Annotated in this window: 49 protein-coding genes (1 of these 49 only partly in view); 14 read left to right on the forward strand and 35 right to left on the reverse strand. The window is 32.6% G+C overall.

The window, feature by feature from the left end; genetic code table 11:
• Positions 1–522, forward strand: the 3' portion of a protein-coding gene (galE, locus tag NH26_RS19250; protein WP_044227094.1) for a UDP-glucose 4-epimerase GalE. 507 nt of this gene lie to the left of the window's left edge; the window shows 522 of its 1029 coding nt (coding positions 508–1029); its start codon lies off the left edge, out of view; it ends in the stop codon at positions 520–522.
• Between the two features lie 78 nt (positions 523–600).
• On the opposite strand, the gene NH26_RS19255 is transcribed toward galE, so the two are convergent.
• The gene (locus tag NH26_RS19255) at positions 601–1467 is read right to left on the reverse strand and encodes a YicC/YloC family endoribonuclease (RefSeq protein WP_242427341.1); all 867 of its coding nucleotides are present in this window, start codon (positions 1465–1467) and stop codon (positions 601–603) included.
• A gap of 275 nt (positions 1468–1742) precedes the next feature.
• Here NH26_RS19255 and NH26_RS19260 point away from each other — a divergent pair, with 275 nt between their 5' ends.
• Positions 1743–2585: an alpha/beta hydrolase gene (locus NH26_RS19260; protein WP_044227099.1), complete on the forward strand. Its 843-nt coding sequence runs from the start codon at positions 1743–1745 to the stop codon at positions 2583–2585.
• 40 nt (positions 2586–2625) lie between these two features.
• On the opposite strand, the gene NH26_RS19265 is transcribed toward NH26_RS19260, so the two are convergent.
• From NH26_RS19265 to tgt, 11 genes are all read right to left on the reverse strand, one after another.
• Positions 2626–3474 (reverse strand): AraC family transcriptional regulator, encoded by an 849-nt coding sequence (locus NH26_RS19265; protein WP_044227102.1) that lies wholly within the window; start codon positions 3472–3474, stop codon positions 2626–2628.
• A 1-nt stretch (position 3475) separates the two neighbouring features.
• On the reverse strand, positions 3476–4279 hold the full coding sequence (locus NH26_RS19270) for an SDR family NAD(P)-dependent oxidoreductase (protein WP_044227105.1): 804 nt from the start codon (positions 4277–4279) through the stop codon (positions 3476–3478).
• Positions 4280–4350: 71 nt separating this feature from the next.
• On the reverse strand, positions 4351–5223 hold the full coding sequence (locus NH26_RS19275; RefSeq protein ID WP_044227108.1) for a B12-binding domain-containing radical SAM protein: 873 nt from the start codon (positions 5221–5223) through the stop codon (positions 4351–4353).
• Between the two features lie 295 nt (positions 5224–5518).
• Positions 5519–7144, reverse strand: coding sequence for an aspartate:alanine exchanger family transporter (locus NH26_RS19280; protein ID WP_199880250.1), 1626 nt, complete (start codon positions 7142–7144; stop codon positions 5519–5521).
• Between the two features lie 251 nt (positions 7145–7395).
• A complete protein-coding gene (locus NH26_RS19285) occupies positions 7396–8316 on the reverse strand; it encodes a universal stress protein (RefSeq protein ID WP_044227110.1) in 921 nt (306 codons plus the stop codon).
• 144 nt (positions 8317–8460) lie between these two features.
• Positions 8461–11676 carry a tetratricopeptide repeat protein gene (locus NH26_RS19290; RefSeq protein ID WP_044227113.1) on the reverse strand — a complete coding sequence of 1072 codons (3216 nt, stop codon included), beginning with the start codon at positions 11674–11676 and terminating at the stop codon, positions 8461–8463.
• Between the two features lie 133 nt (positions 11677–11809).
• Positions 11810–12055: a hypothetical protein gene (locus NH26_RS19295; RefSeq protein WP_044227116.1), complete on the reverse strand. Its 246-nt coding sequence runs from the start codon at positions 12053–12055 to the stop codon at positions 11810–11812.
• 233 nt (positions 12056–12288) lie between these two features.
• Entirely contained in the window at positions 12289–13983 is a 1695-nt protein-coding gene (locus tag NH26_RS19300; protein ID WP_044227120.1) for a DUF6909 family protein, read from the reverse strand.
• A gap of 120 nt (positions 13984–14103) precedes the next feature.
• Positions 14104–14853 (reverse strand): class I SAM-dependent methyltransferase, encoded by a 750-nt coding sequence (locus tag NH26_RS19305; protein WP_044227123.1) that lies wholly within the window; start codon positions 14851–14853, stop codon positions 14104–14106.
• A gap of 227 nt (positions 14854–15080) precedes the next feature.
• A complete protein-coding gene (locus NH26_RS19310) occupies positions 15081–15677 on the reverse strand; it encodes a hypothetical protein (RefSeq protein WP_199880251.1) in 597 nt (198 codons plus the stop codon).
• A 69-nt stretch (positions 15678–15746) separates the two neighbouring features.
• Complete coding sequence (gene tgt, locus NH26_RS19315; RefSeq protein WP_044227129.1) at positions 15747–16883, reverse strand: tRNA guanosine(34) transglycosylase Tgt; 1137 nt, start codon at positions 16881–16883, stop codon at positions 15747–15749.
• A 368-nt stretch (positions 16884–17251) separates the two neighbouring features.
• Here tgt and NH26_RS19320 point away from each other — a divergent pair, with 368 nt between their 5' ends.
• Positions 17252–18061, forward strand: a complete 810-nt coding sequence (locus NH26_RS19320) for a hypothetical protein (RefSeq protein ID WP_044227132.1) — start codon at positions 17252–17254, stop codon at positions 18059–18061.
• A 60-nt stretch (positions 18062–18121) separates the two neighbouring features.
• On the opposite strand, the gene NH26_RS19325 is transcribed toward NH26_RS19320, so the two are convergent.
• Positions 18122–18625 (reverse strand): acetyl-CoA carboxylase biotin carboxyl carrier protein subunit, encoded by a 504-nt coding sequence (locus NH26_RS19325; RefSeq protein ID WP_044227134.1) that lies wholly within the window; start codon positions 18623–18625, stop codon positions 18122–18124.
• A gap of 144 nt (positions 18626–18769) precedes the next feature.
• On the opposite strand from NH26_RS19325, the gene NH26_RS19330 reads away from it, so the two are divergent.
• The 3 genes from NH26_RS19330 (at position 18770) to NH26_RS19340 (ending at position 21217) form a co-directional block, all read left to right on the forward strand.
• Complete coding sequence (locus NH26_RS19330; protein ID WP_158021968.1) at positions 18770–19510, forward strand: outer membrane beta-barrel protein; 741 nt, start codon at positions 18770–18772, stop codon at positions 19508–19510.
• Positions 19510–20013: a hypothetical protein gene (locus NH26_RS19335; RefSeq protein ID WP_044227140.1), complete on the forward strand. Its 504-nt coding sequence runs from the start codon at positions 19510–19512 to the stop codon at positions 20011–20013. The genes NH26_RS19330 and NH26_RS19335 overlap by 1 nt, the downstream gene beginning before the upstream one ends.
• A gap of 82 nt (positions 20014–20095) precedes the next feature.
• Positions 20096–21217 (forward strand): T9SS type A sorting domain-containing protein, encoded by a 1122-nt coding sequence (locus tag NH26_RS19340; protein WP_084812249.1) that lies wholly within the window; start codon positions 20096–20098, stop codon positions 21215–21217.
• Between the two features lie 7 nt (positions 21218–21224).
• Here NH26_RS19340 and NH26_RS19345 read toward each other — a convergent pair whose 3' ends face one another.
• The 5 genes from NH26_RS19345 to NH26_RS19365 all read right to left on the reverse strand — a co-directional run bounded on the left by NH26_RS19345 (position 21225) and on the right by NH26_RS19365 (position 25250).
• Positions 21225–21860: a class I SAM-dependent methyltransferase gene (locus NH26_RS19345; RefSeq protein WP_044227145.1), complete on the reverse strand. Its 636-nt coding sequence runs from the start codon at positions 21858–21860 to the stop codon at positions 21225–21227.
• A complete protein-coding gene (locus tag NH26_RS19350) occupies positions 21860–22621 on the reverse strand; it encodes a hypothetical protein (RefSeq protein ID WP_044227148.1) in 762 nt (253 codons plus the stop codon). Before NH26_RS19350 ends, NH26_RS19345 begins: the two co-directional genes overlap by 1 nt.
• 86 nt (positions 22622–22707) lie before the next feature.
• Complete coding sequence (gene porD / locus NH26_RS19355; RefSeq protein WP_044227150.1) at positions 22708–23610, reverse strand: type IX secretion system protein PorD; 903 nt, start codon at positions 23608–23610, stop codon at positions 22708–22710.
• A 21-nt stretch (positions 23611–23631) separates the two neighbouring features.
• On the reverse strand, positions 23632–24840 hold the full coding sequence (gene coaBC, locus NH26_RS19360; protein ID WP_044227152.1) for a bifunctional phosphopantothenoylcysteine decarboxylase/phosphopantothenate--cysteine ligase CoaBC: 1209 nt from the start codon (positions 24838–24840) through the stop codon (positions 23632–23634).
• Positions 24841–24941: 101 nt separating this feature from the next.
• Positions 24942–25250, reverse strand: coding sequence for a DNA-directed RNA polymerase subunit omega (locus NH26_RS19365; RefSeq protein WP_044227155.1), 309 nt, complete (start codon positions 25248–25250; stop codon positions 24942–24944).
• Positions 25251–25492: 242 nt separating this feature from the next.
• On the opposite strand from NH26_RS19365, the gene NH26_RS19370 reads away from it, so the two are divergent.
• Genes NH26_RS19370 through NH26_RS19380 form a run of 3 tightly spaced genes read left to right on the forward strand, consistent with a single transcriptional unit; the run spans position 25493 to position 27480 of the window.
• Positions 25493–26341, forward strand: a complete 849-nt coding sequence (locus NH26_RS19370; protein ID WP_044227157.1) for an ABC transporter ATP-binding protein — start codon at positions 25493–25495, stop codon at positions 26339–26341.
• Positions 26342–26345: 4 nt separating this feature from the next.
• Positions 26346–27119 (forward strand): hypothetical protein, encoded by a 774-nt coding sequence (locus NH26_RS19375; protein ID WP_044227159.1) that lies wholly within the window; start codon positions 26346–26348, stop codon positions 27117–27119.
• A gap of 1 nt (position 27120) precedes the next feature.
• Positions 27121–27480, forward strand: a complete 360-nt coding sequence (locus NH26_RS19380) for a GntR family transcriptional regulator (protein ID WP_044227160.1) — start codon at positions 27121–27123, stop codon at positions 27478–27480.
• 184 nt (positions 27481–27664) lie between these two features.
• Here NH26_RS19380 and NH26_RS19385 read toward each other — a convergent pair whose 3' ends face one another.
• From NH26_RS19385 to NH26_RS19425, 9 genes are all read right to left on the reverse strand, one after another.
• Positions 27665–29761 carry a T9SS type A sorting domain-containing protein gene (locus NH26_RS19385; RefSeq protein ID WP_052432209.1) on the reverse strand — a complete coding sequence of 699 codons (2097 nt, stop codon included), beginning with the start codon at positions 29759–29761 and terminating at the stop codon, positions 27665–27667.
• Positions 29762–30446: 685 nt separating this feature from the next.
• Entirely contained in the window at positions 30447–31352 is a 906-nt protein-coding gene (locus tag NH26_RS19390) for a DnaJ C-terminal domain-containing protein (RefSeq protein WP_044227163.1), read from the reverse strand.
• A 274-nt stretch (positions 31353–31626) separates the two neighbouring features.
• The gene (locus NH26_RS19395) at positions 31627–32559 is read right to left on the reverse strand and encodes a TIGR01212 family radical SAM protein (RefSeq protein WP_044227165.1); all 933 of its coding nucleotides are present in this window, start codon (positions 32557–32559) and stop codon (positions 31627–31629) included.
• 51 nt (positions 32560–32610) lie between these two features.
• Positions 32611–33852: an MFS transporter gene (locus NH26_RS19400; RefSeq protein ID WP_044227167.1), complete on the reverse strand. Its 1242-nt coding sequence runs from the start codon at positions 33850–33852 to the stop codon at positions 32611–32613.
• 223 nt (positions 33853–34075) lie between these two features.
• Positions 34076–35086 (reverse strand): class 1 fructose-bisphosphatase, encoded by a 1011-nt coding sequence (gene fbp / locus NH26_RS19405; protein WP_044227169.1) that lies wholly within the window; start codon positions 35084–35086, stop codon positions 34076–34078.
• A gap of 303 nt (positions 35087–35389) precedes the next feature.
• A complete protein-coding gene (locus NH26_RS19410; protein WP_044227174.1) occupies positions 35390–35758 on the reverse strand; it encodes a phasin family protein in 369 nt (122 codons plus the stop codon).
• Between the two features lie 141 nt (positions 35759–35899).
• On the reverse strand, positions 35900–36811 hold the full coding sequence (locus tag NH26_RS19415) for an alpha/beta hydrolase (protein ID WP_052432210.1): 912 nt from the start codon (positions 36809–36811) through the stop codon (positions 35900–35902).
• Positions 36812–36817: 6 nt separating this feature from the next.
• Positions 36818–37222, reverse strand: coding sequence for an acyl-CoA thioesterase (locus NH26_RS19420; protein WP_158021969.1), 405 nt, complete (start codon positions 37220–37222; stop codon positions 36818–36820).
• Positions 37223–37258: 36 nt separating this feature from the next.
• Positions 37259–38212, reverse strand: coding sequence for an alpha/beta hydrolase (locus NH26_RS19425; RefSeq protein WP_044227182.1), 954 nt, complete (start codon positions 38210–38212; stop codon positions 37259–37261).
• A gap of 108 nt (positions 38213–38320) precedes the next feature.
• On the opposite strand from NH26_RS19425, the gene NH26_RS19430 reads away from it, so the two are divergent.
• The 4 genes from NH26_RS19430 (at position 38321) to NH26_RS19445 (ending at position 42117) form a co-directional block, all read left to right on the forward strand.
• The gene (locus NH26_RS19430; RefSeq protein WP_158021970.1) at positions 38321–40075 is read left to right on the forward strand and encodes a M14 family metallopeptidase; all 1755 of its coding nucleotides are present in this window, start codon (positions 38321–38323) and stop codon (positions 40073–40075) included.
• A 23-nt stretch (positions 40076–40098) separates the two neighbouring features.
• Positions 40099–40845, forward strand: coding sequence for a hypothetical protein (locus tag NH26_RS19435; protein ID WP_044227185.1), 747 nt, complete (start codon positions 40099–40101; stop codon positions 40843–40845).
• 120 nt (positions 40846–40965) lie between these two features.
• Entirely contained in the window at positions 40966–41403 is a 438-nt protein-coding gene (locus NH26_RS19440; protein WP_044227188.1) for a YkvA family protein, read from the forward strand.
• Positions 41404–41421: 18 nt separating this feature from the next.
• Positions 41422–42117, forward strand: coding sequence for a hypothetical protein (locus NH26_RS19445; RefSeq protein WP_044227191.1), 696 nt, complete (start codon positions 41422–41424; stop codon positions 42115–42117).
• An 88-nt stretch (positions 42118–42205) separates the two neighbouring features.
• Here the strand turns inward: NH26_RS19445 and NH26_RS19450 are convergent, their stop codons facing one another.
• The 6 genes from NH26_RS19450 to NH26_RS19475 form a co-directional block, all read right to left on the reverse strand.
• Positions 42206–42844 (reverse strand): DUF4163 domain-containing protein, encoded by a 639-nt coding sequence (locus NH26_RS19450; RefSeq protein ID WP_139263178.1) that lies wholly within the window; start codon positions 42842–42844, stop codon positions 42206–42208.
• Positions 42845–42977: 133 nt separating this feature from the next.
• The gene (locus NH26_RS19455) at positions 42978–44585 is read right to left on the reverse strand and encodes an aminopeptidase P family protein (RefSeq protein WP_044227198.1); all 1608 of its coding nucleotides are present in this window, start codon (positions 44583–44585) and stop codon (positions 42978–42980) included.
• A gap of 73 nt (positions 44586–44658) precedes the next feature.
• Positions 44659–46203, reverse strand: a complete 1545-nt coding sequence (locus NH26_RS19460) for an acyl-CoA carboxylase subunit beta (protein WP_044227201.1) — start codon at positions 46201–46203, stop codon at positions 44659–44661.
• Between the two features lie 168 nt (positions 46204–46371).
• Entirely contained in the window at positions 46372–47034 is a 663-nt protein-coding gene (locus tag NH26_RS19465; RefSeq protein WP_044227203.1) for a head GIN domain-containing protein, read from the reverse strand.
• A gap of 91 nt (positions 47035–47125) precedes the next feature.
• Entirely contained in the window at positions 47126–47701 is a 576-nt protein-coding gene (locus tag NH26_RS19470) for an outer membrane beta-barrel protein (protein ID WP_044227206.1), read from the reverse strand.
• A gap of 138 nt (positions 47702–47839) precedes the next feature.
• Positions 47840–48418, reverse strand: a complete 579-nt coding sequence (locus NH26_RS19475; RefSeq protein WP_044227209.1) for a porin family protein — start codon at positions 48416–48418, stop codon at positions 47840–47842.
• Positions 48419–48560: 142 nt separating this feature from the next.
• On the opposite strand from NH26_RS19475, the gene NH26_RS19480 reads away from it, so the two are divergent.
• Complete coding sequence (locus NH26_RS19480; RefSeq protein WP_044227212.1) at positions 48561–49697, forward strand: MBL fold metallo-hydrolase; 1137 nt, start codon at positions 48561–48563, stop codon at positions 49695–49697.
• Positions 49698–49731: 34 nt separating this feature from the next.
• Here NH26_RS19480 and NH26_RS19485 read toward each other — a convergent pair whose 3' ends face one another.
• Together NH26_RS19485 and NH26_RS19490 are read right to left on the reverse strand one after the other, a co-directional pair.
• Entirely contained in the window at positions 49732–50271 is a 540-nt protein-coding gene (locus NH26_RS19485) for a hypothetical protein (RefSeq protein ID WP_044227215.1), read from the reverse strand.
• Between the two features lie 212 nt (positions 50272–50483).
• Positions 50484–51443 carry a hypothetical protein gene (locus NH26_RS19490; protein ID WP_044227218.1) on the reverse strand — a complete coding sequence of 320 codons (960 nt, stop codon included), beginning with the start codon at positions 51441–51443 and terminating at the stop codon, positions 50484–50486.
• Between the last annotated feature and the right edge of the window lie 243 nt (positions 51444–51686).

Genomic DNA, 51686 nt, shown 5'->3' on the forward strand with positions numbered 1-51686 from the left:
CCAGAGTTAAATACCATTGCTTTACGTTACTTTAATCCTGTAGGAGCTCATGAAACAGCTTTAATTGGAGAGTTACCTAAAGGAGTGCCTCAAAACTTAGTACCATTTATTACTCAAACGGCTGTAGGTTTAAGAGATGAATTGTCTGTTTTTGGAGACGATTATTCTACTGTTGATGGCTCTGCTGTAAGAGATTATATTCACGTGGTAGATTTAGCTCAGGCTCATATTATTGCCGCAGAGAGACTTCTTGAAAAAAGAAATGAAGAAAACTACGAATTCTTTAATCTTGGTACAGGTACTGGCAGCTCAGTTTTACAAGTGATTAATGCTTTTGAGGAAGCCAATGGTATTCCTGTGAAGTATAAAATTGTGGATAGAAGGGAAGGAGATGTAGAGCAAATTTGGGCAGATACCACTATAGCCAATGAAGTGCTAGGATGGAAAGCATCAAAAGGATTAAACGAAATGATGAGTTCTGCTTGGGCTTGGGAAAAAAGTATTAGAGAAGGCGATTGTTAATCCCTTCTATTGAATAAACAAAACGAGGTGATCCTATAAATATATAAGATCACCTCGTTTTCTCTTTCTAAAGAAGTATTAAAGAATGTTCAAGTTTTGTTCCTTGATTTTCTCTAACTCGTCCTTCATGTTCACCACTATTTTTTGGATGTCAACATCATTTGCTTTTGAGCCAATAGTGTTAATCTCTCTTCCAATTTCTTGAGCAATGAAGCCCAGTTTTTTACCATTGGATTGAGGAGTATCTAGTGTTTGAATAAAATATTTTAAATGCTGAGCTAAACGAACTTTTTCTTCGTTAATATCTAATTTCTCAATGTAGAAAATCAGCTCTTGTTCAAATCTATTCGAGTCAAAATTATCGTTACTTTCAAATTCAGCTACCTGACTTCTTAAGCGTTCTTTAAGTCTTTCGATTCTCTGAGGATCTAAAACTTTTACCTCTTCAAGGTAGGTCGAGATTTTTTCTACAGAACCTCTTAAAGCTTTTTCTAAAGCTTCTCCTTCATGAGATCTAAATTCAATAGTTTTAGCGATAGCACTTTTAATTGCTTCTAAAACTGAAGGCCAATCTTCTGCTAAAACATCTTCGTTATTTTCTTTCTGATATACTTCAGGCATTGTCATTACAATTTGAAGAAGCTGTTCATTGCTTTCATCTAAATCATTAGAAATGCTTTTCAGATCGTTGTAATAACTTTTGATGACACTCGTATTTAATGCCGCCTTTAAAGAATCCTCTCTTTTTGATGCATAATTTAGTATAAGTAAAATTTTCCCTCTCTGTAATTTAGAGGTTAAAAGATTACGGATTTCAATTTCTTTATCAGAAAAAGCGGATGACATTTTAATATTAGAATCAGCATTTTTAGAATTTAATGTCTTGATTTCAATGGAAACACTAAGCTGATCATTTTCTATACTTTGTTGGCCAAAGCCCGTCATCGATTGCACCATACTTGTAATATCTAGATCGTTATTATCATTGTTTTAGACAATAACGCATTGGTTTAAATAACTTGATAAATGGAATCACAAATATAGTCTTTTACTTGAATGATGAATGTTAAGTCTTGAATTATTCTTCAATTACGTAGATAGAATCAAAAAAAAGATTAGAAAAGTATGAATCTCCCCGTGAATACTTTTAATTTATAGTTAGCTAAAAACTAGCAACACATTTTATATTAAATAAGTTAAGATTAAAACTATTTTTCTAAATGAATACATTCGATTACAATTGGCAAACCTACGATAAGGTAGAGATTTACGGAAAGTGTTGGTTACCAAAAAAAGATACAGAAATTAAAGGGGTACTCTGTTTAGTACATGGTTTCGGAGAACATATACAAAGATATCATCATGTAGCTGAATTTTTCACCAATCAAGGTTTTGGATTTATTGCTTATGATCAGAGAGGACATGGTAAAACATCGGGTAAAAGGGGAGTGGTTCCTAGTTATGAAGATGTATTGGAAAATGTGACAGAATTTTTATCTCTGGTAAAAGAAAAGTTTCAAGATATTCCTTTAATTCTATACGGTCATAGTATGGGCGGAAACATTGCAATGACCTATATATTAAATTACCCTGATGCTCCAATTAAAGGGGCTATAATCACTTCTCCTTGGTTGCGATTGGCGAAATCACCTCCGCAATGGCAAGAAAACATAGGTAAATTTATTGGCGGTTTATTCAAAGGATTTGTGATGCCTTCAAAATTAGACCCTTCTCATTTATCTACTGATTTGAATGTAGGAAAAGAATATATGAAAGATCCTTTGGTGCACAATAAAATCTCTACACCACTTTATTTTGGAGTAAAAGAATCTGGTGGAATGTGTTTAAAAACAGCAAAAGATTTAAAAGTAAATACCTTATTGATGCATGGAGATGATGATCATATAACATCATACAATGCCTCGAGAAACTTTACATTAAAAGCACCTGCAGAACAACTAAAATTTGTGAGTTGGAAAGGCATGAGACATGAATTGCACAATGAAACAAAGAAAGAAGAAGTGTTGAATAAGATGTTGGATTTTGTAGAAGATTTAATCTAATCTTAGTACAATAATTGATTTCCTTTTTTATCAAATAAAATTAATGAGTAAAAGCTGCATTTTTAAAATCTCGAATACTCATACCATATGACTTTTTGAATGATTTTGATAAATGACTACTATCAGTGAAATTCAACTGATAAGCAATTTCTTTTAAAGATAAATCGGTGTGTTTAATTTTAGTTTCTACAATTCTAAGCTTCGCTTTTATAATATAATCTCCTAAACTTATTTGAGCATTCTTCTTAAAGTACTCAGAAAAATAGGTTTTCGAAATATTAAACTTGTCAGCAAGAATTGGGATCTTTAATTTTTCTGTATCGGTTATATTTTGATTGATGTAACGCAGAATTTCTCCAAATTTTCCATCCGTTTTATTAGATTGTTCTATGTATTTGTTCTCAATATTTCTCCCAAGGAATTCTAAAATTGTGACTAAAATACTACTGACAATAGATTTTGAATAAGCATCGGTATTCAGTGATTCCTTGTAAATCATATGAATATTTTGAATAATAAATTGTCTTTCACTTTCAGAGGAAATAATATCTCCAGGTATTTTATTGTAGTGAGCAATGATATATGATATTTGCTCAAACCAACGATTATAGTCCGTTTTACCATCACTATTTAAGAAATAATGATCGGTAAAACGGATAAAAGTGAAACGGGTAGTTTCTTTTATTTTAAATGAATGACAATCGAGCGGAGGAAGTAAGAATACATTACCCTCCTTATATTCAAATTCATGATCATTGATACATTGAAATCCACTACCTTTTTCGATATAAACAATTTCAAAAAAGTTGTGTTTATGTGGACGTTTTTCCCATGTTGAAAGTTCTTCGACATGAATTTCAAATACTTTTTGTAACGATTGTGTAATCATTTTAGTAATTATTTAAAATGGATTCGGTTAACTGAATTAAACTATAGTTTAATTCAGAATTGTAAGCGTCGGTATGTGCTTGACCAATTCTTCCCTGATCATTATCAAAATAGATACCTGATTTGTCTTTATATTGCTCACTAACAGCTAAATCGTAAAGGATGTTTCCCCCTTTGTCTGCCCCTGACCAAAACTTACCGTAAGCTACTTTGACCATATTAGTATTTAATAGTGAACCAGGGTTTACAGCAATAACTACCAGGTCTTTTTCTTCTTGAGCAAGGGTAAAAGACCATTGTGTTAAAGCTAATTTACTTTGTGCATATGTAGCATTTTCTGAAAGTGCAGTGCTTCCTTTTAAGGCATCAAATGATACGGGTGATTGTGCAGCTGAACTAAGATTAATTATTCTAGCCTCTTCTGATTTTTTTAAAAGCGGTAATAACTCTTTCGTTAATAAATAAGGCGATAAGTAATTGACAACAAAACGTAAATCTAATCCGTTTTCGTTGGTTAATTTTTTACCATAGAATACCCCAGCATTATTAATAAGAATATCTAATTGTGTTAATGTCTCTTTTATCTCTATCGCCATCTTTTTTACGGCTTTAAATGAAGATAAATCAGCAACAAAACCATTTATATTTTGATTACCACTTTGGGTTTTGACTTCTTCTATAACAGTTTGAAGTTTTTCAGAACTTCTACCATGTAAATATATTGAGTGCCCGTCAGAGGCTAATTTGATGGCTGCTAATTTACCAATACCATCTGTACTACCTGTGATTAAAATAACTTTTTTCATGACTAATATTTCGGTGAATAAATATAATTATGTCAAGTCAACCTTATGTTGACTTGACATATTAATATGTTTTACCAAGCAAATGTTCTCAATGTTTCTTGATGAATCTCTGGGTGGTTGTTTCTTGCATGTTCTAAGTAAGTTAAGAAACGATCTTTTGATTCCATAAACATTCCCTTCATTGGGGTGATATTATTGCCATGATCTCCCCAATACATGGTATCAAATGTCATATTCTCTATTAAATACTTTTCTTCTTCAAGTATTTGAAGAGGAGATGCCTGAATAAATTCACCATCTTTAGCTTGTTGTTCTAGTGTTGTACCAGGCTGTAAAGCTAAAGCCATTGGAGCAATTTCTTCTGGCTGAATTATATTTAATAAATCAGTGGTTGCTTTGATATGTTCTTGTGATCTAGCTTTGCCACCAAGCCCGAATATAAATGAGGCTAATGTTCTAATACCTGCTTCTTTGGCTTTTCTAGCACCATTAATAATTTCATCGTGGTCTAACCCTTTTTCAACGAAATCTAAGGTATGTTGGTCTCCTGATTCTAATCCAATATAAGCCATTGTTAAACCTGCTTCTTTCAATATCTTTAACTCTTCAACAGACTTTCTGTTTAAATCATTATAGCTACTGTATAATGATATTTTAGTCAATTCTGGAAAAGTTTCTTTTATCTTTTGGATGACCTTTAATAGGTAATCAGTTTTTAAAACCATCACATTACCATCGGTTAAAAAGATTGAACCAACATAAGGATATAAAGTTCTTGCCTCCTCAATATCAGCAAGTACATCTTCTAGTTTTCTTTTTCTAAACTTCTTTTCTCTGAACATATCACAAAATGTACATGTATTATGTGTACATCCAATAGTGGTTTGAATAAGTAAACTTTCTGACTCTATCCAAGGGCGATAAATTTTTCCTTCGTAATGCATAGTGTTCTCTTTTTTCGTTTTTGACTATACAAAGGTGAGGGTAAAATTTAAGTAATTAGTAGTATGATTATTGGTTAAATAAGTACTATTATTGGAAGTATGGGTGTTTTTACTAATTTTTCATCTTTATTCTCTTGTTTTATGATGCTTGAAGCCAATAATAGTACTGTTTTTTTTGTTGGTGAGGTGAGCTTTTGATGACGAATATTCAAATGATAAGCTATAAAAAAACACCTGCCGAATCAATCAACAGGTGAATTTATATTTATAAGGATATATATAATATCTAATATTGTTATAGTCCTCCAATAATCTGAGCAACAATAATAATGGCTACTAAAGCAAAAGGATAAACAGTTGCATAGGCTACTTGAGGAGCATCGCTTTCTGTCATATTATCCATCGCTGATAAACCAGGAGTAGAAGTCATTCCGCCAGTTAAAGCTCCCATTAATGATAGGAAATTTACTTTAAACACAAAATGACCAAGGATAGTAACAATTAACATAGGTAATAAGGTGATCATCGCACCAATTCCGAATAATTGAAAACCATACTCACTAATTGTAGCTACTAGTTTCGAACCAGCCCCAACACCCACAGGAGTAAGGAATAATAATAAACCAAACTGTCTAAGTAAGGCATTTGCATTGGAAGGTAAGTGCCAAATAATTGGACCAGTTTTACCAAGTCTACTTAGACCTAAGGCAGCCATTAAAACACCACCTGTTAGACCTAGTGAGAAAGATGAACCTCCTAATAAAGGAATCTCGATCTTACCAAGTAAAACACCTACAATAATACCTAAAGCAACCGGAAGGAAACTTGGTGTTTCTACCATTTTGATACTATCACCAAATAATTCAGTTAAACCTTCTACGTTACCTTTTGTTGAAGAAATTAGAATTTTATCACCAAATCTAAGTTTTGTAGATGGGCGAGGAGTTAAATCTAAACCAGCTCTTCTAACTCTAGTAACAGTGGCTAAATAGTTATTATGTAAATCAAGTTCACCTAAAGATTTACCGACAATATTTCTTGAAGAAACAACGAACCAACGAATTTCATGATAACCAGAACGAGGGATTTTTTTATCAGTAACTTCTCCTAATAATAATTCAACACGTTTTAAAGCATCATCAGTACCTACAGCTTTCACTAAATCACCTTTATGGAGAATAGTTTCTTTTGTTGGTGGTTTACTTTCGTTGTTGTTAGGTTCCATTACACGAGACACATTGGCCTTTGTCATGAAACGAATGTTTAATTCTCCAATACTTTTGCCATCCACATTATCGTTGGTTACGATAAAGTTTTTGTTCATTAATTCTGGTGTACCTGCGTTAGCCTCATCTTCGTATTTTTTCTCTTCTTCTTCTACTTTTACACCAAAAATTTTTGGAGCAAGTTTGACAAAAAGAATAACACCAATTACACCAAAAGGATAGGCAATACCATAACCAATAGATGCTAAAGGTGATTGTGAACTTTCAATAGCAGCGGCTAAACCTGGAGTTGACGTTAATGCTCCGGTTAACAAACCAACAGCGATTTTAAAGTCAATATCGAAAGCTATGCCTAATGCAAAAGTGACAAGACCACCTGTAACAACAGAAATAATGGCTAAAATGATCAGTTTACTTCCTTGAGACTTAAAGGCTTCAAAGAAGGAAGGTCCCGCTTGCATGCCGATAGTGAAAATAAAAAGAAGTAATCCAATTTTTTGAATAATTGAAGGTATTTGGAAATCATCAAAACCAAGAGCGTTGGTTAAGTATCCATAGAACATAGCTACAAAGATAACAGCTGATAGTCCGAAGGAAACTCCCTTCACACTGATTTTGCCTAATAAAATACCAAAAGCAATTATTGCGAATAAAGCTACATAATCGGATTTTAGTAGCGAATAAAACATCTCCATGAAATGAAAGAATGTTAAGTTATGAGATAATATATTTTTTAGTACTTAATAGCACTAATTACTTTACAAATATGCTTCTTTTTTTTTCTTTAAACAGATGACTTAGTTCATCCTTTTTTCGAATAGCTTTATTTGTTGTTAAGGATTTTATATACACTATAAAAATGCTCCTTATCTTTTATTTAAATACAAATAAAAAGAGATAAGGAGCATTTTAATTATAAATTATTATAATACTTATTTTTGAGAAATTAAATTCTTTCAAATAAGTCAAATATATCTAGAGTTTTTTTCTTGTTCTTATAGATCAATAGGGGAATATTAAGATCAGATTGTAATAATTGTTCAGCTGTTGAACTTAATATCATCGAAGCCATCCATGTTCTGCTTTTAGAACCAACTACTACGATATTTGCACCTTCTGCTTTTACTGTTTTATAAATAGCATCAAACACACTTTCGGCATCACTTATTAAAACAGACTTAGTAGTGATTCCGTCACTATTTTTAGTTTTACTTACAAAATGATTTAGTTTCTTTTGAGAAACTTCTTCTAAAACTTTTGCAACCTCTTCATAACTCTTACCTGTAGAAGAATACCCTGACGGTACTTTATAACAATTGATAGCAGTTACTTCTACGTTATCAATTAATTGAGCAATTTCTTCTACTTGTTCAAGGGCTTCTTTAGAAGTATCACTAAAATCTATTGGTAAGATTACTTTTGGTGCTTCTTCATTTAATAACTCAGGAGCAAACATGATAGATGCAGGTGAGAATGAAGCAATTTTTCTAGCTATTGCACCAGTTTTATTTTTTTTGTCAGTTTTTCCTAAAATCACCAAACTAGCTTGCTTTCTTTTAGAAATTTTGATGATAGTTTCAGCAGGATCACCTTCTTCAATCATTAATTCATGATTTAATTCTTTAGCAAAAGGTAAATGCTCTGAAATAAGTTCCTCCATATCCTTTTTGATAGATTCATCCAAAGGACTTAACATATCAGGATATTTCTCGATGACTTCTTCTGGTAAATCTAAAGACTCTTGAACATGAATAAAATAAATTTTTTCAATTTCGTTACGTTGAATGTATTTACTAGCATGTTTTAATAATGGAATATCTTTATCAGTTCCATCTAAGGCAATAATTGTTCTTTTGAATACTGACATTTTATTTTGGTTTATGGTTAATCTATTTATAAATATAAAGTTAGCATTTCTGATAAGGTTTCAAATGATAACAGTCAGTAAACAAAAAAAGCTGTACAATATTCCATTGTACAGCTTTTAAAAAACTTTAAAAGTGAAAAAAAATTACTTTTCGAGCTTCTCAAGACGCATCATAGCAGCGGCATAAAAGTTACCTAGTGGATACTTTCTAATGTAAGATTTGTATCCTTCTGCAGTATCAATTTTTTGAGCTTTCTTCCAATCGTCCTCTTCTTTCACTTGAGAGTCGTTTTTCAAGTTTTTGATTTTTTCTTTCGCTTCTTTCCAGTATACCTTTTTTGTAGTGACATTTAAGTAATTAAAATAAGCACCAAGTGTATTTTCATTACAAGTGTCAATCCAAAGTTTTTCTTCTTCAGGGTCAGATTCTACAGTATCTTCCACTAATTCAACAGGTGTTTGATCTGTAGTTTCTTGGAAATTATCTTCAATTTGACTTGTTACTTCAGATCCAAAAGAAACTTCTTCAGTAGATTCCTCTTCTAAGGTAATTTCTTCTATCTCTTCAGTGGCGATTTCATCAATAATAGCAGGAACTTCTTCTTCAGTTGATGTAGGTTCTTCAAAAGTAGGAGTTGGTTCTGTAGTTTCAATACTAGAAACCTCTACTTCTTCACTATTTTGAATAGTATTGATACGAGAATAAGCATCAGCTAAATAAGAATTCTCTTCTGTTCTAGCAAGGTATTCTTTGTAGCTATCTACTGTATTAATTTTACTTGCAGTAGACCAAAGATCTTCCTCGTTTAATCCTTCACTAAATGTTGGTGAAGTCTCTGATGTATTATCTTCCGTATTAATAACCTCTTCTACTGTTTCTGTAGGTTCGCTAACGAATTCTTCAATAACAGACTCAACCTCTGTGATATCTTCTTCAACTTTAGGTTCAACTATTGTTGGAGTTGGAATAGGAGTAGATAAAGTTACTTCAGGTATTTCCCCTTGATCTATTTTATTAATTCTATAATATGCTTCTGCAATTTGATCTGCAGTTTTAGAATATTTGATGTATTCTAAATAAGAATCTTTAGAATTAAAGGTTTCAGCTCTTCTCCATAAGTCTTCTTCAGACATATTTTCAACATCATCTTCTGTTGTTGAAGGAGCGTCTTCTGTTGTCTCTGTCTCTGATGATATTTCTTCAGAAGTATCTATAGTTTCTTCAAAAGTATTCTCAATAATTTCAGATTCAATGTTACTATTTTCTTCTTTTTCTATAGCTGAATCAGAAAGTTGTTGCGCTTCTTCTAAACTAAATGAATCAGCACTTATTTCAGTAACTTGAATAGGAGACTCCTCTATTTTTTGCTCTTCAATTTCATCAGTCTGTGGATGTTCTTCCACCGTAACGTCAGATAAAGTTGCAGTATTTTCAGAAGGCGTGTTCTCTACAGAAGCACCGTTCTTTTCATCTTCAACTTCTCTAATGGCTTCATCCATTACAAGGTCGAGTTCTGAAACAGGTAAAGGCGTAGCTTCTTTTTGAGGTTTACTTTCAAGCTTTTTATTGAAAATTAATCGATCAGTTTCTGTCCATAATAACAGCTCACCTTTCAATCCTTTTGCTTCTTCAATTTTAGCTAAAACCTCTTCTATTGGTTCCATACGTAGATCCATTAGTAAAGCTCGATCAATTCCAAGCTCTTCTACAATAGGAGTCACCTTTGGAGGATCGACACTTACTGTTGGTGCTATGTCTTTTTGTTCTTTTATTTTTTCAGTAACAACAGTGTTGTTAATCTGCTCAATTCTTTGATGTGCTTTATTGATGTATTTCCCTTCTGGGAACATCGATAGGTAGAATTGATATCCTTCAATAGAATTCCATACAGCGGTTTTCTTCCAGATATTATCTTCGAGTTCTTTGGTTACTTCTTCCTTTGTTTGAGGTTGAAGTTCAGTAATTAATTCCTGTTTGATTTTTTCTCGAAGATCAGCTTCTAATTGAGATTCTTTTGATTTGATCTCTTCAGTCAATTGATTATTAATCTTTTGACCAAATTCAGCTTCAATTTCTTTTCTAACCTCTTCTCTTAATTCGTTTTCACGAAGCAGAACATTTTCACATTCTTGTTTTCTTCTAGCAACCACAGGATCATTTCTATGTTCCAATGCTTTACTATAGTAGTCTTTTGCTTCGTTAAACTGATTTTCGAAATAAGCTTTATCGCCTAAATCTACCCAATTAGCAAAGTTTAATTCAGTATCACAGTACTCAATTCTTTGTTTATAGGCAGCGTTTTCAGGAGTTAAATCTGAGAGTTGCTTATAAGTTGCTTTAGACGCAACAAAATCTTTTCTATCGAATTGATCAATTGCAATTTTCTCTAAAGATTTAACTATACCGTCTTTTGCTACATCTTCGTTACGTATTTCATAGGCAGCTGTAAAACGTTCTTTTGCAGCAATATATGACTGCGTAAGATACATGTGTTCAGCTTGTTGCAACGTTTCTATAAATGCAGCAAGATTATTGAATTCCTCATCGTTTTCATAATTTACAATTCCCTCTTTAAGTAAAGGAAGTGCATCATTAAAACGTTTTTCTTGGAAACACTTATCAATATCTACACGTAATTTCTTAGTGATAGAAAATCTTTTATTTAAACTGATAGGTGATTCTTCAGATTTATCTGAAAGGAATAAAGTTTCTTCTAGACCAACAGTAGAAGAAAAATGATTTTTTAAATCAGCAACTGTTAAAACTTCACTTTCTTTTTCCACACCTAGTTGGAAAATATCAGTTAAGCCAGCAGCGATACTTTTTGTACTATTCTCTTTATTGAACTCAGAAAGTATAAAAGACTTATTTGGCCCAAAAGGCATAAGTTCTTCAATAGTCTTTACTGATAATTCTTCAAATTTATCACCAAAGGTTTGTGCTTTTCTATATTCAGCATCTAGAATAATAAATGCTCTTTTTGCTTTCGATTCATTGATAAGTTCCACAATCTCATTTAGCGGAATTCCATTGATATGGCATTGCTGAATGGTCGTATGTGGAGAAGAAAGAATCAGTTTACCTCTTCTTTCGATTAAATATCCAGAATAGAAAAATATTAGAGTGTCTTCTGTGGTATCCGCAATTTCAGCAACACGCTCTTTTATCATCGTGTTCCCTTCGGAGTCTACCAAAGAAATGATATCTTTTTCATTCAGTCCAAGGATTTGTTGGTCTGTTAAAGTCTCTCTTAAAAGACTGATATCTTTATACACATGCTCTCTTCTTTGGAGTTGGTCGTCCTTAAGAAAAGTTCCGATTCCAATTAAAATTGCTCGGGATTTTGATGAGTCAAACATCAATGGCATATCAAATAGTACTAAAGAATTTCAATAATAAAAATTGTGCGAATGGTAATACAGTAGATTGGCCAATGCACTTCAAAAAATATAACGTTATGAATTGATTACTATTGTGCAAAGAGGATGGAATTTATTCATCATTAGAAAGATCTTTATCAATAGCATCATCATAGTCTTCTCTTATGATATTAATTTCAGCAAGGAAATCATCAGGATAGGGACTATTTTTTTCTTCTTGGGAAAGTTTTTTCTTTGCTGAATTGATTTTTTCCAGATCCACTTCTTCATCGCTTGAGTTATCAGCATTAAGTCTGTCCTCAGCTTCTAAAGCTTCCCAATCTATTTCTTCTGTCGATTTTTTATTTGAGTTTCCCATGGATTCCTTTGAATTATAAATAGTTTAAATAAAGAATGAAAAAACATACACGATGCTTTTAATAACTATTTATTTAATGGATTAAGATACTACAAAATTATAAAATATCTATCAAGATTGGAAGTTAAATAAGTAACAAAAAAAACAAAAATATTTATTTTAATATATAAAATATTATACCAAAAAAGCAGAAAGAGGTGATCTATCTGCTTTTTTATTGAATATGTTGAAAATTAAGCCCCTAAAATCTTTTCAAGGATCTTTAAAGTGATCGCATAGGTAGGTTTTACCCCTGTTAAACCTAAACTGCCATTGGCTAAAGTACTACCTGTTATTAACGGGTTGTCTGAAGCATAATAAGCATATCTTACTTTGACATCTTTTCTTATATTATTTCTAATTTTTGATGCTCCTTGAATGGCTTTTTGATAATGAGCCCCTTCCATTTCTAGTCCGATAGCTCCCCAAGATGATTCTTTGAAGTACTTTAAGATATCTTTATTCTGTAATGAGGTGCCTAGAACAGAAATCATAGGTCCATGAACAAAGTTCAGATTTAAATCTTTGAAATCTTTAAAGTCTTCTACCGTTAAATCATTTTCAACAGGGTAGTTGTCTGCAGTTCCTTCAAAAACATGAGCGTTAGGAATCATAATGTCTCCTTTTTCTCCTTTTAAAATACCTGCTTTACCCATAATGGATACAGATTGAACTTCCATTGGAATGTTTAGCCCATCACCGAAATAGGGTTTGAGCAATTCATCCATCGTTTCAAAAGCCTGTTCTCCAAATGCATAATCCATTACGATAATAATTGGTGCATTTTTCTTGTCCTTTTTCTTATTTAATTTAAGATTTGAAGGCAAAAGGTTGGATTGAATATTTGCTGTGTCAAAAACTTGAACCGAAATATTTGTTCCAGACTCTTCAGAGATTTGAATCATTCCTTTTTCAAAGGCTTTCTTTCTAATTTTATCTCTTAAATGTCCATTTTCAGGTTGACTGACCATTTCCATCAATTTATCAAAATCTGTTTCATTCACTTCATTTGATAAAGCTTCTTGAGCATAAAAAGAGTTCATCACACTATGTAAATTAGCACTGATAATGTGAATTGGTCTTTGTATTACCTCATGATCTAGAAGTACCTTTTTAATTCTTGTAGCCCATCTATCTCCATAAATATGGTGTCCAATTCTTTCTCTAAGTGTTGGACTAAAGCTAATAACTCTTGATTTACCTTTTTGAGCTTCATCAATGGCTAATTTACCCATCCAATAAACGATGTGGAAAAGCCCGTTATTTTTATCGCTATTTTGTACAAACCTCTTATGTGCATTTTTAGTTTCAGCATAAGTCTGACCTAATAATGTGGCAAGGTAAGTATAAGCTACTTCTTCATTTTGAATAGATAACTCTTCTTCACCTGTTACAATTTTTTCGAGTTGAATCCACTCTCTAACAGGGTTACCTTTATCATCTTCAGCATGTTCTTTAATTTTTTGTGCCTCTATATAGATAAAAGTAAGATGAGTAAGGATGTCATAAATTTCTGAACGACCTCTCGTTATTTCTATAAACATTTGCTCCTCATCAATTCTATAGCAATTACGTCTACGTGCATGAGGAATTATTTTCTCGAAAGAAGATTTTTCATAACCTTCTTCAGAAGTTAGTTTTATATATCGTGTTTCTTCTATCCCTTTTGGTAATCGATCATAGACATATACTAAACCATTGAGATCTACTTTCTGAGAATCTGCAAGTGTACCATATATCTCAGGTTGTAATATTAATAAGTCTTGCATTATAGCATGGCCCGATGCTCCTCCTGGCTTGTAATGACCTCTTATAAAAAGGTGACGCATTACAACATACATTCTTTCGATGGCAGCTCTTGATGCTTGTGCTCTAGTTAATTCTATCATAAATTATTTATATGTTTTATTTACAGTAAAGAGATTATTATATGGTAGGTTTGATTAAAAATAAATCATGGTGTATAAAAATAGCCTATATAAAATAGACTACTGATGATTTTTTATTTTTTAATCATTTCTTAATGTTAAGGACACTAAGTAGTGATTTAAATCTCCGACTTGTAGGAGTTCTATATCGTAACCAGCAGTGGCGGCATATTCTTCTAAAACAGGATAGCTCACGTATAACCAATCAAATTCAGGACCTTTGATGTCTTTAAACTCCATCCAATACTGAATCTGTCCATAATATTCTGCGGTGAGATCGATGAGGTAAGAACCGTCTTCGTCTTCAAATAAGTGGATGATATCAGAAGAGTCAAAAATCAATTGACCTCCTTCATTTAGAAAAGTTTTGGCTTTTAATAAAAAGTCGGCTAAACCATCTAAAGTACCTACTAGACCAATTCCATTCATCAACATCAAAAGAGAGTCGAACTTAGGTCCATCGTAGTGGTAGATGTCTCCAGCAATAACTTTATTAATTCCCCTTTTTTTCATGGTATTACAAGCTAGCATAGATATATCCATAGCTGTAACATCCTCACCTCTTTTTTGAAGGGCAAGAGCATGTGATCCTGCTCCAGCACCAACATCTAGAATTTTTCCTCTACACTTGTCTAGTGCGAGAACTTCTATCTCAGGCATGTCTTTTTCTTCTCTAAAAAGAAGGGGGACTGGAATGTCATCAGGCTCGCTAAAATCAGAATAGACCTTTACACAAAGATCTTCATTGTTCGAATCGAAAAAAGCAGAAATTCCACTTCCCATTGGGTCATTTTCAGGGGCTAATGTTTTACCAAAAACTTTTTCTGTCATATATTATATTCTCGTAGTATTGATAATGTAAAATTTTCGCAAATAACTATAAAAACATTGCCAAAACAAATAATCGCCAATTTATTAAGATTTGTTTGTTTTTTCAAACTAAATAAATTCTAATTTGCTAGTATTTAGCTGATTACATTATAGTTGATGAGATGGGTAATAAAAGGAGATCTATCAATAATAGTGCTTTATATCTAGAAATTAGGTAGAATAATTGGTTAAAAAAGAGCGACTAACCTGTAATAATCAACCAAGGTTATTCTGAAAGCTTCTCTTTCTTTTTTTGTAGATAAAAATGACATCGTTTTATCTCCAAAAGTGATTTCAAATTGTACACCATCTTTTTTTAGGGCATTGTATATTTCTGTCACAAAAGTAAACTGTTCTTTCATGCCTCCTTGTTGGTATCTGATTTCATCCCAAAAGCCAGAACTATCCGTCCACTTTACTTTATAATGCATATAACCATCGAATGTGTTGTTTGGTGAAAGCATGATATATGCATTTTGCGTTTTTTCGTGGAAAACAATATGTAATTGTATGATCGCTTTTGTCGAATCTTCTACTGATTTACTAATTTGATAGATTTGTATATCATCAGTAGCTTGATCAGCATCGATAATATCGTAATAAGAGGCTCGGACATTTTTAAAAAACATCCTTGTTTGATCTAAAGTATCGAATTTAGGTTGGTTAGGATCAATATAAATGTTTTTATGTGACTGACAGGAGAATAATAATAGGAGTAATAGGAAAGTGAAATGAGAGGGCTTCATCATGGGTGGCAGGTTTTTCTTTATAAAAATGTAGGACATGAAATTGCTTTCATGTCCTACAAAATAACTCTTTCTCGCAAGAATTGTTATTCTAATTTGTTGTAAATATTACAATCTCTGCATTAAAGTTGGGATAATAGCATTTTTCCACTCTCTAAAATCACCATCAATAATATGTTGTCTAGCCTCTCTAACTAACCATAAATAGAAAGTTAAGTTGTGAACACTAGCAATCATACCACCTAAAGCTTCACCAGCTTTGAAAAGGTGTCTTAAGTAAGCTTTAGAATAGAAAGTACTTGCATATCCACCTAATTGAGCATCCAATGGAGTATAATCGTCTTCCCATTTTTTATTTTTAAGGTTCATGATACCTTGTGTTGTAAAGACCATACCATGTCTAGCTTGTCTTGTAGGCATCACACAATCAAACATATCAACACCTAGTGCAATGTTTTCAAGAATATTAGCAGGAGTACCTACACCCATTAAATACCTTGGTTTATCTTCAGGAAGAATACTACAAACAAGTTCAGTATGTTCATACATCATTTCTGCGGGTTCACCAACAGAAAGACCACCGATAGCATTACCTTCACACTCAAAAGAAGCAATTTTTTCTGCCGATTGAGTTCTTAAATCTCTATATGTAGAACCTTGTACAATAGGGAATAGTGCTTGATGATAACCATATTTTGGTTCTGTTTCGTCTAGCCTATCTACACATCTTTGTAACCAACGGTGGGTAAGGTGCATAGAATTTTTAGCATAGGTATAATCAGATGGGTAAGGAGGACATTCATCAAAAGCCATGATAATGTCAGCACCAATTGTTCTTTCGATGTCCATCACTTTTTCTGGAGTGAACAAGTGTTTTGAGCCATCGATGTGAGAACGAAAAGTTACTCCCTCTTCTTTAATTTTTCTATTGTTTGCTAATGAAAATACTTGGTATCCTCCACTATCCGTTAGAATTGGACGGTCCCAACCGTTAAATTTATGTAGGCCACCAGCTTTTTCAAGAATTTCCACTCCTGGTCTTAAATAAAGGTGGTAGGTGTTTCCTAGTATAATTTCAGCATTTATATCTTCCTTTAATTCACGTTGATGTACCGCTTTTACAGTTCCAGCTGTACCAACAGGCATGAATATAGGTGTTTTTATTTCACCATGTTCGGTGGTAATTTTACCTGCACGTGCCTTTGTTTGAGGGTCTTTGTGCGATAATTCGAAAGTTAATCCCATATCTAAATTTTTTCTAATTGCAGCGCAAAGTGCAAAGGTAGTAAAGATAATTCATCTATCTCTTTTATTTATCTTTATTAATAATGAATAGTTTATGATATATTCCAACATATAATAATCATATTAATTAGTGTAGTTTTCAGAAATACATCTTAGGTAACAGAAACTAATAGGATAATTTGTAGTTACTTCATCAACTTAGTGTGATTTGCCAAAAAAATGTTTCCCTCTAATTTTAGTTTAAGGTAAATAATAGTTAATATTGTTTTAATAATTTTGGTGTAATCAAATTTTGAAATTCGTTTTAAGAATTGATTTTAATAAACACCCTTTTACTAACTTAAAATTGAATTAATTATCCAACTCTTATGATCAAGGATACATTGATTTTAATCAACAGAAGACTTCATTTTGCTCTTTTTTTCATCTTTATTTCGACTATAACTTTTGCTCAAGATGGTGAAATGATTGTTACAGGTGTATACAAAGGCTCTAATCTTTATGTAGAGAATCCTATGTTACAAGATGGCTCTTTTTGTATAAATAAAGTGCTTATCAACAACAGTGATATGCAAAAGTTACCCAATGCCTCTGCATTTGAAATTGAATTAAATCATATTCAAAAAGGGGATCATATTTCTGTGATTTTATTCCACTCTAATGATTGTGTACCAAGGATCTTAAATCCTAATGCAATTAGAGATAAGGGACATTTTCAATTTATAGAATTGGATGTTACTGAAGAAGGTTTGGAATGGGAGACATCAGGGGAAGCTGCTGAAGGCAGTTTTATGATTTTACGTTATGAACATAATAATTGGGTAGAAGATATGATCGTTCAAGGTAAAAGCGATGAACGAATCAATAAGTATCATTATAAAGTATTGCACCATTCTGGTGTCAATAAGTACAAGTTAAAATATATAGAGATTACTGGTAAAGTATATAACTCAGAAGTTTTATCTCATGAATCTTCTTCAGAACAAGTGAGGTTCTACCCGAATAGAGTGACTAAGTTATTATCTTTTACAAGGCCAGTACGTTTTGAAATACTTGATCAATACGGTAAAGTAGTTTTAACTGGAAATGATAATCAGGTAGATTGTACCGCATTAAATGGAGGGCGTTATTATTTTGTTAACTACGATAATAAAACAGAACGCTTTTTCAAGAAATAATATAAATCAAAATCAGATAAAAAGAGGTTGTCTCATAACAAAATGGGACAACCTCTTTTTTTATTCCGTTTCCATATCAATTAATGTTTGATTCTTTTCTACGGATGTATTTGTTGAAGTAAATATTTTTTCAATCACTCCATCTGAGGGAGCTTTAAGTACATTCTCCATTTTCATGGCCTCAAGTATGATTAAACTATCTCCTTTTTGCACATGTTGCCCTTCTTTACATAAAATATCAACTACTTTACCTGGCATTGGAGCTTGAATATGTTTTTCTTCATGTTCTACTTTTTGATTCATCCCAAGCTTTTCGAGCATAGCATCTAAAGAAGATTTTCCTTGAACTTCAACAGTTTTTCCATTTATTTTTAATGTAGTAGCTTTATATTCTTCATCTTTATTGATAATTTCGATATCAAAAGTTGAATTGTTATAAGTAACTTGGTAAACATTGTGATGTGTTTTTTTTAAATGAAAATCGACCTTCCTGTTGTCAATAATTAAAGATTGTTTGTCTTTATTAATAGAAAAGCATTTGTCGTTGAGGTTTACTGTAAGCATAGTGTGTGTTTATGGTGTATTCTCCAAAATACTTTTTTTCGACATCAATACAAAAGTTAATTAGATTTATAGGACTATTTAATCAATTACTTTTTAATGACTAATTTTTACTACACAATTTTTATTACTAAAAAATTCAAATTAATGAGACCAAAAGCATTAATGCTGAGCTGTTTTCTTTTATTTTCTATGTTTGCTTTCTCTCAAGAACTCAAACCAGAAGAAGGAACTCAACAGAATAACTCAAACGGTGGAGATCAAGTTTATCAAGAACAAAGGTCTTATGAAACAAAACAGACTCAAAGAAACCATGAATGGGGATTTTACTTTGGTCCTTCTTGGTCCTTTCCAAAGGGGGGGATTCCTGAGTTAAAAACAGAATTAACTTATGATAATGAAAGAACTAGAGCAAGAACAGGTTTTGACTTTGGTTTAAAATTCAATTTCTTTCTTAATAATAATTGGTCTGTAGATTTTAATGCTCAGTTTAAATCAGCGGGACAAAAAGTTCAGTATTCGGGTTATTGGCATGAGTTGGGGTATTCTGAGGAGAATGTCAATTTTACTGAATCGATATTGTACTTTAATTTTCCTGTTTATGCTAATTATTACCTAACAGAGAATATCTATGTTAAAGGTGGTATTTATGGGTCAGCTATATTAAGTGCGCAAAGAAGAGAAGGAAACGTTTTTTCTGATTATTCTGATGTCGGAAATCTCTACAAAGGTGGTGACTTTGGTGTGTCAGCTGGTATTGGTGCTGCAATGAATGTATTCTTTTTAGAATGGAGATACTACAGAGGGCTTGTCGATATCACTTTTGATGATGATAAACTTTATAACCAGTCTGTTCAACTAATTTGTGGCTTTAAATTCGGAGGATAATGAAATATATATATCAGTCAATTTTACTATTAGCGTTGTCAATTTTTGCTACTAGTTGTGGGAGTGAAATTTTGGGTGGAGATATTGAAGATGGATCACCTGAGAGAGGTAATTTTATTTATGAATCAAATGTAGATTACTTTGCCAAACCAAACGATACTACACCAATACATTCTCAGAAATTTGAGGGCTTTATAGAATATCAACCGTCTAATAGAAGAATAGTAGTACACCCTTACGATAGTTTTACATGGTCTTTTATTGTTGCAGATTCTATAAGAAACGGAGAAAAAGTATTGTGGAAGATCCCTTCAGATCAAAATATTACAATTAATGATGATACATTTACCTTAGATGGTATTCTTATGGAAGAATATAATAATGAGGAGTATCATTTGGTAGTAAAAGGAGATAGTCTAAGTTTTAAATACCGTTCTTATGTAATTGATAGGGATAGAGAGGTTCAAGTAACAAAGAGTCACTTTAAATCGCTTCGATTTTAATAAAATTTGTTAAAAATACTATTTATACGGTGATCGTATTCATCTAGTGATATAAGCATGTACACCATGTGAATTAAACTATATGAGTACGATTTTTTTTATAAATAAATATACTAAACAAATTCTATTTTATTTTTTATTGATGTTATTATCTCTTACGACTTATTCTCAAGTGGTTGAAAAGAGTGAACCAATAATTTATAATGATGAAAATAATGTGATTAATTCCCCTGTTGAACATACAGGGAAAGTTGTTAGGGTTGAAGCTTCAGATTTTACTATAAATAGCACTTTTAATTTAAAAGACTGTCAAGTGATATTTGTGGGTGGCTCTGTACTGAATAACAGTACATTTGTCATGGAAAATTGTAATATCAAGATTAGTGATGTTGATTTTCTTCAAAATAATGAAGTTACAATAGATGGAGGGGAATTAGAGGTAGATGGTTCTGAGTGGACCACCTATAATCTTTTTAAATTATCTGGTGATTTAATCATTGATTCTTATGGATGGCAAATGCATTTTATCAATGATCAGGTAGAGTTTGCTCCAACTATCGTATGGGAGGAGTATGATTTCTCATGTATGGATAATAAACAATTTATTAATGAGAATGCAAGTTTACCAATGCCTTTTGAAGATATTCCATCTTGCGATGATGACTTACCAGTAGAATTAATTTATTTTAGTTCTGAGTTAACGAATTTTGGTACAGAGTTATATTGGGCTACAGCCACTGAAATAAATAGTGATTATTTTGATGTGGAATTTTCGCTAGATAATAATAATTGGGTGACAATCTCTAGGATTGAAGCTGCAGGATTCAGTAACGTAAAAATTAATTATAATTATTTAGATTCAGAATATAGATCAGGTGTTGGGTATTACCGTTTGCGTCAAGTCGATTTTGATGGTGAATATGAGTATTTTGGACCAATACAAGTTCATTTTTATGATGAGTCTACATTATTGAAAGCTTCAGTATATCCAGTGCCTCAATATGCAGGTCAGCATATTAATGTAAGGGTAAATAATAATAATCCTTATGAAATAGTGATTTTTAATGAAGTAGGTCAAATTGTACATCATTCAAATTCTGATAAGCAAGTGACTAAAATTTCATCTACATGGGGTCGTGGTATGTTTATTTTACACGTGATCCAAGGTAGTCAGAAGTCGATAGTTAAATTTCAACTTCTTTAAAAAGACTTTATAATTTTGAATAAAGAGCAGTAAACATCATGTCAAAGTAGGCATATTTTATGGCTCTTTTTTTATACTTTTTTGTAGCATCAATTACTTGAATGTAATTGGGTAATTGAGTGTTTTCTAAATTTGCTGTGATCTTAAAAAATAATACCATTAATTGATGTAATGATGTATGAAGTAGCTTTTTTCTTGGGTGAGGATCAATTCTGAAATCAGAAACTACCCAATATCCATTGTCATTTAATAGTTTATTTACATCATTAACAAATGTATCCAAAGCTTTAGAAGGGAGTACGTCTAAAAAGAAGTTCGTAATAATAATGTCATAGGTTTCTTTTTGCTTGAATAAACTTGTGTAAGAATCATTAATGTAATGTATGTCTCCTTTGTATGGGACTTGTTGTGCTAATTGAATCATGGTAGAAGAATAGTCTAAAAAGGTTAGACTATTGGGTTGAAGTTGTTCTTCTATGTACGGGATGATTTTACCTGTACCTCCACCAATTATCAAAACCTTTTTCTCTTTTGGAAGTCGATAAAATGTTCTTTGTTGGATATATGTGATCTTATTGCCAAATACTAGATAGGCTAACTTGTCATATATTTTAGCGATATAATCAAATTGATTTTTTCTCATCAAGAATAATGGTTGATTATCAAATAGATTCCGGGGAATAAAAAGGCGAAATCACCAAAAATTCTGAAATATTCATCCTTACTAAAAAAATCAGACCTGGCGTAAATTAGAATTAATGAGGCTCCCATAGTAAAGAAGGTAAGAAGTATGAGTTTATCCATTTCATATACATAAATGGCACTCATCATAAGTAAAATAAAAAGAACAATTAATACTTGAATTCTTCTTTTTAAACCGTGATAGCCAAGTACTCTTGTGCCAGAAGGTTGGTTGTCTTTAGTGTCAGATTCAAAATCGAAAAGAGCAAATTCTAAAAGATTTATAGAGGCTAAGACTAAAAATAAAGCAATTTGTATAATTAATGATGGATGTAGGGTGTCTATTGAACTCACAACGGGGAGTGCTATACCTGATGTGTAAATTAGGGCAACCGTAAATTCTTTAAATGTAGGAAATGGGAGTAGTTTAATATTGATGATCCCTAAATAGCATAATACAATAATGGAGAGAATCATACCATTTTTGATGATATTGTCGGGTAAAAATAAAAACGTATTCAATAGACTTATAGCACCAATGAAGAGACAAAGAAGGCCAATTTTTTTCTTGTGCCTTTGATGAAAGGCATGTCTAAACGTATGTGCTGTATGTTGGATTGAATGGGCGTCTAATAAGTGATCTAATGTATAAATAACCCAAACGGCGGTACCCAATGATATAAAAACTGGGTAGGGAAGTACAATGCCATTGATTATTGCCAAAAACTGACAACAAAAAATGGCACCAAGGGCTACATCAAGGCTTAAAGCTTGAATGTAATGATATAAATTCTTAAAGTATTTAATCTTTAGGGAGTTAAAAGTTTCTTATAAATCTGAGCTCTTGAGGGATCTAATTCTAATAATATTTTACCCACTTCGTCGGCCTGTTCTTTAGTGCCTTTAGCAAAAATGTTGGCAATCTCACCTCCTTTTGCAGCAAAGAAAACATCCATTGTTACTGATATAGGAATAGCTTTTCTTACCCCTTTAAGCTGGTTTAATCCCTGAATAATGTTTAGTCTTGCCTCATCAGGAGTTTCATTAAAAATATCTAAACCAAGACGGTGATATGTATATAAAAACTTTCTGAAATTTTCGAATTGAGGATCCATGAAATCCCTTGCTAAATAGTATCTATCTCTTTTATCACCGAATGCACTCCAGCCAGGTCTCCCATTCTGTTCAGAATAATTAGCGATTTCTAATGCCTTTTCGTAGTACTGAGTTCCTCCTAATAAAGAAAAAGAATCGTAATCCATTCCTAATACTATATAGGAATAGAAACTTAATAGAGAAACAATCTCAGTAGTATAGATTCCTCTAGTATAGACTAATCGGTCTGAATTATTATAAGTAAAAGACCATTTTGGATCTAAGAAATTGATGAGTGTACTTTCGTAAGAAGCGTTGTAAACAGGTCGTGTAGATTGAATTTGTACATCTGCTTGATACGATTGATTGGTCACATCAGAATTATTACCTAATGTAATTTGTATATTCAGCTTGATCTTTTCGTTGTCTTCAAAACGATCATCAGTCCATTCTTGGTTAAGCATAAACTGCTGTAACTGATTTTGAAGTTCAGTAAAGATCTGTGTTTCGTTGGTTTGTACCCTTTCTCCATTCACAGTAATATTCGCATTGAATTCTTGTGAAAACCCGATAAGCGGTAGGAGTAATACACTTAAAAAAATAAGGGTTGACTTCATGTTTGTTTTGTTTAGAAAAGACTAGTCTTTTCTCTCAATAATTTCATTAACGATATGAGTGGCTACTTCTACTTTAGAAAGTAATGGCAACTCTTTCGTCTCTTTTTCAGATACAATATATACTTTATTGGTGTCGTGACCAAAACCAGCTCCTTTTTCTTTTAAGCTATTTAAGACCACAAAATCCACATTTTTCTTAATTAATTTGGCTTTTGCATATTCAAGCTCGTTGTCAGTTTCTAAAGCAAAACCTACCGTAATTTGATTTGCTTTTTTACGCTGACCCATTGTTTTAGCAATATCGATAGTACGTTTCATTGAGATAGCCAAGTCACCTTCTTTTTTCTTTATTTTTGAATCAGAAACAACGGAAGGAGTATAATCTGCTACTGCAGCAGTGAAAATACTGATGTCAGCCTCATCGAAATGTTGATCGACAGCTTGATACATGTCTTCGGCAGATTCTACATCAATTTTATTAATTTGAGGAGAAGGTTGAAGTAAGACAGGTCCGGAAATAAGAGTGACCTCAGCACCTTGCTTTTTTAATTCTTCAGCAATTGCGTACCCCATTTTACCCGTCGACCCGTTTGTAATAAAACGTACAGGGTCAATTCTTTCTTTTGTTGGTCCAGCCGTTATCAGTGCTTTTTTACCATAAAGAGGGAGGTTTTCTGCAGGAGTAAAGAAGTTTTCAATAGCTTCAATAATATGTTCTGGCTCAGCCATTCTACCTTTGCCAATTAAACCACTAGCAAGTTCTCCTTCTTCTGCATCAACGATGATATGTCCATATGAAGTTAATAAATCAATATTCTTCGTTGTACTTGGGTGAAGATACATGTCTAAATCCATAGCAGGAGCAACCATAACAGGGCATCTTGCCGATAGGTAGGTAGCCATTAAAAGGTTGTCGCACATACCGTTGGCCATTTTAGCCATTGTGTTAGCAGTAGCTGGTGCAATAATCATTAAATCTGCCCATAAACCAAGTTTCACATGAGAGTTCCATTCTCCTGTTTCTTCATTAGCATAAGTAGATAAAACGGGGTTTTCCGAGAGGGTAGATAAAGTTACGGGTGTAATAAACTGTTTGGAAGCTTCGGTCATGATGACCTGTACTTCTGCTTTTTGCTTTTTTAATAACCTTACTAATAAGGCAATTTTATAGGCAGCTATACCGCCAGTAACGCCTATCAGAATCTTTTTTCCTTTTAATTTATCGCTCATTTGAAGTTTTGATTTATAAGAGAAGTAAATTTAAAAAAAAAGAACTTCCTATTCTACTTTCATAGTATAGGAAGTTCCAATTTCAAAAGAGAAGTGTCTTTTTAGTAATTAGACTCATCAACTTTTGTAAAAAAGATCTTGTCTTCGATCAACTCCTCTGTAGCAAGAGTTGTTGGCTTTGGCATACGCTCGTAGAAACGTGAAATCTCAATCTGCTCACGGTTTTCTTGAACTTCTTCAAGGTTATCTACAGTTGTAGCGAACTCTGACAACTTTGCGTTCAATTCATCTTTCAATCTAGATGAAATTTGTCTTGAACGTTTTCCTGTAATAACGATTGACTCATAGATGTTTTTAGTATCCTTAGTCATATCGGATAAATCACGTGTAATTAGAGATGCGTTCGGCATTGATATATATAAATTTGTAATCGAATACTTTAATATAAGCTCGCTAATATAATGGATATTTTTTGTAATCTCAAGAATATCAACAAAACAGCTTTTAAAAAATCTTATTTCTAATGCTCAAAGTAAACGATTGTTAATTTTTAAGTCATTTGTAAAAAAAATCAATGAAAATTTGGAAATAAAGCATTATTGAATTAATGTTGTAGTGTAATAGTTGGTTAATACACTAAAACATTAATAAAATGATCGAAATCAATCAATTAACCTTTGGGTATACAAAACGAAATATTTTATATGATGCCTTAGACTTACAGTTAAAGGAAGGGAATATATATGGTCTTTTAGGGGAAAATGGAGCAGGTAAATCAACTTTATTAATGTTGATTGCTGGTCTAAAAAAACCATTAAGTGGATCAATTAATGTTGGTGGTCATGAAGCAGATCATGGGTCAGCAGAATTTTTGAGAGAAGTATTCTTTATTCCTGAAGAAATGACTTTCCCTAACATTACGGTATCAGATTACATCTCAGTATTATCACCTTTTTATCCAAAATTTAATCATCAACATTTTATAGAGATGATAACAGAATTTGGATTATCTGAGGATCAAAAGATGAATAATATGTCTTATGGTCAGAAGAAAAAGGTGATCATTTCTATAGGTTTAGCATCAAATACAAGATTACTTTTAATGGATGAGCCTACGAATGGCCTTGATATTCCATCAAAAAGTCAGTTTAGAAAATTAGTTGCTAAATATATGTCAGACGATAGAGTGTTTTTAATTTCTACCCATCAGGTAAGAGATTTAGAGAGCTTGATTGATCCTATCGTAATTGTTGATAATGGTAAAGTAGTCTTTAATGAAACATTGGAGACAATCTCAGAAAAGCTATTATTCACTACAGCAGAAAAAGTAGAAGCATCTGATGTTATTTACGTAGAAAATGGCGTTGCAGAAGATAAAGTTGTTGCAATGAACCACTCTGGAGAACCAAGTAGAATTAATCTTGAATTATTATTCAATGCGGTACTTACCGAGAAAACTAAAATGAATCAAGCCTTACCAACTCAACAAATAAAATACTAGTGTCATGGAATCAAAATTTAACTTACAAAGAATAGCAAATTTATTTAAGTACGAATTAGTTTTACTTAAACAGCCACTTTCATTATCAATTTTAGGATTTGCTTTGTTCATTTTTGCCATCTGTGCACTGGCAAGTACAACAGATCCAACATGGGTTGTCAATGAGCAAACGCTGATTGCAATCTATTCTTTAGCATTTACTTTTGGAGTGCCAATTATTACAAGTTTTTCTTTCCATAGAATATCAACAAAAGGGGGAGCCATAAATTATCTTTCCTTACCTGCCTCAAGAGAAGAAAAATTTTTAGTGACCTTTTTAAATACAGCTATCCTTTTTCCATTCGGATTAACCCTTGTATTTATTATAGTAGAATATATCATTTTTGGTATTTGGTCTGTACTTGGAGGTAGTATAGGAGTATTCTTACCCATCTCTTTAAATCAAGGAGTAGAAGGAGTAGTTTACCTATTTATTACTTATGCTTCAGTACATGCTTTCTTCTTTTTTGGATCATCAATTTTTAGAAAGTATGCCTTTTTAAAGACATGTGTTTTAGGTTTTGGTCTAATCACGGTTTTATTTATCTCAGGTGTTATTATACTAGCATTAGTTGGATATTCTTTAAGTGGAGCCGCTGAGAATTTCTCTCATAGCTTTCAATTTGATGGATCGAGTATGCAAGGAACATTACAATATATTTCTAATGCAGTGAGTATTGTAATTGTGTTGGGCTTGTGGACAGCCTCTTATTTTAAATTTAAAAAAGCCCAAGTATAATATGGAGTTTAATAATAATAAGGCCATTTATCTTCAGATTATTGATCTCATTTGCGAAAAAGTTTTGAAAGGCAATTGGAGTGAAGGAGATAAAATTCCCTCGGTAAGACAAATGGCTGTTGAATTGGAAGTGAACCCCAATACTGTAGCAAGATCCTACAGTTCATTACAAGATGATGGGGTGATCTTTAACAAGAGAGGGATAGGGTATTTTATTTCAGAAAATGCCACATCAGTAGTACAGCAGTTTTCAAAAGCTGAATTCATGAAAAATGATATTCCAAGGTTTTTCAAAACGATGAACCTTTTGGGGATATCCATCGAAGAACTATCAAAAATATATAATCAACAAATTAATTAAGGTTTTCTACTAGTGTCAAAAAGAAAACATTTGTGTCAAATTTAATACTTTAAGATTACAGAATTAGTAGTCAAATTAACATCAAAAACAGTAAGTCATCTTTTATTACTTTTAATATAAGATGACTTTTTTTGTATAAAAAAGCCACTCCTTTAGGAATGGCTTGAACCCTCGCTTTTATAGATTAATTATGTACTATAAATCTTTTTACTTCTTTATGTCCTTGAATCGTTGAAATACTTAAGTAATACACACCATCCTGTAAATCGTTAATATTGATGGTATCCATATGGTGCATATCTAATGATTTAACCGTCACCCCCATAGAATTTAATATAACTGCTTTTGAGTTTTCTAAATCTTCGTCAGATGTAATCTGAGCATGTATTGTTCCGTGAGCAGGTACAGGGTAAATCGATAATTCTGTACCATGTATTAATTGATGAGTATCGATGTTTACAATGTTTGAGTATTCAAAAGCACCATCAAAATCTACTTGCTTTAATCTATACTTTTTGAATTTAGTTGACTGCTTATGGTTAACCACAAAGTCATATTCAATAAGTACACTTGAATTACCGTTACCATCAACTTCACCAATTTTAGAATAGTTTCTACCATCTGAAGAAGCTTCAATTTCAAAATGACTATTGTTTAACTCAGTAGCAGTTTCCCAGTATAATTCAACTTCGTCGTTATCATTAATAGTACCATGGAAAGTAACTAATTCAACGGGTAAGTCATGATCATCTCCACCTCCTAAAGTGAATGGAGAGAAACTTGAAGCAGAGGTAGATAAAAGGATACCGTGATTATTACTTGCAGTAGTATTAGCAGCTAAACCTTGTGATTCCCAATGTGTACCATCAAAGTGCATAACTTCTAAATCATGAGCGTAAACATTATCAACTCCACTCTCATCATCATAAGTTAATAAAACAGAAGCAACTGAAGAACCTGATGTTCTATCTACATCCCAATATTCTAGAGCACTTACTGCTGAAACAGTCGCCATAGGGTCGATAGTTTGAACAGTGTGCGAAGCATCATGATAAGCTACTCTAAAAGTAACACTTGAATTAGATGTGAAACTAGCAACTCCAGCTTCTCTTAATTTAGTACCGTTACCTACAGGGTACATCAAATGGAAATTATTGGCCACGATACCTAAAGCAGTTTGTAACGCGGTAGTATAATTAATGTCTTTTGCTAAAGGTCCATTAATATGTGAAGCATCAGAACCTCCAGAAGCATAAGTTGTCCATGAATAGTTAGCGTTATTTACAAAAGAGTATTCATTCATACTTAATAAGTTAACTGTAGTGGTAGTCAATATTCCGTTTTGTAAAGACAATGCACTTGTATTGTATGAAGTATTGAAAATCTCTAAAGAATTTACAATAGATATTCCAGAAGTACTCGTTGTATTCATCGTTAATGATCTCACTCTATTTTCACCTGAAGCAATAGTTACACTACCTGCAGCATCAATTGTAAAAGTTAAATCTACAGTTGGTTGCACAGCATCATCAGAATTACTGTCTAAGTGTAAAGTAACTGTTGAACTGATTGTATTAGTTAATACTAAGTCGTTTCCTTCTGTGTAAATGTCGAAAGTGCTACTAGATAAGTCAGCTGAAATAGCTGTATTTCCTGTTAATACAACAGAACTAGTATTCGAAGGTAGTGCATCTATTGTACCTTGTACTACAGATTTCGGGTTTGAACCAGGTAAAGCGTTGATTTGAGCAGAACTAATTAGGTTGTTTGATGCACCATTAGTATTTATGGTAACATTATCATCAACAGAAATACCACCTGACCATGTCAGACCTGAATATCCGTTAGATCCAACAGAAGGTACTGAAAATTCTGCTCCTTCTTCTAAGACAATATCTTGTACATTAACATACAAACGACCACTTGAATGGTTATCTGCATTAAAATTACCTGATCCTGATACTATGATAGTACCAAAATGACAAGTTGTTCTGTAGGCAGTATTGTTTAAAGTACCATCAACAAATAAAGTATCAATTACTACATCTGGATCAAATAAGTTATTTCCGATATAAACGTTTTTTCCAGATTGTATTCTAATATTGTATCCTCCATTCCAAGAAGGTAATGAGTTACCATCATCATCAACAAAATGAGATAAACTTCCTTTAGTTCCTATATATATGTAACCTGAGGCTGAACTTGAAACTGAGTAAGTTTGGGCAAATAATGATAATTTTGTAATAAAAATCAGGAATAATAATATTAAAATCTTTTTCATCTTTTTAGCGAGTTAAGTAGTAATTAGGTTCAGCTTTATTAACGGTAATGTTGAAAAAAAGGATGTATTAGTACTTGCTTAGTTAAGTAAGTGATTGTGAGGTTTTTAGGTTAAAAATGCATCTGTTATGAAATCTTACATGATATATTTTGATTAAAATGATAATAATTGGGTGTTATTTGTCTGTTTATCAGTTTTTTGTGATAAAATTAAGATTTATTTACACATGTAAGTTATAAGGGGTATGAGGAAGAAAATTATGAAAAAAGTAACCAAATATTAAAAAATAACATTGTTTATTTTAATCACAAAAATTCATTTTTTGATTAAAAATCTACTCATATAATAAAATACTACATTCTATATGGGGATGAAGAAGGAGGTAGGGAAAAGGTAGAAATGAAAGAATTAGCTGGGTGTGATCTTAGGAGAAGAGATAAAAAAAAACGATATCAATTTTTAAAAATTGATATCGTTTTCTAGTTATACTTTGTCTTTAGACATTGTTACTATCGCATAACCGATGGCTACAACTAGAGGTGGCACCATAAAGCCCATTGCAGCGATCTCTAAATATGTAATTGCTTCCATGTTAGTTGGAGTTTTGAAATTCTTAATTCGCCACAATAATAAACAATTGTTAGCGACTATACAACATAGAAGCTGATTTTAATCACCGTAATTATTAAGACAAGTTTCTTATTTGTTCGAATAGACTTTTTTGTTCTTCTGTTAAGTTTTTAGGAATGACCACATTATAAGTAATGTATAAGTTGCCAAAAGTCCCTTCAGATTTATATATAGCAAAACCTTTTCCCGATAATTTAACTTTTGTATTGTTTTGAGTACCAGGAGCTACTTTTAGTTTTACTTTACCCGTAAAAGTCTCTAGGGTAATTTCTCCTCCTAAAATTGCTGTATAAAGGTCGATGTCTACCGTATTGTAAAGATCAGCTCCTTTTCTTTCAAATGGAGTAGAATTGGTAATGGTAAAAGTCATGAGTAGATCTCCTTTCTCTCCACCATTAATCCCATTTTTACCATGTCCTTTGATTTTGATAGTTTGACCATCTTCAATACCAGCAGGAATAGTAACTCTAATGTTATTATTATTGATTTTATAAGTCTTCTTCTGAGTTTCGTATACCTCTCTAATATCTAAAGTGATATTGACTTTAAAATCACCTCCTTTTTGAGGTCTCGGAGCTCTTCTTCCGCCTCCACCTCCAAACATAGAGTTGAAGAAATCAGAGAAATCGCCACCTTGGTCAAAACCACCAAAGCCGCCGCCACCGCCACTTTGTCCGAAGCCTCCAAAACCACCAAAACCTCCACCACCGAAGCCTTGTTGTTCGAATTGATCGGCGTGTTCCCAATCTTTTCCGTATTTATCGTATTTTTTTCTTTTGTCAGGATCACTTAAAACTTCATTGGCTTCATTTACCTCCTGAAATTTTTTCTGTGCCGCCTTATCATCAGGATTTTTATCGGGGTGATACTGACGAGCTAATTTTCTATATGCCTTTTTAATCTCGCTTTGAGAAGCACTTTTATCTATTTCTAAAACTTTATAATAATCTATATAAGCCATTTTTCTTTTATTTGATAGTTAATTACAAAAGTAAGGGTAAGTAGGATAAGTTAAAAACGGATTTCTTGAATAAGACTTCAATTTCTAAATATCATTTATAATCTAGATAAGATTATTCCTTTTTTGATAATAATACGTGATGAATACTTAGAATGTTTTATCTAAAAAAAGCCGTTGTAACTTCCCTTACAAACGGCCTTATAATAGAGTAAATATGCTCACCATTCGCTTGTTACTCTAATTATATATTTTTGAAATAAATGCTAAAGTATCATTATTTATATAATCTACCTTGGTAAGTATCTCTTTCTTTAAGTCTCTTTTCAATCATCAATTGTATTTGGTTGGGGCGTATTCCCCAATTAGGAGCAATCCTTAAGTTAATAGGGGTGTCGCTACTAAATCGTTGAATAGCCATATCTGGACGAAGTCGTTCTAAGAAATCCACCATAAAATCGACATACTCCTCCGGTTGGAATAATGGGAACTGACTAGGGTCTTCTTTAAATTGTTTCGCCATTATAGTACCCTTAACTATTTGTAGTTGATGAAACTTGATAGACCCTAAAGGTAATTCAGATATAATTTTGGCTTGCGCTAATGTCTCTTCCCTAGATTCACCAGGTAAACCAAATAACATATGCCCAGCAACCGGGATTCCTCTATCTACCACTTTTTGAATAGCCTCAACAGAATCTTCAAAACTGTGACCTCTATTCACACGATCTAAAGTTTTATTGTAACAAGATTCAATACCAAATTCAATAAAAATATAATTATCTTTTGCTAAATCAGCTAAATAGTCCAACTGCTCATCAGATAAACAATCTGGGCGTGTACCGATGACTAAACCATCAATTTTTTCATGATTTAGTGCCTCAGAATAGATGCGTTTTAAATGTTCTACTGTACCGTAGGTGTTGGAATAGGCTTGAAAGTATCCCACAAAAGCTTTAGCATTATGATATCTTCCCGGTAGAAATTCCATACCATGATCAATTTGTTCAGTGATACTTTTCATACCATCATGAAGGTAATTGGGTACAAAACTATCATTATTACAAAAGGTACAACCGCCAAATCCTAAAGAACCATCTCTATTAGGACAGGTAAAATCTGCATGTATAGATACTTTTTGGATTCGTCCTCCATAAGTCTTTTTAAGATGTTCAGAATAAGGGAAATATCTTCTTGAAAGCTGATTCATTGATAACGGATTTATGTCTTGCATTGATAAAAATGCGATAACAAAGATACATTAATGAACGGACAATTGGCGTTCTTTGGCTACCCTTGATTTATGATCACTTAGGTACTTGAATAACACTACGCCGAACATTGTAGCAATGACACTAACAAAACCCAAAATATTATAATGTTCTAAGGTGTTATTGATTGGATTTGTTGTGATAATTAATCCAGAAGCAAAAGAGGCTAATCCTTGTGAAAGATTCTGAACAGAGGATCTTATACTCATAAAACTACCTCTTTGTGCTGAAGTAGTAGTATTGATTAGTAATGCATTGGCAGGGATAGATCTTGCCCCACAGACAAACATTATTGTAGAGAAGATCAATACAAATGGAATACTCATAGGAGTTACATTTGTAAGTACGAATACTGGAATAATTGTAATAAGAGAAATAATAACAAATACTTTATACTTCCCATATTTATCAGACCATTTCCCAATTCTTGGTGAGAAAAATATGGTAGCCATACCACCAAAGAAGTAGATAAATGTAAGTTGTTGATCTTCGAATCCAATATTTGAAACCATATAAGGTGAAAAGAATGGGATCAAAATAAAGTGCCCAAAAAAGACAAGGGATAACGCGAAAAGACCAGTCACCTGTTTTTTGTTTTTTAAGACCATTTTTAATGGAGTAAAGAAAGTTTTAACCGCATCTTTTTCCATTTTTTGATTTAAATGCTCATCCATTATTGGTAATCTTTTATAACTTAATATCCATAGAAATGAAGCTAGAACACCAATAATTATAAATGGGGCGTGCCAATCAATTTCTACTCCTAAATACAAACCAATAGGTACACCAACGGCAGAAGATACCGCAAACCCGGTCATAAGAATACCTATACCAGTACCTCTTTTATGTTCGGGCAGCATATCACCTACAATAGTAAAAAGAGCAGCATTTATTAAACCACCGAAAATACCAGTAAATAATCTAGCTAGCAGCAGAAAAGGGTAGGTAGGGGCTAATCCACACAAAAATGTTCCTACAGTGAAAAAGAAATAAATGGTTAAAAACATTTTTTTTCTTTCAAATTTATCAATGATAAAGATGGAACATAATCCTGATACAGCAGCAGCTAATGTATAACTTGAGACGACAGCACTCCATTCAAAAGGAGTCATCGTGAAAGTTTCTTGTAAAGTATGCCCTAAAGGCATCAAAACTACAAAGTCTAATATGTTAGTAAAGCTTACGGCAGCCAACATATACAATGTTAGTTTTTCATTTTTAGTTAATGACATTATGAATAATAAATGACGTTGTGATTTGTAGCTATTTCGATAAAATCAATAAATTGTTTAAAGTAAAACAATATTTTAAAGACGGAAAAATACTGAATTAGTTGTTTAGTTTTTATAAATGATAGATGATGAGGGGGTTAATTAGGAATTGTTTTTTTAAAATAATAAAAAATGGCCAAGTCAGAGGGTCTAACTTGGCCAAATAAGGTTTGATGAAAAAGTTTTATTGAGTCACTTTTTCATATTGCTTTAAGCATTTCATTGCTTCTTCTACCATTTTTTTTGATCCTACATATAAAGGAGTTCTTTCATGCAACTCTGTAGGTTTCAATTCTAAAATTCTTTGGTAGCCGTTGGTGGCAACACCTCCAGATTGCTCTGCTAAGAAGGCTAAAGCATTGCATTCGTAAAGAAGACGAAGTTTCCCTTTTTTGTACTTAGACGTTGAAGGGTAAATATAGATACCACCTTTTAATAAGTTTCTGTGGAAATCTCCTACTAATGATCCGATATACCTTGCAGAATACTCTCTTTCTTTACACATCTCGATGTATTCTTTCAAGCCTTCTGGGAATGTTTTATATCCTCCCTCATTAATAGAGAAAATATTACCATCGTCATTGCATTTCATGTCTGGGTGAGATAAGAAATACTCTCCAAGAGAAGGCTCATAAGTAAAACCATTTACACCATAACCGGTAGAATATACTAACATGGTTGAGGAGCCATATAGAACATAACCTGCTGCTATTTGCTCTGTACCTTGTTGTAACATGTCTTCCTTTGTTGGTGGACGGCCAATAGGAGAACGTCTTCGGTAAATCGAGAAAATAGTACCTACAACTACGTTTACATCAATGTTAGAAGATCCATCTAAAGGATCCATTGTAACAATGTATTTCGCATGATGGTTACCTGTGTCTATGATATCGTCCATTTCTTCAGAAACGATACCACAAGTTTCTCCGCCTTTAGAAAGTGCTCTTGTAAATCTTACATCGGCAATCATATCTAATTTTTGTTGTGCTTCTCCTTGGACATTACTGGATCCTGCACCACCTTCAATACCAGCAAGGCCTGCTCTATTGATTTCACGGTTAATAATTTTAGAGGCCAAGGCAATGTCTCTCAATAATTGAGAAAGTTCACCTGTGGCATATGGAAATTGCTCTTGTTTTTGTTGAATAAAACGGTCTAGAGCTGTACCAACAGATGCGGTAAGTTTATCGATCATAGGGAATATGATTTTTAAAAAAGTATTTTATGTAGTAAGTAGTGCTGTTGATATGGTATTTTTAGTGAGTTTAGATGAATTTGAAAGAGAAATATACAATCGAGTTAGTAGTAGAATTTTTTTGATACATCTCAAGAAAAATATTAAAACAGACAAAATAATATCAACGATAATTCTTACGATGTAAAAATACGGAATTATTCTGAGAAAATGCAATCGGTTGCATTTGTATATAAAAAAGGACCGACATAATTGTAAAATACAATAATGTCGGTCACACACATCACAAAAGTACCAGAAAGCTTATGCTTCCGATGCTTCTGAAGATGAAGAATCTTTTGCATTAGCCGCTTGTTGTGCTTCTAATGCCTCAATACGAGCCTTTAAAATTTCTACTTCTTCAGATTCACTGCCTTTAAACATTGATTTGATTTTATCGAAATCAAAATCTATAGACGATGTAAATTTCTCTGCTAAAGATTTCACCTGAGTTTCAAACTCTTCTTTTTTAGCTTCTGTGTTAGAAACAATCTCGTCAACGATCTTTTTACCTTCTTCTTCAGTAATTTTCTCTTCAGCGACAAGTTTGTCTACAACGTCGTTAATTTTTTCAACTGTGAATGCTGTGATGCCCACTCCAGTGTAAACGATTTTTTTCAGTAACTCTTCCATATTTTTGCGTTATAAAGTTTTATATTTATTGGTGCAAAACATTAAAACTTGGTGAAATTTTATTGCTTACACAAAGGTAAAAAAAATAAATGAATGAACAATCATTTATAGTTAATTACCACTAATTTTTCATTTTTTAATTTACGAAACTTTTAGTTTAGAGTTCAGAAAATCACAGACTTTATTTATGGCATCTTCAGATTCAGGAATAAATCGCCAAAACAGTTGCCACCAATGAATTAATCCGTCCCATTCTTGGTAAGTAACATTCACTTTTGCTTTTTTTAATTGATCTCTTAATCGAGTACTATCATTATAAAGTACTTCATTACTAGAGGTTTGAATTAACATAGGAGGGAACCCCTTGAAATCTCCATATAAAGGAGAAACCATAGGATCATCAAGAGGCTTATCACCTGCATATACATGCGCCCAATTTTGCATTTCTGTAATTTTCACAAACGGATCTGCATATTTATTTTTTTCTGTAGAAGCACCATTATGTTTCAAATCTGCCCAAGGAGACAAACAAATTCCGCATTTAGGAAATGCCATTTTTTTCTCTTTCAACATAAACATAAATGTACATACTAATCCACCTCCAGCAGAGTCTCCAGCTACTGCTATTTGCTCTGCATTATATCCCATATCTAATAAATATTGATATCCTCTAAAAGCATCTTCAATAGCCGCTGGACAAGGATGTTCAGGAATTTTTCTGTAGTTAACTAAAAGTGCTGTGGCATGGGTTTCACTTACAATTTTTCCTACCAAAGCACGATGAGTTTGAGAAGAACCTATAGCATAGCCACCTCCATGTAAATAAAGAATGGCTTTTTTCTCTTTTTGTTCTTGTACTGGTGAAATAATTTCAGCAGAAATAGTATCCAATTGAATTTTTTTGCCTTTTACTCCCCAAGGAAGCAAGGCAAATAAAGAAACTAACTCTGTAGATTCTCTTAATAATGTAAGGTTGATATTCTCCGATGGAAAAACTATTGATGTTAGGTTTAAACCAAGTTTTAATAGGCGGTGTTGTAAGGAAATTTTCATGCTAAACTACTTTAACAACTCTTCTCTTACCTGATCAGATATTTTGATAGGGAGTTGTGTTTTTATATCAAATGCGACCAAAGTAACTGTTGCTGACAAGGCTTGCTTTTGGTTTTCTTTGATAAGGATCTCTTGTTTAAATACTGTACTACTCGAACCGATCTTTTCTAATTTCGTTGTTATTTCAAGATTCTGATCAATTGATGCAGGAAACTTAAAATCGATATTATAATTGGCAATGACAAAACCTACGCCATTTTTAGCCACTTTTTCAAGTGTGTTGTTGTTTTCAAAGTGTGTCCATCTTGCTTCTTCAAGAAATTCCATGTATCTCATGTTGTTCACATGTTGATAGCTATCGATATGATAATTCCTTACTTTGATTTGGGTTTTGCTTTGTCTTGTTTCCAAAATGAATGTTGTTTAAAGTTTGAAGTTTGATAATTACTAATTATTGATTTGTGAAATGACGGTATTAATAAATTCCATCACTTTATTCTCATATTTTGTTGGGGCCACAGTGATAGATTTTGCATGTTCTGCATTTTCAACCAACCAAATAAATTTTGATCCTTGACTTTTCATTTGATACATTTCTTCAGACATTTCCTTTGGTATATAAGTATCTGATTTACCATGAATAAATAAAAAGGGAACTTTAGATTGTGCTACTCTTGTGCGGGGAGAGGCATCACCGAAATAGAAACCTGCTCTTAGCTTAGCCACTAAACTTGTTGTGCCTACAAAACCTATATTAGGCATGCCGAAATCTTCTTTAGCTCGTAATACCAACAATTCCTTGGTATCAGAAAAAGCACAATCAGAAATATAAAAATTTACAGAATGTGATTCTTCATTTTTACCTGAATGCATGCAAACTGTGGCTGCACCCAAAGATTCTCCATGGGCACCTATTAAATGTTGTGGTCTTTGCTTTCGAGTCCAATGCACTATTTTATCTAAATCCTGACTCTCAAAAAAGCCAAAAGAGACTTCATTGCCACCACTTAACCCATGTTTTCTATGATCGTAAAGAACTACATCAATTCCATTCTTGAGGTAGATTTGTGCATATCGCATCATTCGCCATCGATCATGAGTTACCCCATGTACCATAACCATGGTAAGATTATATTTGTTTTCAGGAACTTTTAACCAACTTCCTTTTAAGGTGTATCCCAAATCTGAGGTTACGCTAAAATCTTCTCTATCAACTTTATCGAGCCACTCCGTATTAAATGATCCATTGTTTTTTTCTTCATCTAAATGACTAACTCCTTGATGTGTTTGAATTAGTACCGATTCCTGATAGGAGAAAAGTGAAACAGATAAATAAAGTAGAAAAAGAAATATGAATACGCCATAGGCGACCTTTTTGGTATTTGATGCTTTTGCTGTCATTGGTTAAGTGAATGAGTATTTATACACAATTTAATTAAACTTTGAAGAATAGAATTAAAAAAATGATATTTATGTAAATAAGTACTTTTTAAAATACTATTAGTTCCAGTGAAACACCATTTTTTTTATCTATTTATAGGCCTTAGTGCACTTTTTAGTTGTTCATCTTCGGAAGAGCAACTTGATCCTTCTACACAAAATTGGGAGACAGTTTTTGAAAAAACGGAAGGCAAAGAGACGTTTACTTATCAGGAAGGAATTGACTACTTAAAAAAATTAGAGAAATATTATCCGTCTTTGCATGTGTTGGAGTTTGGTTCTTCTGATGCAGGGTATCCTTTACATCTTGGGATTTATACACCTGATTTGAATTTCTTACCAGATGATTTAAAAGAAAAAAATGTAGTGTTGATTAACAATGCCATTCACCCAGGAGAACCGGATGGGGTTGATGCTACTTTTATGCTGATAAGAAACTTACTTGAAGGCAAAGAAGATCTTGAATTAAAAAATACAATAGTAGCTTTTATACCATTTTATAACATTGGAGGAGCCTTAAATAGAAACTCTGGAACGAGAGCCAATCAGGAAGGGCCTACATCTTATGGTTTTAGAGGGAATGCTCAAAACTTAGATTTAAATAGGGATTTTATCAAAATGGATTCTAAAAACATGAAGACTTTTGCAGAAATATTCCATTTAATCCACCCCGATTTATTTATTGATACACATGTGAGTAATGGTGCTGATTACCAGTATACACTTACTTATTTATCTTCACACGAAGGGAAGTTGGGTAAAGTAGGTGAACTTGTGAAAGAAAAAATGAATCCTTTTTTATCAAAAAGCATGTTGAAAGAAGGATGGCCAATTGTACCTTATGTGAATGTTTGGGGGACTACTCCAGATAAAGGTTATACTCAATTTTATGATTCTCCTAGATATTCTTCAGGGTATGCCGCCTTGTTTAATGTACCAAGTTATGTTGTAGAGACGCATATGCTTAAACCTTTCAAACAAAGAACTGAAGCCACCTATCAATTCTTAAAAGGAGCCTTGCTTTTTCTGGAACAACATGGTAAAGAACTAAAGAATACAATTGCTCAAGAGAGAGAATATCAATTAAATAGTACTTACCTACCTATTGGATGGGAGTTAAGTAAAGAAAATCCAGACACTTTAGAATTTAAAGGGTATGAAGGTAAAACAGTGAAAAGTGAAGTTTCAGGTTTGGATAGATTGTTTTATGACCGAACGAAACCTTACACTAAGAAGGTACCTTTTTACACTGGCTTAACTGTGATAGATTCTGTAAAAGTACCTGCAGCTTATATTCTACCTAAAGGATTTGAAAAAGTAGTGCACTTATTAGAGCAAAATGGAATAAGGGTAGAGGAATTGCCTTCTGATATGGAACAGCAAGTAATGGTGACCTATATTGAAGATTACAAAACAGTAAAATCACCTTACGAGGGGCATTATTTACATTATGACATCAAAACTTCTGAACGAGAAGAAACTATTCGTTTTCTAAAAGGTGATTATTTGATCAAAATGGATAATCAACCCAAAAGGTTTTTAGTTGAGACATTAACTGCGAGAGCTCAGGATAGTTACTTTGCTTGGAATTTCTTTGATGCGGTACTACAACAAAAGGAACATTTTTCTTCTTACGTTTTTGAAGATAAAGCTGCAAAAATGTTAAAGGACAGTCCTGAATTGTATAAAGAATTGCAAGAAGAGAAGAAAAGGAGCCCTGAAATGAGGAAAAGTGCGTATAAGCAGTTAAATTTCATATACGACCGTTCAAATCATAAAGAAAAATCATTTAAAAGATACCCTGTTTTTAGTGTGTATCATTAGAAGAATCACCTTCCTACAAAACTATGGATTTTAGACAGTTACAATTACGTCCCGCAGAAATTGCCTTACTTACTAGAACATCATCTATTGATGGGAAAATACTAATGCGATATACTTTAATTTATCTCATTTTAGAAAGAGTTCTTGATGGTGTTGGGGGAGGAGATGTTACTAAGAAAAAGACTGTTTTAAAAATTGGAAAGCGTTTTGACGGATTCATGGCAAGAAATTTTGAAAAGCACTTTTTACAATTTTTCTACAACGATAATACACTTCAAATATCTACTAGAGATTTATTAGAAAAAGTAGAGGAAGACACCACTTATAAGAAGTTTATGAAGGACTTCATCAATGAAGATCAATATATAAAGCCTTATGTAAGTGATCGATTTTTTGATTTACTTCGATCGGGTGTGACACTAAACGATAAAGGGGTACTTCTTGTAGGCAGTGTAATTTCGTATTTAAAAGAAAGAAATCATGCCTATAAATATGCGATGAGCGTAGATAAAAAAATGAATGTGATTAAGGAAATGGGGTCTTACGCTATTCTTTTACCTTCTTTTGATCAGGAAATATTACCTCAGTTTACTTCTATACTTCACTCTAAAAGAACATGGGATGGAGATGCCGATGAAGATGATTTTGATATCTATTTTGATGAAGAACCGTTCTATTTGGGCTCATTAAAAATGCTTGATAAAGTGGGAGGAATTGATGAAAGTGGAAATACTTCTGATAGTCAAGATGACGGTGGTGAAGGAGCTTAAAAAATTGAAGTAATGTTTTAAAAGAGAAGCACCTCAATAACGATTGCTTCTTTTGTTTTGTGATTGGAATTGTCCTATTTTTAATTATCAATAGTAATAACGAAAGAAAGAAAATATAGCATGAAAAAAGTAAACCTAGACCAAATTGATATTGATCAATACGCAGCTAAATTTAAAGAAAACGACTTCCTACAATCCTTAGTGAAAATAGTTAAAAAGGCAGGCGAAAAAGTAGTTTATGCTGGATTAATTTTATTCTTTATGTACATCGATAATGAAACACCCTCTAAGGCTAAAGCAGCAATTGCAGGAGCATTAGGGTATTTGATTATTCCTTTTGATTTAATTCCAGATTTTGTTCCAGTGGTGGGTTTTGCAGACGATTTTTCTGTTGTAGTAGCAGCAATAAGTTATGCGGCAGTTTGCTTAAAAGAAGAGCATAAAAACCTAGCGGTAGCAAAAATGAAAGAATGGTTTGAGGATTTTACCGAAGAGGATGTGGAGACATTAAATAACTTGATATTTAAAAACTTAAAAGATAAGGAAGATAAAGAATAGTTTTATGAATAACATTGTATGAAAAGTAAACTAACTCTTCTATTATTAATACTATTTATAAGTTGTGAAAAGAGCTTAGAAGATTCATTTAAATCACAAGAATTAATTTATAAAGGTGAGGTTGAATTTTATAGTTATCGTATTAATGAGGATATAGGGAAAAATAAAAAGCTTCATTATGATTTAAGTATATTCAAAAACTTAGACGGAGCAAAGGTGTTTAGGTATTTTTTATCAGATGATACTTACAGAGAATATATCTGGAATCAAAAAGATGAAATAAAAGAAAAGTATTTCATAAAAGGAAAACTAGAAGCGACCACTAAGTTAGTTTATTTAGACAAGTTTTTGTTGGATAATGATAATGAGACTATAGTAATAAGTAAGTATGGAAGATCATGTTATAGTTGTAGTTTGACTAATTATCTAGGTACCTATTATTTCAGTCCAGAAATAGGCTTAATAAAAACGTTGGATAATAATTATTTCTTTTCTGATCAATTAATTACCGATCAAAGAATTACTTCAAATGATATAAAAAACCTGTTCATTAATTTAGAGCAAAATAGGTCATTTTATCCCGATGAAAATCAAAAAAATCAGGAACGTAAAAAACAATTGCAAGAATCTTTAAATTTTATGGAATTGGATACTCATGAAATAGAAGAAGAGATAGAATTTACCCAAGAATTTTTTGATACTTTTGATAAATAACTGCTGGTAAATATCCCCACCTTAGTTTCTTTGTTGAAATTTGATGCAAAGAGAATACTCCTAGTTACTAATTCCTAACTCCTAGTTCCTAGTTCTTTAACATTTCTCCCCCAAACTCACTCAAAATATCCTTCATCTTATCCCATTGTACCAAAACAATATCAGGACAGCTTTTTCCTTTACACTTCGATTTGTCAAGTAAAAAAGTGATACCGTTTTTTTGAATACAAAACGAATTTAAGACGTCTTTTTTCACCTTTCCGCTATGGTGAAGTTCAGTTTTGATAAGGTGGAAAAGTTGATCTTTGTAATCGATATCAGTAAGAAACAAATCGTTCAATAAAATCTTACGTTTGTTCTTTACATCATAGTTATATGCTAGCTTTTTGATACTAATATCATCAATACCATTATAATAAGTATCTTTTTTGAAGGATATACTTAGAATACCATTATCATTAAGAAAAACATTATAATCTAAATTGAGATAGCTTAATCCTATTGCTCCTTTTTCTGCTTTTACAGAAGATATTTTTGATCTGAAATCATTAATAGCCATAAAAAGGATGTTCTGAATATCAAGATTGATCTTATGTTCTAAATCAATTTTTCCTGAACATTTTACTTTTGGATAGGATACATTCAGCTCGTAATGTAGGGATGAGTTTAATTTGTTAAACCCCTGCTTCTCAATCTCAATAGATTGGTCATTCAGGGCGCTATTCAACACAGTTGTAGTTTGTTTGAAAGAGGTGTTGAAACAAAGTAGTATGAAAACTATTAGGAATCTCATTTACACAATGACGCCTTTACACATTTAAAACAAGTATTTAATAAAATTATTGTGTTTGGTTGAATAATTATTCTAAATCAGGAAGCAGAAGTTGATTGAAGATACTTTCTTCTTCCATTAATTTTTCTATTTCTTCTATAGTTCTTGGTGCTCTCTCTGATAAATTTAAAGGTCCTTGAGGAGTGATCAAAATATCATCTTCAATTCTTACCCCAATACCCCACCATTTTTTATCACAATCACTATTTTGGGGGATATAAATACCGGGTTCTACAGTGACTACCATGTTATTTTTTAAAGTGGTGTAATGTCCTTTATCATGCACATCTAACCCAATATGATGCATTAAACCATGAGTAAAGTAAGAAGTGTAATACTCTGGCGAAGGAATAATTTTTAGCTTAGTTAACCCTTTTCCAATAATCTCTGTAGATTGGTCATAAATGGCAGTAAAAGAAGCTCCCTCTTTACACATCTCAATACATTTAGTTTGAGCTTCTAAGACAATTTCATAAATCAATTTCTGTTCTTTAGAAAACTTTCCATTTACAGGAATAGTACGAGTAACATCTGCTGTATAACCTCTATATTCGGCGCCGCAGTCCATTAATATCAACTCACCATCTTCTAGCTTTGGCTTATTATTGGAGGTGTAATGTAGCATACAGCCACTTTCTCCAGCACCTACAATACTTGGGTAGCCCACTGTTTTAGCACCGTATTTTTTATAGATGAATTCATGAATACCTTGTACTTCTCTTTCAGACATACCCGGCTTAATGGCTTTCATGACTTCAATCTGTCCTACCGCAGACATATCAGCGGCTTTGGTCAGAAGTTGGATCTCTTCGGTATCTTTTATCTGACGCAGATCAGACATTAAACTATCTAAGACATGAATAACAATATTGGTATTTGGTAATGTTTGAGCAATCTCTAATCTCTTTTCATTAGTAGGTGCTGATAGGTAGTTAATGATATTTTGATCCAATCGAAGAATGGTAGAATATCTCATTTGTTGCCCAATCATTTTAGCCACATTGGCCGCCTCTTGAAGAGAAGTTCTCTTCATAGCTTGATATATCTTTTCAGAGGATGGATTTAAGTATTTAGGATAGTTTACTTTTTCTTTAAACGAGGTGATTAGATCGTATAAATCATTGGAAGCATAAATATCATCTCTACTATCTCTTGGAGGATCAAAAGTGAGTACATAATCAAAAGAAGAGAAATCGATAGATAAATCGCTAAATTTTTCATTAGAAGCCACTGTAGTAATCAGTAAACTTTCTTTAGTGCCCTCTACACCTAAACGAGCACCATTCCACATTTCAGCATATTCATCCTTTGGTTGTACAAATAGCACTTCTTGTGTAGTATCACCTAAAACAGATGTTTTATTAGAGAATAAAAGTAGCACAGCATTTGGTTCTCTGTATCCAGTAAGATAGAACAAGTCTGGATCGGGATGATATTCAAAATTGACATCATTTGCTCTGTTTCTAATGGGGTTTGCAAAAAAGATGGCAACACTATTTTGGGGCATCTTTTTTATGAATGCATCTCTTTTATTTTTGTGTGATTGAGGCGATATATAATCCTTAGGTGCATGTTTGTACTGAGCGAAAAGAAAGTGGGAAGTACACAAAAGAAAAATGAAAGTAATAAATCGCATTCGTTCTGTATTAAGATAGGAAGTGTTGCATAAAAAAACGGTGACATGAAGAACACATCACCGTAATATAACTTTATAGAGGGATATTTCCATGTTTTTTCTTAGGAAGGTGATCCACTTTATTCGAAAGCATTTCAAAGGCAGAAATTAACCTTTCTCTTGTTTGTGCTGGAGTGATCACTTCATCAACATATCCTCTATGAGCAGCTTTGTAAGGATTGGCAAACTCATCGGTATATTGTTCAATTTTCTCTTGAAGTTTTTCTTCAGGATTTTTGGCTTCTTTTATTTCCTTTTTGAAAATAATTTCCGCAGCCCCTTGTGCACCCATTACAGCAATTTCAGCAGTAGGCCAAGCGTAATTTAGATCGGCCCCAATATGTTTGGAGTTCATCACATCGTAAGCACCACCATAAGCTTTTCTTGTAATCACAGTAATTCTAGGTACCGTTGCTTCACAGAAAGCGTACAATAGTTTTGCACCATTAGAGATAATTCCATTCCATTCCTGATCAGTACCTGGTAAGAATCCAGGAACGTCTTCAAATACTAATAATGGGATATTGAAGGCATCGCAAAAACGAACAAATCGGGCCGCTTTTTTAGACGCATTAATATCCAACACCCCAGCAAGCACAGCCGGTTGATTACCTACCACACCAATACTTCTACCTCCGATTTTAGCAAAACCAACCACTATGTTCTCTGCATAATCAGGATGAACTTCAAAAAATGTTTTATCATCTACACAACCTTCAACAACTTCTCTAATATCATAGGGTTGATTCGGGTTTTCTGGAACAATGGTATTCAGCTGAGGTCTACTTTCATCTTCCTGGAATTCATAAGGATAAATAGGAGCATCCTCTTCACAGTTTTGAGGTATATAGGATAACAGCTGTCTTATGTTTTTTAATGCAATAGCCTCGTTGGCTGCAGTAAAATGTGTAACACCACTTTTTGTAGAATGGGTGGATGCACCACCTAACGCCTCAGAAGTAACATCTTCTTGAGTGACAGTTTTTACTACATTAGGGCCGGTCACAAACATATAAGATGTTTGCTCTACCATCATAATAAAATCGGTGATAGCAGGAGAGTAAACGGCACCACCGGCACAAGGCCCCATAATACAAGAGATCTGTGGTATAACGCCAGAAGCCATGGTGTTTTTGAAAAATATATCAGCATACCCACCCAATGATTTTACACCTTCTTGAATACGGGCTCCTCCAGAATCGTTTAATCCAATAATTGGAGCTCCATTTTTCATGGCCATATCCATAATCTTACAGATTTTCTCGGCATGAGATTCAGATAAGGAGCCACCAAAAACGGTGAAATCTTGAGAAAATACATAGACTAATCTCCCGGCAACCTTTCCATAGCCAGTAACTACTCCATCGCCAAGGTAGTGTTCTTTATCTAATCCAAACTGAACTTCTCGATGTCTTACTAATTTCCCTACTTCATGAAAAGTACCTTCATCTAGGAACAATAATAAACGTTCTCGTGCAGTTAGTTTTCCTTTTTTATGTTGTGATGCTATTCTTTTTTCGCCTCCGCCTAACTCGGCCGAGCGATTCATTTCTTCTAATTCCTGAAGTTTATCTTTCATGTGTTTATTGAGGTGTTGTAATAGGATAGTTATTTTAATAGAAACTTAGACAAAAAATCGAAAAAATAAAAACCTGAGTTGATTGAAAAATAGATTTCGTTCAACTCAGGTTTCATGAGATGTATATTTATAAGAAGATAATCACCCCAAAAAGGGAACTAATAGAGATTAATTCTCTTCCATATTATTATAGTTTTTTACATTTCCAATGCCTGACGAGGTCACAACACATTTATTATAAGCATTCACTTTCATATTACCAATGCCTGTCCAATCAGCTTCAAGATCTCGGGCTATAAATTTTCTAGCATCAAAAGAACCCACTCCAGTTCCACTAAATTGAGCATTTTGTCCTTTCCCACTTAGTTCAACAGAACCCACTCCAGTCATATCTACATGTATTGTGGTGCATTCTAGGTTAAGTTTTAATTTACCTACCCCCGTATAATCAATGTCAAAATTATTAAACTTCATCAACCCTTCATTTTCAATATTTCCAGCAATAGCACATTCCATTTTTTCAAGGTTTTCGAAAGTGATATAAACAGTTAAATTCGTTTTATTAGAGTTTTTTGAATTATCATCTTCCTCTTGATTATTGATTATTAAAGTATTGTTTTTAACAGATACTTTTAGTTTATCAATGTCTTTTTGTTTTCCTTCTACATAAACATCATATTGATTTCCTTGTGTGAGTACAATATGATATCCTCCTGTTAATTCCATTTTATTAAAAGAATCTACAGTATAATTTTTCTTTACGTTTTTCTGACCGAAAATAGCTGAGGTACAAAAGAAGAAGACGATGATTGTATTGATAAAAAGTTTCATTATTTAGTTCTATGTTATAAAAATGATGGAAATTAAAATGTTATAAAGTAATGACTTGAAAAAATATGAATGGTTGCATAATGTATAAAAATTATTTTGAAAATTGATATACCATACCCATACTGAAGGAAGATAATTTTTCATCTTTTAGATATAATTCATCCCAATCTAACTGCATTTTTAAATGCTTAATTAGATGAATCCTTAACCCCAAACCATAAATTAAATGTGTAAAAGATTGTTCACTATGATAGCTTTTTGACGGTGAACTTTGTTGAGGAGATTTGATAATGACAACGTTAGTAATACTTTGACTGAAATAATAACCACCCTTCAATCTAAAGTCAATAATTTTCCATTGATAATGCCCTAACAAAGAAATGTCAAATCCTTTGTTTTCACTATTGATGTAGTAATTAGGGTATTTATCTTGATAAATCCCATTATTTCTATACCCGCCTTCAATTCCTAAATATTTTAATTGATACCCACCATATATTCTCCAAAAAGGAGTGGTTCCTTCTGTTTCAAAGTTGAAGTTTCCTACATCTACCATCGAATGTTGGAAATTACTAATGCCTACATTTCCGCCAAGATAAGATTGAGCTATGAGTACATTAGAGATAGTGAGTAAAGTGAATAGGGAAAGATAGTTTTTGAGTTTCATCTACATAAGATAAAAATAAATTCGATTGATATCAATACTTATCATTGTAGAAAGGGTATAAAAAAAGCGATCTTAACTCTAATTGAAGTTATAGATCGCTTTTTTATATACTCACCTGATACTGTGAGTTATATTCTCTTATTCTTGATCGCCGAAATGAAAAGCTGCACCAACACTAAGCATTGATAAATGGTTATCGCTACTCATGTCCATGTTTTCCCATTCTAATCTAAGTTCAAGTTTACCTAGTTCGACTCCTGCACCAAGACCCCACAATAATTTCGTGTTATTCTCGATTTCTGATACAGGTACTCCACCAGTAGAAGGGCCTGATACTGTATTATCGTATTTAGCAAAGAAAGCACCTAGTTTGCCATAAGCAAAGAAAGGTCCTCCTCTTAACGTACCTTTTGCAGCTACATCCCACCCAGTAATGGTTGATTCTAAAGAATGATTCGCATCATTGTCTGTAACTTTTCCTAGTGAACGATAGCCACCTTCAAGCCCTAAATGACGACTACCGAAACCACCGTAGAGTTTCCAAGCAAAAGCATTTTTGTCAAAAGTAAAATCGTTACCACTAATGTCCGTTAATTGATGATTGATAAATGAGTTACCAACATTACCGCCAATGTAAAAATCTTGAGCTTGTGATGTTGTGGTGTTTAACAGGAGAAAGCCTAAAACAAATGCAATAGATAATGATAGTTTTTTCATAGATGATAGATTATTGTTTGATTCTGTATTGTAGACAATCAAATTAACTTTTAAGACAATTTTTACTCAAAAAATTAATAAATGATAAATATGGATAAAGAATATCTTATATTCAAAACTCTAAAAAATCAAATCAAATATAATGTTTAAAAAAGGTCTGAGATTTATATCATATACTATATTATTTACAGTGTTATCCATAGCTGTTATCGGTTTTTTATTTCTAAACTTTAGTCCTGAATTTGGAGGGGCACATTCTACAGAAGATAAAGAAAGATATACTGCTTCAGGGCATTATAATGAAGAGGGGTTCTTTAATTTAGTTCCCACCTCACTAGATATGAATGTTGATAGTATTTGGGCCACATTAAATGATTATTTAGAAGGTGTGCCAAATCAGAGACCTTCGAGACCTTTAGATATTCTAAAAATTAATAAAGAAGAAATTGTCAACAACGATTCACTCACTAGAGTGACATGGTTTGGTCATTCTGCTTTTTTACTTGAAATAGATGATAAGAAGATTCTTTTAGACCCAATGTTAGGAGATGTTCCAGCACCTCATCCGTGGTTAGGAGAAAAAAGATACTATGAGGAACTGCCTATTAGTATAAAAGATATGCCACATATTGATGCAGTTTTTATATCACATGACCATTATGATCATTTGGACTATGGTAGTATTATGCAACTAAATGATAAGGTAGACGATTTCTTTGTTCCCTTAGGTGTGGGTGCTCATTTTAAAGAGTGGGGGATAGAAACAGAAAGAATTCATGAAATGAATTGGTGGGAGGACACTAAGTACAAGCAATTAGATATTGTTTTTACACCCTCTAGACATTTTTCTGGTAGAGGATTAACAGACAGAAATGCTACACTTTGGGGTTCATGGATAGTAAAAGGAATAAGACATACTATATATTTTAGTGGGGATGGAGGGTACGCCGATCACTTTAAAGAAATTGGACAAAAATATGGTCCTTTTGATTTAGCCATGATGGAATGTGGTCAGTACAATCAAAAGTGGGGGCAAATACATATGATGCCTGAACAAACTGCCCAAGCAGCTGTAGATGTGAAAGCGAAGTTGTTAGTTCCAATTCATTGGGGAGCATTTACGTTAGCACTTCATTCGTGGACGGACCCAGCAATTCGAGTCACTAAAAAAGCGAAAGAACTAAACATGCCTATCACGACACCTCAAATTGGAGAGCCAATTATTATAGGTAGAAAAAATTACCCTATTAGTAGGTGGTGGGAAAAATACGATCAATAAAAAATAAGGGTGTAATCATTTACACCCTTATTTTTTATTGATCTTTAATTTGCCATGAAGAATATGGAGAATGTCCTCCATCTTGAGTACGTAGGATTAGCGCTGCACTACAGTAGTTGCAATCAAAAAACTGGTCTTTGAAATACGATTCATGATTTACAATTGCTTCTTTTGAGGATCTAATAAAACCAAGTTCAACTTCATAATCTTTAGAGAAAAATCTTGCTCTTTTTGGATAAAAAATACACTTACACTTTCTTCCATTAATAAACTGTAATACAATATCCAGAGCAAGCTGAACAACTTCTCTATAATCATGTGTTTTTGACAACTCAAGCTTAGGCAACATAGAAGCAATATGATTCATTTTATCATATTCTTGTCTTGAAAATCCCAAATTGTCAATTTGTCCCACAATTACTGATGCATTCCGTATTTTTTCAGGTTCATTCTCCTCAAAAATTTCAACTATAGCCTGTTTTAATTCATTTCTATATTCCTGAAATTTAGTTGGCGAGGTTTTCTTTAATTCAATATACTTTCGAATAACCTGATAATTATATCCTATTTCCATATTCTTATTTTATCGAAAAATAATCACTTTATCATTCATTTGGTCATTATCATGTCAGTAATATACATTTATCATCAGATCAGTATAATCTGTAATTCACTTTAATTTTGCACGTTATCTAAGAATTTAATCTTATCGTTTACGGCATGTGGGGAATGAATCCTAACTTGATGACTAAACTACGTGAGCGGTTGTGTCAACGTTATTGGAGTTTAGTTACTGTTATGTGTTGTATATTTTTTTAATTTTTGATATAAAGTTGATTTCTTACGATCCTTTATTACCCGTTTTGCAAAACTATAAAAATTCTCTGTTGATTCCTCCTTTAAGTATTTCTCATAAACTAGATTTTCGGCTGACAGATATACTAAATCAATAGTATTTTTTTCGTTCATAAAGTTAATATCTATAACTCCATAGAAGTATGATTTCTTGATGCTTAAATGCTTAATTGGTTCTAGAATGTTTGAAATTATATATGGCTTTTCATATGTTCTTATTATTGTTTCATAAATAATTTCTTCATATTCTGAAGGGATAAAAAACGAATACAAATAAGATGAATTGAGTAATAAATCTAGTTCTTTATATTCTCCCAATCCATATAAACTTTTTATTCGTTCATTTAAGTGTGGTACTAATGTTTTCACATCTGATTCGAAATCTTCAGGATAACTTTTACATGAATCTAAAAACGTTAAAGCTTGATTATACTTCTGTTCTTCTAATGATATTCTTGCAAGGTTTAAAAAGGAGTTATGTTTTAGAGTTTTTTCTGTAATAGTTACATTAAAAACTAAAGGTTTACTATTCGATTCTAAAAATAATCTTTTAGTGTGTGACAAATAAAATATTTCATTTGAATGAATCACTCTATTATTGTATTCTTTTGATTTTAAATGATCTTTTTGAAGATATAAACTTCCTAGTCTATTTAAAATAAAGAGCTTATATGTACTTCCAGGAAAGTCTTTTAAAAGCTGCTTATATATAGATATTAATCTTTTTTCTAAGACTATTTTTTGATTGACTGTTAACTCTAATTCTATATCAGAAAATAACTCTTCTTCGATTGCTTGAGCATAATAAATTCCTACAGAATCTGATACAAATGATTGACCATATACTGGTATGCCAAATATTAATAATAGAAGTATTATTTGATGGTACATTTAGTCTAATTGAAATGCTTGATTGTATAACCCACAACGGTGAATACATAGAATGTGCCGACTAGAAGGAGTGCAAGATCTTATGTATATTGTGTGTGCCCAAAATGGACACAGCCTTATTTTATTTTAAAGATATAATAATCTTCTAGAGGGTGCAAGTCCCTTATGTGCGGGGTACGATCCCGAAGCATTAGCAAGTGACAAGGTGGTTTTCCGTGAGGAATGCACTAAGTCAAACCAAAC

The sequence above is a fragment of the Flammeovirga pacifica genome, from assembly GCF_000807855.2.
In the GTDB taxonomy this organism is placed as follows: Bacteria; Bacteroidota; Bacteroidia; order Cytophagales; family Flammeovirgaceae; genus Flammeovirga; species Flammeovirga pacifica.

What these genes read in the sequence shown, in the direction of transcription:
- NH26_RS19365 (WP_044227155.1), bottom strand. Translation starts at nt 25,250, where the DNA reads ATGCCGAACGCATCTCTAATTACACGTGATTTATCCGATATGACTAAG.
- NH26_RS19280 (WP_199880250.1), bottom strand. Translation starts at nt 7,144, where the DNA reads ATGGAGATGTTTTATTCGCTACTAAAATCCGATTATGTAGCTTTATTC.
- NH26_RS19330 (WP_158021968.1), top strand. Translation starts at nt 18,770, where the DNA reads ATGAGACCAAAAGCATTAATGCTGAGCTGTTTTCTTTTATTTTCTATG.
- NH26_RS19470 (WP_044227206.1), bottom strand. Translation starts at nt 47,701, where the DNA reads ATGAAACTCAAAAACTATCTTTCCCTATTCACTTTACTCACTATCTCT.
- NH26_RS19385 (WP_052432209.1), bottom strand. Translation starts at nt 29,761, where the DNA reads ATGAAAAAGATTTTAATATTATTATTCCTGATTTTTATTACAAAATTA.
- NH26_RS19485 (WP_044227215.1), bottom strand. Translation starts at nt 50,271, where the DNA reads ATGGAAATAGGATATAATTATCAGGTTATTCGAAAGTATATTGAATTA.
- NH26_RS19375 (WP_044227159.1), top strand. Translation starts at nt 26,346, where the DNA reads ATGGAATCAAAATTTAACTTACAAAGAATAGCAAATTTATTTAAGTAC.
- NH26_RS19490 (WP_044227218.1), bottom strand. Translation starts at nt 51,443, where the DNA reads ATGTACCATCAAATAATACTTCTATTATTAATATTTGGCATACCAGTA.
- NH26_RS19345 (WP_044227145.1), bottom strand. Translation starts at nt 21,860, where the DNA reads ATGAGAAAAAATCAATTTGATTATATCGCTAAAATATATGACAAGTTA.
- NH26_RS19425 (WP_044227182.1), bottom strand. Translation starts at nt 38,212, where the DNA reads ATGACAGCAAAAGCATCAAATACCAAAAAGGTCGCCTATGGCGTATTC.
- NH26_RS19335 (WP_044227140.1), top strand. Translation starts at nt 19,510, where the DNA reads ATGAAATATATATATCAGTCAATTTTACTATTAGCGTTGTCAATTTTT.
- NH26_RS19440 (WP_044227188.1), top strand. Translation starts at nt 40,966, where the DNA reads ATGAAAAAAGTAAACCTAGACCAAATTGATATTGATCAATACGCAGCT.
- NH26_RS19270 (WP_044227105.1), bottom strand. Translation starts at nt 4,279, where the DNA reads ATGAAAAAAGTTATTTTAATCACAGGTAGTACAGATGGTATTGGTAAA.
- NH26_RS19255 (WP_242427341.1), bottom strand. Translation starts at nt 1,467, where the DNA reads ATGACGGGCTTTGGCCAACAAAGTATAGAAAATGATCAGCTTAGTGTT.
- NH26_RS19410 (WP_044227174.1), bottom strand. Translation starts at nt 35,758, where the DNA reads ATGGAAGAGTTACTGAAAAAAATCGTTTACACTGGAGTGGGCATCACA.
- NH26_RS19395 (WP_044227165.1), bottom strand. Translation starts at nt 32,559, where the DNA reads ATGAATCAGCTTTCAAGAAGATATTTCCCTTATTCTGAACATCTTAAA.
- NH26_RS19260 (WP_044227099.1), top strand. Translation starts at nt 1,743, where the DNA reads ATGAATACATTCGATTACAATTGGCAAACCTACGATAAGGTAGAGATT.
- NH26_RS19295 (WP_044227116.1), bottom strand. Translation starts at nt 12,055, where the DNA reads ATGGGAAACTCAAATAAAAAATCGACAGAAGAAATAGATTGGGAAGCT.
- NH26_RS19340 (WP_084812249.1), top strand. Translation starts at nt 20,096, where the DNA reads ATGAGTACGATTTTTTTTATAAATAAATATACTAAACAAATTCTATTT.
- NH26_RS19300 (WP_044227120.1), bottom strand. Translation starts at nt 13,983, where the DNA reads ATGATAGAATTAACTAGAGCACAAGCATCAAGAGCTGCCATCGAAAGA.
- fbp (WP_044227169.1), bottom strand. Translation starts at nt 35,086, where the DNA reads ATGATCGATAAACTTACCGCATCTGTTGGTACAGCTCTAGACCGTTTT.
- NH26_RS19285 (WP_044227110.1), bottom strand. Translation starts at nt 8,316, where the DNA reads ATGTCAGTATTCAAAAGAACAATTATTGCCTTAGATGGAACTGATAAA.
- NH26_RS19475 (WP_044227209.1), bottom strand. Translation starts at nt 48,418, where the DNA reads ATGAAAAAACTATCATTATCTATTGCATTTGTTTTAGGCTTTCTCCTG.
- NH26_RS19290 (WP_044227113.1), bottom strand. Translation starts at nt 11,676, where the DNA reads ATGTTTGACTCATCAAAATCCCGAGCAATTTTAATTGGAATCGGAACT.
- NH26_RS19370 (WP_044227157.1), top strand. Translation starts at nt 25,493, where the DNA reads ATGATCGAAATCAATCAATTAACCTTTGGGTATACAAAACGAAATATT.
- coaBC (WP_044227152.1), bottom strand. Translation starts at nt 24,840, where the DNA reads ATGAGCGATAAATTAAAAGGAAAAAAGATTCTGATAGGCGTTACTGGC.
- NH26_RS19380 (WP_044227160.1), top strand. Translation starts at nt 27,121, where the DNA reads ATGGAGTTTAATAATAATAAGGCCATTTATCTTCAGATTATTGATCTC.
- NH26_RS19400 (WP_044227167.1), bottom strand. Translation starts at nt 33,852, where the DNA reads ATGTCATTAACTAAAAATGAAAAACTAACATTGTATATGTTGGCTGCC.
- NH26_RS19325 (WP_044227134.1), bottom strand. Translation starts at nt 18,625, where the DNA reads ATGCTTACAGTAAACCTCAACGACAAATGCTTTTCTATTAATAAAGAC.
- NH26_RS19465 (WP_044227203.1), bottom strand. Translation starts at nt 47,034, where the DNA reads ATGAAACTTTTTATCAATACAATCATCGTCTTCTTCTTTTGTACCTCA.
- porD (WP_044227150.1), bottom strand. Translation starts at nt 23,610, where the DNA reads ATGAAGTCAACCCTTATTTTTTTAAGTGTATTACTCCTACCGCTTATC.
- NH26_RS19480 (WP_044227212.1), top strand. Translation starts at nt 48,561, where the DNA reads ATGTTTAAAAAAGGTCTGAGATTTATATCATATACTATATTATTTACA.
- NH26_RS19320 (WP_044227132.1), top strand. Translation starts at nt 17,252, where the DNA reads ATGATCAAGGATACATTGATTTTAATCAACAGAAGACTTCATTTTGCT.
- NH26_RS19415 (WP_052432210.1), bottom strand. Translation starts at nt 36,811, where the DNA reads ATGAAAATTTCCTTACAACACCGCCTATTAAAACTTGGTTTAAACCTA.
- NH26_RS19275 (WP_044227108.1), bottom strand. Translation starts at nt 5,223, where the DNA reads ATGCATTACGAAGGAAAAATTTATCGCCCTTGGATAGAGTCAGAAAGT.
- NH26_RS19460 (WP_044227201.1), bottom strand. Translation starts at nt 46,203, where the DNA reads ATGAAAGATAAACTTCAGGAATTAGAAGAAATGAATCGCTCGGCCGAG.
- NH26_RS19305 (WP_044227123.1), bottom strand. Translation starts at nt 14,853, where the DNA reads ATGACAGAAAAAGTTTTTGGTAAAACATTAGCCCCTGAAAATGACCCA.
- NH26_RS19265 (WP_044227102.1), bottom strand. Translation starts at nt 3,474, where the DNA reads ATGATTACACAATCGTTACAAAAAGTATTTGAAATTCATGTCGAAGAA.
- NH26_RS19390 (WP_044227163.1), bottom strand. Translation starts at nt 31,352, where the DNA reads ATGGCTTATATAGATTATTATAAAGTTTTAGAAATAGATAAAAGTGCT.
- NH26_RS19455 (WP_044227198.1), bottom strand. Translation starts at nt 44,585, where the DNA reads ATGCGATTTATTACTTTCATTTTTCTTTTGTGTACTTCCCACTTTCTT.
- tgt (WP_044227129.1), bottom strand. Translation starts at nt 16,883, where the DNA reads ATGGGATTAACTTTCGAATTATCGCACAAAGACCCTCAAACAAAGGCA.
- NH26_RS19310 (WP_199880251.1), bottom strand. Translation starts at nt 15,677, where the DNA reads ATGTCCTACATTTTTATAAAGAAAAACCTGCCACCCATGATGAAGCCC.
- NH26_RS19445 (WP_044227191.1), top strand. Translation starts at nt 41,422, where the DNA reads ATGAAAAGTAAACTAACTCTTCTATTATTAATACTATTTATAAGTTGT.
- NH26_RS19435 (WP_044227185.1), top strand. Translation starts at nt 40,099, where the DNA reads ATGGATTTTAGACAGTTACAATTACGTCCCGCAGAAATTGCCTTACTT.